Below are 56,072 nucleotides of genomic sequence, written 5' to 3'. Positions count from 1 at the left end.
TTGGGCGCAGGGTGTGGGCGATTTCCAGGGTTTGTTTGTCGATCAGGTGGATGGCATCGTTGTCCGGGCCGAAGAACACGTCGGTCCAGGCATAGCGCGAGTTGGCATGGCTGCGCAGGAAGAAGCCCGGCCCCAGGGTGGGGATCTGCTTGATGACTTTCCAAGTGTCGAAGTCAATCACCGAAATCAGCCCTTTGCTGATATTGGGCGTGGCGAACACCCAGTGCCCATCGCGCCTCCAATAAGTGCCCGAACCCAGGTGCGGCATCCCCGGCAATGCGATGTCCTTCACCACATGCCCGGTGTCGAGGTCGATGACTTGCCCGCCCTTGGCCTTGCGCGACGTGGCGAGCAGTTGCCGATAATCGGGCGAGAAGGAAAAATCATCCAGGTAATCCTCGGCCTCGATACGCCTCGGCACGAAGTCCGGGTTCGGCCCGGTGGACAGCTCCCAGACCTCCTTGACGTCTTTCAAGGCGACGATGAAGCTGTTGCGCGGCGGCGCGGTATACACCGCGCTGACTCGCGAGCCCTGGCCGTCCAGCCCCACTGTTGCAATAGTCTTGACCGGTGACAGGTCGCGGGCATCCAGCACCACCAGATTGCCGGGCAAGGTGTTGCCCACCAGCACCCAGCGCCCGTCCTTGCTCACCGCCAGGTTACGAGTATTGAGCCCGGCCCGGACTTCGGCGATCAGTTTGAGGTTGTGCAGGTCGTACAGGCTGATCCAGCCGTCCCGGGAGGCGAAATAGACGAAGCGTCCGTCCGGCGAAAACTTCGGCCCGCCATGCACGGCAAAATGCGAGGCGAAGCGCGCCAGGACTTCGAAACGATCGCCGTCGATGATGTCGACATGATGATCACCAGCCTCCACCACCACGAATAGGTTCAGCGGGTCGGCGCTGTGCTGAGGTGCAGTGGGCAAGCTCGCGACATTCGCCAGCAGGCGATGGCTATGGCGCGTGTCATCTTCGCTCCAAGTCGGTTCGACGGCGGGCGCGCGCTGGAGATAGTGAGTCAGGCCATCGATCTGCGCGCCGTCCAGCATTCCGCCGAACGAGGCCATCTGGCTGGCGGGACGGCCGTTTTCAATGACGCGGCGGATTTCATCGGGTTTGATCCGGCTCAAGCTTTGCGGCAACAGTGCAGGCCCGGCGCCGCCGATGCGATTGACGCCGTGGCATTGCTGGCAATGCTGCTGATAATTGCGCTCGGCCAACGCCAGGTCCGGCGGGTCCATGACCTCGCCATGAGCCGCGCCGACCATGAGTAGCGACGTGAACCACCAACCTCTCATGACGCCACCTTCGAGGCGTGGGTTGTCGGCTGTGGCAGCGGATGAATACGTGCCGGATGCTGTACTGGCTGATGGGCAAACAAACCGACCACCTTGCCGATCACCGTCAATGTCGGCAGGCCCTCGGCGCATCCCCGAGCCATCTCCGGCAGATGTGAAAGCGTGCCTCGCAGCACCTGCTGGTCGGGGCGCGTGCCGTTGCTGATCAACGCCGCAGGGGTATCGGCCGGCAGCCCGGCCTCGACCAACCGCTCGGCGATGAGGCCCAGGTTCGACAACCCCATGTAGAACACCAGCGTCTGGCTGTCGTCGGCCAGGCTTCGCCACGGCAGGTCCAACTCGCCTTCGCGCTGCAAGTGGCCGGTGATGAAACGACAGGAATTGACCAGGTCGCGATGGGTCAGCGGAATACCGGCGTAGGCACTGCACCCGGCCGCGGCGGTGATGCCAGGCACCACCTGGCAATCGATTCCCCGGAATAAAAGATATTCCAGCTCTTCGGCGCCCCGGCCAAAAATGAACGGGTCGCCGCCCTTGAGACGGACCACCCGTTGGCCCTGGTCCGCGAGGTCGGCCAATAGCTCGTTGATCTGCGCCTGCGGCAGGCTATGGCAACCGGCGGCTTTGCCGACGTAATGCCGGGCGCACGTCAGTGGGACCAGGCCCAGCAGTTGTTGGCTGATCAAGCGGTCGTAGACCACCGCGTCAGCCTGCATCAGCAGGCTCCAGGCACGTAGCGTCAGCAGGCCCGGATCGCCGGGGCCTGCGCCGACCAGGGCGACTTCACCCGGTCTGAACGGTGATTGCAGGGCAGCGGGCAAAGCGATGGAGGCAGGCATAGGGCTTCCTTGTTTCGTCATCAGATTCGCCGTCGGGTTATCGGGCTAATGGGTACAGCGCAACGTTGGGAATCGCCTGCAAGCCGATTTCGTCATCGCTCAGGTGACACCCCGGGTCCTGGCCCCACAAATCGCCATCGGCCCAGGCGCGGGTGCGGGTGTTGCCGTTGCAGATACTCAACCAACGGCACTGGCCGCAGCGTCCACCCACGGCGCGTGGATGTTCGCGCAGCTTCAAGAGAAGGGCGTCGGGGTGCTCCAGCCAGAGTGCCTTGAAGGGCGTTCGGCGCACGTTTCCCACCGAGTGCTGCCACCAGTACGTGTCGGGGTGGACCTCACCGGTATTGTCGATGTTGGCGATGCCGCTGCCCGAAGCGTTGCCGCCCCAGGCCCGTAGCATCTGCTCCAGTGCGGGGTATTGCTGAGGGAGGCGCCGGGATACCCACTGCAGCAACAGGATCGCGTCGGCATCGTTGTTGCCGCTGACGAAATCGCTGTCGCGCCCTTGCTCGACGTCCGCCCACGCGCGCTCGAAGATCAACGTCATCGCCTCGCGACTCATCTGCTGCTGGGCATCGAGCTTGCGACTGCGCCTGCCGCGACCGCTGTAGTTCAGATGCGACAGATAGAATTTCTGCACATCGTATTCATCCATCAGGTCCAGCAACCGAGGCAACTGGGGATGGTTCTGCTGAGTGAGGGTGGTACGCAGCCCGACCCGGATCCCTCGCTCGCGGCAGAGCCGGATGGCCGCCATGGAACGGGCGAAACTGCCCTTGAGCTGGCGGAATTGATCGTGAGTCGTTTCCAGGCCGTCGATACTGATGCCGACGTAGTCGAAATTCGCCGCCGTTATCTGCTCTATGTTCGAGGCGTCGATCAGCGTGCCGTTGGTGGACAGGGCAATAAAGAAACCTTTGGCGCGGGCATGGGCGTTGAGCTGGAACAGGTCTTCGCGCAGTAATGGTTCGCCGCCAGACAGGATCAACACACGTACCCCGGCGTCATGCAGGTCATCGATGACCTGGAGCGCTGCGGCGGTGTCCAGTTCATCGCGAAAAACACTGTCGGCCGACGTCGCGTAGCAGTGCTTGCAGGTCAGGTTGCAACGCCTGAGCAGGTTCCAGATCACCACCGGCGGGCGACTGCTGCCCGGCGGCGCGACGCGTGGGGCGGGGCATTGCCCGGCCAGTGCACGCAGGTAATGGCTGATCCTTAACATACAACGCTCCTTCGATCGATGTGCCGGTTCAGCGCGAGGGGGGCGACAGGCGCAGGCCGGTTTTTTTCAGGATGCGGCTGCTCACCAGCATGTCGTCGGCGGCGCAGGCCTCCCCCAGCAGGTAGCGCAAGTGATCGCGGTAACTGTCGATTTCCTCGCGGCTGCGGCCATGCACCATGGCGAACAGGTTGTAGCGCCAGCCGGGCCGGCGCGGTCGGCGGTAGCAATGACTGACGAAGGGCTGCGCGCCCAATAGCGCACCCAGGCGCGGCATGTCGGCGTCAGCCACGTCCCAGACCGTCATGCCGTTGTGGCGGTAGCCCAGGCGATAGTGATTGGGCACCGCGGCGATGCGGCGGATCGCCCCTTCGGCCTGCAGGCGCTTGAGCAGGTCTAGAGTGGACTCGACGCTCAGGCCCAATTGCTCGGCCAGCCAGGCCCAGGGATCTTCGAGCAGCGGCAGGCCGGCCTGGGTCAGTTCGACCAGGCGCAGGGCCAACGGCGTTTGCTCCAGGGGCAACGTTTCAGACCGGGAAATACAAACCGACATGGTAGGTCTCCTCCTTGGGCAGGTTCAGCGGCACCAGGCCGGTCAGGCGCTCGATGCGCAGCAGGGTCTCGGCAATCGCCTGTTCGCTGGGGCAAGCGAGTACGAACCACATGTTCCAGGCGTGCTCGCGGCGGTAGTTGTGGGCCACTTCGGGCATGTCGGCGAGCAGGTCGGCGATGGTGTCGAAACGCGGTTCCGGCACCGCCAGGGCGGCCAGGGTGAAAGCGCCGCCCAAACGCTCGATATCGAACATCGGGCCGAATCGGGTAAGGACGCCGTCGTTGAGCAATTCGTGCAGACGGTCGAGCAATTCAGCACTGCTGCTTTCCAGTTCGCCGGCCAAGTGTTCCCAGGGCTGGCGCACCAGCGGCAGGCCCAGTTGCAGGCGGTTGATCAGGCGCCGGTCGAGGTCATCCATCAATGGCGGCTCCGGCAGGTGCGGCGAAGCGTCCACCGCACTGCTTGAACAGATGGGTACTGAACAGCAACTGATGGGGCAGGTCGTCCAGCAGATGTTCCTGGAGCAGCGCTTGGACCTGGGCCTCGACACGGTCCCGCTGGCGCCCGTGGATCATGCAGAACAGGTTGTATTGCCACTGCGGCAGGCGCCGTGGTCGTTGATAACACAGGCTGATGCCAGGGGCTTGGCCCAGGCGTCGCCCGACTTCATCGACCAGGGCGTCCGGCACGTCCAGCACCAGCATGGCGTTGGCGGAAAACCCCAACGCCCGGTGGTTGACCACGAGGCCGACGCGGCGAAACAGACCCTGTTCGTTCCATTGGCGCATTTGCTCCAGCACCAGAGGCTCGCTGGCTTCGATCTGTTCGGCCAAGGCCTGGAACGGGCGCGGGGTCAGGGGCAAGCCGGCTTCCAGCAGGCGGCGCAGCGCCAGGGATTGAGACTCGGTCAGGGCGGTGTTCATGGGGTGGCCTCCAGGGCAAAGCCCAGGTCGATGCGGTAGGCGGTGAGCATGGGCAAATCCAGCGGCGTGAGGCCGGTGTCCTGCTCCAGTTCCTGGAGGATGCTGTCCAGGTGAGCACGGGTTGGGCCGGTCAGCACGAACCAGAGGTTGTAGCGATGTTCGCGTGCGTAGTTGTGATTGACTTCCGGGTACTGGTTGACGCGTTCCGCCACCTGTTGCAATCGCTCCTGCGGTACGGCGAAGGCGGCGAGGGTGCTTGCGCCGGCCCGGGTGTGTTCGAACACCGGGCCGACGCGCGACAAGGTGCCGGCCAGTTGCAGATGCTGGAGGCATTCCAGGACCTGCGCCTCGCTGCAACCCAGGGTCTGGGCCATGACCCGATAGGGCTCGGCGCACACCGGCATGCCATGCTGGAATCGATCGATCAGGCGACGGGCAAGCGGGCTTTGGGTCATGTCAGTAGCCCGCCTTGTGCGCACGGCTGCTGAAAAAAATCCCGCTGGGGCTCAGGGACGGTAACGCAGTGAGCCGTTCGAGCCGGTAGGGATCCCAGGCCTGCACCTCGCCGCCATCGCGTACGGACAACCACAATTGATCGCCGCGTGCGGTGAACTCCATGTGCAGCACGCCAACCCCTGGCCGCAGGTCGGCGACGATGGCGTGGGTCTGGGTGTCGATGACCTGCACGCGGTCGTTGTCGGGGTAGGCGAAGTTGACCCAGAGCTGGCGTCCATCCGGTCGCGCCGTGACAAAGACCGGCTGGCCGGCGACGGCGATGGCATCGACTTGCTGCCAGGTGGTGTCCATCACCAGCACTTGGTGATGGCCGACGGCGGGCACGAACGCTTGCTGATCAGCCATGGCCCAGCCTTCCAGATGCGGCATCTTGTACACCGGCAACCTGGCCTGGCCGCGTCCATAATGCCCCAGTACCCGTTTCACGCCGCGTTCCGGATGCCAGAGATCGAGCTGCGCCATGCCGTCTTCGCCAAACAGCCCGGCCATGTAATAGCGCCCGTCCGGGGTGATCAGCGCGTCATAGGGTTGTTGGCCGATGCCGGTGAAGCGTTCGATTTGCGGTACGACGCCGTTACTGAAGTCAGCCGTCCAGATTTCGCCGGTGTCGAACAGGCTGAACACGAAGCGCTGGCCCGGCGCGTCCACCAGTCCCACGACACGCGAGCGTTTACCCGCATCCGGCAGGGGCGTAGCGGGAATGTCAGCCACTTGTTCCAGAGTCCGGGCATCGAACACCTTGACGCCGCCGGGCTCGTAGTTGGAAACGGCGATCAGCTTGCCGTCCTGGCTGATCGCCCCGCCGATGCTGTTGCCGCCCTGGATGATGCGTCGGTCGATGCGGGCCGTCAGCAGATCGACTTTGCTCAAGCCACCATCGCGGCCGAATACGAAGGCGTAGCGTTGATCCCTGGAGAACACCACCGAGGCGTGGGACAAATCGCCCAGGCCCTCCACGCGGGCAAGTGTGGAGCGGGTGTCGCTTTCGATGATCTGCAGGCTGCCGGTGGCGCGTTCCACCACCACGCCCAAGTCGCCGGTGCCGCGCAGTGGTGCCTGCGTGCAAGCGACCAGCGACAGGGCGATGGCCAGAGAAGAAAGCAGGGAGCGAATCATGAGGCAGGTTTTCCTTGAAGGAGCCGGTCCACCAGCCAACGGATGTCGTCGGGGGGCAACAGCGCTGCCCAGCCGGGCATGGCACTGCCGGGGCGGCCCAGGGTGACGGTGGCGATGAGGCTGTCGCGGGATTTTCCCGCCAGGGCTTCGCGGGTCAGCGGCGGGCCGAGGCCTCCGGTCAGGTACAGGCCGTGGCAGGCACCGCAGTCCTGGTCCAGAAGATGTTGAAGCTGGGCCTGGCGCTGATGATCGGGAGTGGCCAGCGCGCAGGCGGGGATAAGCAGGAGGAGGGCAGTGATCGAGGTGGTGAAGCTGTGTCGTTCCATGACGTCCTCCTGAATGAAATTGCACCGCTTTCGTGGCGAGGGAGCTTGCTCCCGCTGGGGTGCGAAGCAACCCCAAAAGCTTGGGACCGCTACGCGATCCAGCGGGAGCAAGCTCCCTCGCCACGGGTCATGTGATTACTTGAGGGTCAAGACCCACGCAGCCAGGATCTTGGCTTCCTCTTCCGTCACCGGGTTGGCTGGCATCGGCATCGGCCCCCAGTTGCCTTGCGTGCCTTCCTTGATGTGTTTGGCCAGTACCGCCTCGGCCCCAGCGACGCCGGCGTTTTTCGCCGCGACCTCCTTGAGCGCCGGACCCACCACCTTGGTGTCGATGGAATGGCAGGCCGCGCAAGGTTTGCTCTTGAACAGCGTCGGGCCGTCCTGTGCCAACGCCGGCAGGCTGTAGGCGGCGGTCAAGGCCAGTGCGATCAGAATAGGCTTCATGGTTTTTCCTCTTATTGATGGGGCTCAATAAATGTCGTGTTGGGTGTTGTAGACGTTGAATTTTCCGGTCGGGGTGATCAGGCGCTTGTCCTTGATCACGTTCTTGACCTTGAGGGTCTTGTCGTCGATCACCACCAGCGCCGACTCGTCTTCCTGGCCACTCCAGACCGAGAACCAGACCTCATCGCCAGCCTTGTTGTATTCCGGTTGCACCACGCGCAATGCGCCTTTCTTGATGCCGGCGTACTCGGCAATCGGCAGCACGGTGTAGCCAGCGTCAAGCTTGTCGATGTTGAACACCGCCACCGATTGGCTGAGCTTGGCGTCGGGGCTGAGGGTGGTGTCGACATACAGGTGGCGCGATGCGGGGTGGGTCTTGATGAACAGCGAACCGCCGCCCTGGCCTTGGAGCGAAGCGACCTGTTTCCAGGCGTATTGCGGGTGCTTGACCGGGTCGGTGCCGATCAGCGAAACCCCGGCATCGCCCAAGTGGCTGGTGGCCCAGACCGGTCCATAGAGCGGGTGATTGAAGTTGGCGCCGCGCCCCGGATGCGGCGTCTTGCCGACGTCCACCAGGGCGGTGAGCTTGCGCTCCTTGGAGTCGATCACCGCGACCTTGTTGGAGTTGTTGGCGGCCGTCATGAAATAGCGATGGCTGCTGTCCCAACCGCCGTCATGCAGGAACGGCGCGGCATCGATGCTGGTGATGGTGAGGTTCTTGATGTCCTGGTAGTTGACCAGCATCACCTTGCCGGTTTCCTTGACGTTGACGATGAACTCGGGCCACTCGTGGGACGCGATGATAGCCGCGACGCGAGGCTCGGGATGGTATTGCTGGGTGTCGACGGTCATGCCCCGGGTCGAGACAATTTGCTTGGGCTCCAGGGTCTCGCCGTCCATGATCGTGAACTGCGGCGGCCAGTACGAACCGGCAATCGTGTACTTGTCTTCGTAGCCCTTGAACTTGGAGGTTTCCACCGAGCGAGCCTCGATGCCCACCTTGATTTCCGCGACCTTGGTCGGCTCCTTCGGCCACAGGTCGATCATGTCGATCTTGGCGTCCCGGCCGATCACCAGCAGGTAGCGCCCCGACGCCGAGATCCGCGAGATGTGCACCGCGTAACCGGTGTCGATCAGCTTGACGATTTTCTTGCTGTCGCCGTCGATCAAGGCAATCTTGCCGTCGTCGCGAAGGGTGACTGAAAACAGGTTTTGCAGATTGAGGTTGTTGAGCTGCCTGGTTGGCCGGTCCTCGGGTTTGATCAAGACTTTCCAGGTCTTGAGGGTTTCAGCCATGCCCCATTCCGGCGGCGTTGGCGGGGTGTGCTGGATGAACTTGGCCATGACCGTGATCTGGTCTTTGGTCAGGGCATTGGAGGTGCCCCAGTTCGGCATGCCGGCGGCCGAACCGTAAGTGATCAGCGCTTCCAGGTAGGGCTGGCCGCGCGCTTGGGTGATGTCGGGTGTCAGCGGCTTGCCGGTGGCGCCCTTGCGAAGCACGCCGTGGCAACCGGCGCAGCGCTGGAAGTAGATTTCCTTGGCCGAGTCGAAGTCGGCCTGGCTCAGGTCTGGCGCGCCTTCGGTCTTGACCACCCGGGGTGACTCCGGCGTGGTGGGTAAGTCGGCGAAGACGTAGGGAGCAACCAGCGCTGTACACAGCGCCGTCACCCTCAGGGCCCACGTTTTTTTGTGGCTGATCAGCATTCCATTTCTCCTCAGGCATGACCCGCGCTGCCCTGCAAATGTCGTCCGGCGCGCAGATTCTTGGTGCGCTGCAAGGCTATGCCGGGGGGATGGTTAACCGCTTGACGGCGATCAAGTTTGCCGGCCGCAAGCCTTGCCAGGTTGTCGCAGGGCCTCGTAGCGTGATGGGCAATCGAGTTGTCTGAGCAGGTCTTTCCATGAACGCTATCTCTACCGCCCCACGTCCGGACGAACCTTTCTATCAACCCCAGGACAACGAGCAGGCGATGTTCGAGCAGGCCTGGCATCACGGCATGCCAGTGCTGATCAAGGGGCCGACCGGTTGCGGCAAGACCCGTTTCGTCCAGTACATGGCCCATCGGCTGAAACTGCCGCTGTACACCGTGGCCTGCCACGACGACCTGAGCGCCGCCGACCTGGTGGGCCGTCACTTGATCGGCGCCCAGGGCACCTGGTGGCAGGACGGGCCCTTGACCCGGGCAGTGCGCGAGGGCGGCATTTGTTATCTGGATGAAGTGGTCGAGGCGCGTCAGGACACAGCGGTGGTGCTGCACCCACTGGCGGACGACCGTCGGCAGTTGTACCTGGAGCGCACCGGCGAGGTATTGCAGGCACCGCCGTCGTTTATGCTGGTGGTGTCGTATAACCCCGGCTACCAGAACCTGCTCAAAGGCATGAAACCCAGCACGCGGCAACGTTTCGTGGCGATGCGCTTTGGTTATCCGGCGATTGCCGATGAAGAGCGGATCGTCGCCCGCGAGGCTGGGGTCGATATGGCCCTGGCCGCCCAGGTGGTGCGACTGGGGCAAGCGCTGCGCCGGCTCGATCAGCATGACTTGGAAGAAGTCGCGTCCACCCGTTTGCTGATTTTCACCGCGCGCATGATCGGTGCCGGCATGGACCCGCGCCAAGCCTGCCTTGGGTGCCTGGCCGAACCCTTGAGCGACGACCCGCAGACCGTTGCCGCGTTGATGGATGTGGTCGATGTCCACTTCGGCTGAAACCGCTGGCGTGTCCCGGCGGTTGCCCGGGGATCTGGCGATGTGGTTTTTCATCCTCGCCGAGCTGTCGGTATTCGCCTTGCTGATCCTCGCGTTCACCGTTGCCCAGGTGTTACACCCGCAGATGTTCAGCGAAGGCCGGCAGTTGCTGGACCGGTCCACGGGCCTGGCGATGACCCTCAGCCTGCTGACCGCCGGCCTGTTCGCCGCACTGGCCCAAGAGCAAGTCAGGCAGGACCGGCCGCGTCGAGCCGCGCTGTTGTTGTGTGGGGCGTTGTTGCTTGCCTGCGGTTATGTGGCGATCAAGCTCACTGAGTATGCCCATCTGCTGGCGAACGGCCTGGGCATGGAGCACAACACCTTCTTCACCTTGTACTGGATTCTCACCGCGTTCCATTTCCTTCATGTGCTGCTGGGCATGGTGATCCTCGCGTGGCTGGCCGAAGGTTGCCGGCGTCGGCGCTATGGTACTCGGCAAAGCAGTGGCCTGGAGTCCGGCGTGCTGTATTGGCACATGGTGGATCTGGTGTGGGTGTTGCTGTTTCCGGTTGTCTACATTCTCGGTTGAGCGCAGGTGCACATGTCGGCTTCCCGTGTCTTGATCGCCTGTTGGATAACGCTTGCGGTGCTGAGCACTGGCACCGTTGCGCTGGGCCAGGTCGCCACCAGCGGGCTGGTGTCAATCGCCATCCTGGCGGTCGCGGTGGCCAAGGCCTGGCTGATCGCCGACGGCTTCATGGAACTGCGCCATGCGCCGCGGTTGTGGCGGCGGTTGGTGTTGAGTTGGGCGGTGGTGCTGGCGACGGTGATCGGGGTCGTCATTTTGTTCTCGATCTGATCATTCCCACGCTCTGCGTGGGAATGCATCCCGTGACGCTCTGCGTCACCTTCCTGAAGCGGAACGCGGAGCGTCCCTGGCGGCGTTCCCACGCAGGAGCGTGGGAACGATCGAGGCTCATCTGCCTGGAACAACCCACCAAAACCATCGGAGATTCTTGATCGCCATCAAGCGGTTTCCGACCCCTCAGTTCCTAGAATGGTCACGCCAAGCAATGAGGAAGTGACCATGTCAGATACCTTCACCAAAGGCATGGCCAGGAATATTTACTTCGGGGGAAGCATCTTCTTTTTCCTGATATTCCTGGCCCTGACCTACCACACGGAACAGACCTTTCCGGAGCGCAGCAACCAGGCGCAACTGACGGAATCGGTGATACGCGGCAAGGGCGTCTGGGAGCGCAACAACTGCATCGGCTGCCACACCTTGCTGGGCGAGGGCGCGTACTTTGCGCCGGAGCTGGGCAACGTGGTGAACCGGCGCGGGGGCGACGAAGCCTTCAAGCCGTTCCTGCAAGCCTGGATGAAAATGCAGCCGCTGAACGTTCCGGGCCGTCGGGCCATGCCGCAGTTCAACCTGAGCGAGCAGGAAGTCGACGACATCGCCGAGTTCCTCAAATGGAGCTCGAAAATCAACACCAATGGCTGGCCGCCAAACAAGGAGGGCTGAGAGATGAGCATGGCTAATCCGCATCTGAAATTCGCCTCGCAGGCCGTCGCCAAACCGTACTTCGTGTTTGCCCTGATGCTGTTCCTGGGGCAGGTGCTGTTCGGTTTGATCATGGGTTTGCAATACGTGGTCGGCGACTTCCTGTTCCCGCTGATCCCTTTCAACGTGGCCCGCATGGTCCACACCAACCTGCTGATCGTCTGGCTGCTGTTCGGCTTCATGGGCGCGGCGTATTACCTGATACCGGAGGAGGCCGACCGCGAACTGCACAGCCCGAAACTGGCGCTGGTGCTGTTCTGGGTGTTCGCCGCCGCAGGTGTGGCGACGATCCTGGGCTATCTCTCGGTGCCGTATGCGACGCTGGCGAAGTTCACCGGCAACGACTTGCTGCCAACCATGGGCCGTGAGTTCCTCGAGCAGCCGACCATCACCAAGATGGGCATCGTGGTGGTGTGCCTGGGATTCCTCTACAACATCGGCATGACGATGCTCAAGGGTCGCAAGACCACGGTGAGCATGGTGATGATGACCGGGCTGATCGGCCTGGCGGTGTTCTTCCTGTTCTCCTTCTATAACCCGGAAAACCTCGCGCGCGACAAGTTCTACTGGTGGTGGGTGGTGCATCTTTGGGTGGAAGGCGTCTGGGAACTGATCATGGGTTCGATGCTTGCCTTCGTCCTGATCAAGATCACCGGCGTGGACCGCGAAGTGGTGGAAAAATGGCTCTACGTGATCATTGCCATGGCGCTGATCACCGGCATCATCGGCACCGGTCACCACTTCTTCTGGATTGGCGCGCCCGAGGTCTGGCTATGGGTAGGTTCGATCTTCTCGGCGCTGGAACCGCTGCCGTTCCTGGCAATGGTTGTGTTCGCCTTCAGCATGGTGAAAAACCGCCGTCGCCAGCACCCGAACCGCGCCGCGACCTTGTGGGCCAAGGGCACCACGGTCACCGCGTTCTTCGGTGCGGGCGTCTGGGGATTCCTGCACACCCTGGCACCGGTCAACTACTACACCCACGGTTCGCAACTGACCGCAGCCCACGGACACCTGGCTTTCTACGGTGCCTACGCAATGATCGTCATGACCCTGATCAGCTACGCCATGCCACGCTTGCGCGGCTTGGGTGAAGCCGCGGACGAGCGCTCCCAGCGCCTGGAAATCTGGGGCTTCTGGCTGATGACCCTGTCCATGGTGATGATCACCTTGTTCCTCACCGCAGCCGGTGTTGTCCAGGTCTGGCTGCAGCGTTGGATGGAGGATGGCAGTGCCTTGCCGTTCATGGCGACGATGGATCACTTGAAGCCGCTGTTCTGGGCGCGACTGGTCAGTGGCGTCGGGTTCCTGGCCGGGCTGCTCTGCTACCTGTTCAGCTTCCGTCAACGTGGCCGCGCGGCCCTGCGTGCGCCGGCGGCGGTGGTGCCTTCGTAGGTCATCACAGTTGTTAATCCGGACCCATTTGTGGCGAGGGGATTTATCCCCGCTGGGCTGCGAAGCAGCCCCAAAATGTCTGCTACTGCGGTGTATCAGACAGGATGTAGGGGGCCGCTTCGCGCCCCAGCGGGGCGGTGCGACGTTTCGATAAATCCCCTCGCCACAATGGGTTCGGCTCAAGAGGAAATAACCATGGCATTCACCCTGGAGCTGGAAGAATGGGTCGGCAGTGTCTGGCACCGGTTCATCACGCGCCGGGCCAGTGCCGATTTTCCTGAGGCACGGGTCGAGTTGGTGTCCCGGCAACGCTCGCTGCAAGTGCTGTTTCGCGCCACTGGCGGTGCTCGTCACCAGGGCGTGGAAGCGGCCAGCGACCGCGAGCTGCTAGTGCGCCGCAACCTCTTGCAGCAGATCGCCGGCACCTGCAAACAAGTACCGCTGGCATGGTGCGACGGCGACAATCTGCGCTTGCCGGCGAGTCTGGCGGCGTTTCCCGATGTGGGGCTGAACGAGGAGCTGTATCGCTGGCTGGCGTTGCTGGCCGCGCAGTCGGGGCCGATGACCCATTGGGGCCGCGACAATCAGCGCTGGACCCTGGCGGTGTTGAAGCGCTACCCGGCGCTGCGCCCGCGCTACCGGCGACTGGTGGAAGCGCACCTGTCGCTGCGCCCCGATCCTGAATCGCTGGCTCCGGCCGAAGCCGCGCTGGAGCGAGCCTTGTGCCAGGCGCTGCGTGAGCCGGGCAGTGTCGAGCATTTCCCGCGCAGCGAACGGGCAGCCTGGCCGTTGCCGTTATGGCTGTATCCGCCCCGAAACCTGGCCCTTCCCCAGGCGGCGGACCTGGAGGAGTCGGAGCAATACCTGGCGACGCCGCCAGGTGAGCAAAAAGGTGGACGCAAGCGCGCCGAGCGCATCGATGACGTCAGCCGCGACGGTGGCCTGCTGATCGTGCGCCTGGAAAATCTGTTCAGTTGGACCGAGCACGTGGACCTGGATCGCTGGTCGGACGACAGCGAAGACCCGGACGCCGCCCGCGTCGCCGAAGACCTCGATCAGCTGACCCTTTCCCGGACCCGTTTGCGCAAGGGCGGCGGCCTGAAACTGCACCTGGACCTGCCGCCGGCCGATGTCGATGACCTGCCGCTGGGCGAGGGCATTCGCCTGCCGGAGTGGGACTATCGCCAACAACGCTTGCAAGCGGATTTCGTCAGCGTGCAGACCTATGTTCCCCGCGACTGCGAACCCCAGCCACTGCCGTTACGCCTGCGCGGACCGGCCCAGCGTTTGCGCCGCCAGTTCGAGCACCTGCGCAACGATCGCCAATGGCTGCGCCAGCAGACCCAAGGCTCGGAGCTGGACCTCCAAGCCTGGCTGGACTTCCACGTCGAGCGCCAACACGGGCAGTGCAGCGAACGCGGCCTGTTCCTGGACCAGCGTCAGACCCGCCGAGACTTGGCCTGCCTGCTGCTGGCCGACCTGTCGATGTCCACCGATGCCCACCTCAATGATGAGCACCGGGTCATCGATGTGATCCGAGACAGTCTGTTGCTGTTCGCTGAAACACTGTCTGTGCTGGGGGACGATTTCGCCTTGTACGGGTTTTCTTCCCTGCGCCGCCAGAACGTGCGGATGCACGAGCTCAAGGCATTCAACCAGCGCTACGACGACCAGACCCGCGGCCGGATCCAGGGCCTCAAGCCCGGTTACTACACGCGCATGGGCGCCGCGATCCGCCAAGCCACCCAACGTATGGCCGGGTGCAAGCGGCGGCGAAAACTGTTGCTGTTGATCAGTGACGGCAAACCCAATGACCTGGACCTCTACGAAGGCCGCTACGGCGTCGAGGACACCCGCCAGGCCGTGCTGGAAGCCCGGCGCCAAGGGCTGACACCGTTCTGCATTACCATCGACCGGGAAGCGGGGGACTACCTGCCGTACATGTTCGGCGCCAACGGCTACACCCTGATTCGCCAGCCCGAGCAACTGCCGCTGCGCTTGCCGCAGTTGTACCGACAGTTGACTCAGGATTGAGGAATCAGGCGATGCTGCGAGGCAACCAGAAGAACATGACGATGCAGAAGAGCGTCAGCCCGACGCAGAACCAGGTGAAACGCCGCAGCCGGCGTTCGCCGGCCATTGCGGCCTCGAACGGCAGGGGCATGCCGCATTGGCTGCACTCGCTTGCATCGACGGGGTTGGCATGTTGGCAATACAGGCAGCTCATTCGAACTGTTCCAGTCGCAGGCGATCGAGAATGGCGATCTGGCGACCGTCCTGGGTGATGATTTTCTCATCGATCAGGCGCCGGATGATCCGCGAGAAGGTTTCCGGCTGGATGGACAGGTGCCCGGCGATCAATTGCTTGGCCATCGGCAATTCGAACTGGCTGTCGACGGTTTGCAGGCGCACCAATTGCGTCAGCAGATAGCGCACCACCCGGTGGGTGGCGTTCTTCAGCGACAGGGTTTCAATCTCGTTGACCCGTTGATGCAGGCGAACGCATAGCTTGCCGAGTAGCGCGAAGGTCAGTCGGCTGTTGCTTTGCAACAGGCGCATGTATGTGGCGTTGGACAAGCGGTACAGCTGGGTCGGGCCGACGGCTTCGGCGGACGCGACGTAATTGGGCGTGTCCATCAGCATCATGGCTTCGGCGAAGGTCTGGCGCTCGCCAATCACCTCGAAGACTTTTTCCTGGCCGTCCGGGGTCAAGCGGTAGATTTTCACCGCGCCGGAAATCACGAAGTAAAACGCCTGGGCCGGCTCGCCCTGGCGAAACAGTGGGTCGCCCTTGTCGATACTCAACAGTTGGCTGTGGCTCATCAGCTCGTCAAGCTGCTCTTCGTTCAGCGGCTCGAACAGATGATGGCTGCGCAGAATCTGGTGATGGACACGGTGGAGCACCATGGCGTGAATCCTTGTTTTAACGAAGAAGTGAGCGGGATCAGACCAGGCTCAGGGACAAGCCGCTGGCAAGTGCCACGACGCAAGATAGCAGGACGAACCAGGTAAACGGCAACACGGCGGATTTCATGGGGACCCCGACAATTGAAGGTAATGCCGTGCCTGAGCAAGAGCCGGGCCAGGCCTGGGAGCTTTGATTTGTGGGGCGTTAAGACTGGAAGGGTAAAAATGACCCGAATGTTTTAGGGTAAAAACAACCACGAAAGGGTTATAAGCACCCTATTTGATCGTTCCCACGCTCCGCGTGGGGATGCAGCCAGGGACGCTCTGCGTCCATTCCGCAGCCGAACGCGGAGCGTCCGAAGCGGCATTCCCACGCAGAGCGTGGGAACGATCGGACCGCGTTATCGTTCATCGCGAGCAAGCTCTGCTCCCACAACGGCAAGCCCCTTGCAAGTGCCTGTTCGAGGTGAGCGTCGCTAACGAGCTGGCTTGATCTGAGACAAGGCCCGCTTGCGTCGATAGCCCATCATTGGAATCCTGATTTGTCGTACCTCGCAGAGGTCCAGCGGGGACAGAGGAGTTGTGTATGCAAGTGCTTGATCGTCGCAAGGCCATGGCCATCGCGCCGTTGTGGCGCCTGGCGTTTCGGCCGTTCTTTCTCGGCGGCTGCGTGCTCGCGTTGCTGGCGGTTCCCTTTTGGCTGGCGGCGTTCAGCGGACGGTTGGGCAATTGGCAACCGGCCGGCGGCTGGCTGGCCTGGCACCGTCATGAATTGTTGTTCGGTTTCGGCCTGGCGATCATCGCCGGATTCCTGCTGACGGCGGTGCAGACCTGGACGGGCAGCCCCGGGCTCAGCGGCAAGCGCTTGGCCGCATTGGCGTTGCTGTGGATGGGCGCGCGGCTGGCCTGGCTGACCGATGCGCCCTGGCCTTTGCTGATGGCGTTGGAAATGGGTTTTGCCTTGGCTGTGGCAGCACTGATGGGCCTGACGTTGTGGCGCGTGCGGCAGAAACGCAATTACCCGATCGTGCTGGTATTGCTGCTGTTGGCCGCCGCCGATGGCTTGTCGGTGTACGGCCTGGTACAACACGACGAAGGCCTGCAGCGTCAAAGCGTGCTCACCGGCCTGTGGCTGGTAGCGGCGATGATGGGGTTGATTGGCGGGCGGGTGATTCCGTTCTTTACCCAGCGTGGCCTCGGTCGGGTCGAAAGCGTGGCCCCTTGGCCGTGGCTCGACCGCCTGTTGCTGGCGGGTTCGGCGCTGGTGGCGTTGTTGTATGCCTTCGGTCCGGCATTGTCGGCCAGCGTCTGGGTCGGCCTGTTGTTCACCGCGTTGGCGGTGGGGCACGGGATTCGACTGGTGCGCTGGCATGATCGCGGGCTGTGGCGGGTGCCGCTGTTGTGGTCGTTGCACCTGGCCTACGCTTGGCTGGCCGTGGCGTGCCTGGGTATGGCGCTGTGGCACTTCGGCGCGCCGCTGAACCCGAGCCTGGCGGTGCATGCCTTGACCATCGGCGCCATGGCCGGGCTGATCCTGGCGATGATCGCCCGCGTCAGTCTCGGCCATACCGGGCGTCCACTCGAACCGCCGACGGGCATGACGCTGGCCTTCATCTTGTTGAACCTGGCGTGTTTCAGTCGAGTGCTACTGGTGTTGCTCTTGCCGATGCCCGCGCTTTGGCTGGCGGGCCTTTGCTGGTTATTGGCGTTTGGCCTGTACGCCTGGCGCTATGGCCCGATGTTGCTGCAGGCGCGGGTGGATGGGCATCCTGGATGAATCGGCCGCACGGAGATGATCGATAATGTACGGGGTTTTGCTGGTCGCGCATCTATTGGCGGCCATCGCCTTCATTGGCACGCTGTTCTTCGAGGTGATCATCTGGCAGGCCGCTCGCCGGCCGCTGGCGCAGGGCACCCGCGAGGCTGCCGACCAAGCGATCGCCAAGCGTTCACGGCACGTACTGCATGGCGTCGTGCTCGTGCTGTACAGCGCCGGCATCGGCCTGGCCTGGCACCATCGCGGCGCCTTGGCGCAGCCGCTGGACAGCAGTTTCGGCCTGCTACTGAGTTTCAAGATCCTGTTGGCCCTGAGCATCGTCGGGCATTACGTCTGGCTGGCCTATTGGCTCAAGCGCGGACGGTTGACGCCGAACCGGGCCTGTTGGCTGCGGCGTAGTATCCTCGGGCACATGCTACTGATCGTGGTGTTGGCGAAGGGGATGTTCTACTGGCAGTTTTGAACACCTGGTCTTGAACACCGCAACCGGTACGGCTGCGGAGTTTTCAATCAATGCACCGGCTTCATCGCATTGACAAACAGCACATTGTTTTCCAGATGAATATGCTGCATCAGGTCATCCCGCAGCTCCACCAGCCCGCGATACAGCGCGCGCCAGGTGTTGCAGGCGTCGGCCGGTGGGGTGATCTGGTCGGTGAGGGCGAGCATGGTTTCCAAGGCTTCACCGTGCTGGTCGTGTTCGTAGCGCAGCACCTGGATCGGCGCCGAGGCTCGCTCGCCCAGGCCCTGTTGCAACATCGGGAACAGCACTTGTTCTTCCTTGAGCATGTGGCCTTCAAGCTCCTGGTACAGGTCTGCCAAATGGTCGGCCAAACCGTTGGGGCAACTGGGCCGTGCGCCATGCACCCGCTCGACACGCCGGGCCAGGCGGATCAGTTCTGGCAGTTGTTCGCGGTGGCGGGCGTGGTAGCGTTCGAGGATGTGGGCGATCAACCGCGACTGAGGCTCGTTGCGCCAGTCGTGGCCCAGCTCGCCAGCCGCTTGCAGGGTGCGCAGGGCGTCGGCGATCAGCAGGGGGTTCAGACCTTTGCCCAGCGCGGCTTCGCGCAGGGTCTTTTGTCCGCCGCAACAGAAGTCGAGGTTGTAGTGATGAAAAGTCCGGGTAGCGCCCGGAATGTCGCAGGCCAGTTGGCCGAGGCTTTGTTCAAGCAGGTCGAGGCTCATCATGTTTCCTTGGGTTGAATCCCGGAAGGGACAGATGAACGGGCATTGCAGTCGCCGTGCCAGGGTTCAACTGCTTGAAAGTAAATAGATAAATTCATGACAAGGTGATTTTCACCTTGGCTGCGAGGGGTCAAACGAACCCTGGAGGGTCATCACTACCATGCTGCGTGAAAGCCTGGCCGCCGACCTGATTGTCGAGCTGCCCAATGCCGTGCGATTGCAGCGCCTGGTGCAGACCCTGCGCGAATATTTCAACAGTGGCGCCGTCGGTTTGCTGCGTCTGGACGACGACAGCCTCCGGCCCGTGGCGACCGTGGGCCTGGTGCACGAAGCGCTGGGCCGTCGGTTCGTGATCGCCCAGCATCCGCGTCTGGCGGCGATCATGGCATCGCGTGAGCCGACCTGGTTCGAACCCGACAGCCGCCTGCCGGACCCTTACGACGGCCTGCTCGATCACCACGTCGGCGAGCCGTTGCCGGTGCACGATTGCATGGGTGTGAGCCTCTATGTGGAAGGAAGCCTGTGGGGCGCGATCACCCTGGATGCATTGCACGCCGGCACCTTCGACAGCCGCGCCCGGGAGGAACTCAAGCGCTGTACCTTGCAGATCGAGGCGGCGGTGCGGGTCACCCGGCTGGAGCAGGAGAACCGCAGCCTGCGGGCGTCGCGCAGCGACCAGACGGACCTGCGCCTGCCGGCCGTGGAGGGCGAAATCCTCGGGCGCAGCGAGGGCTTGCAGCAGTTGCTCAACGAACTGGACGTCTTGGCTGATTCCGAACTGCCGGTGCTGTTGCTGGGCGAGACCGGCGTTGGCAAAGAGTTGTTTGCCCGACGCTTGCATCGTCTTTCCCGACGCGGGCACAAGCCTTTGGTGCAGGTCAATTGCGCGGCGTTACCCGAGTCCCTGGCCGAAAGTGAATTGTTCGGCCACGTCAAAGGCGCGTTTTCCGGAGCGACGACCGACCGCGCCGGGCGCTTCGACGCGGCCAACGGTGGCACGCTGTTTCTCGATGAAGTCGGCGAGTTGCCGTTGACCGTGCAAGCCAAGTTGCTCCGTACCTTGCAGAACGGAGAGATCCAGCGCCTGGGGGCGGACAAGCCGTTGCACGTTGACGTACGGATCATCGCCGCGACCAACCGGCACCTGCCCGACAGCATTCGCGACGGGCTGTTTCGGGCCGATCTGTACCACCGATTATCGGTCTATCCAGTGCCAATCCCGCCGCTGCGCGAGCGCGGCCACGATGTGTTGATATTGGCCGGTCACTTTCTCGAACTTAACCGCACGCGATTGGGCTTGCGCGGGCTACGCCTGTCGCCGGCCGCCGAGCAGGCGCTGCTGGCCTACACCTGGCCCGGTAACGTGCGGGAGCTGGAGCACGTGATCAGCCGAGCGGCGTTGAAACAACTGAGCCGTGGCGCCAGTCGCAGCCTGATCATGACCCTGGAGCCGCAAGTGCTCGACTTGGACGTCAATGCCAGCACGGCCACGGTCTGCGCGCCGCAGGAATCGCTTGAGGTCCCGTTGCGGCCCTTGAGTGCGACGGTCGACGACTGCCAGCGGCAAGCCATCTTCAAGGCCTTGGAGCGCTGCGGCCAGAACTGGGCGGGGGCCGCGCGGCTGTTGGAAATCGACCCAAGCAACCTGCATAAACTGGCGCGGCGGTTGGGGCTCAAGTAGCGCCAGCGAAACCGTGTTGCGGCCTCGATGCAACAACCGGCATTGACAACGATCAAGGCGAGCCAACGCTGTCGATACCACACTGGGGCCAAACCCACAGTGGAGACATCGGTCATGCCCCTTTCCCTGGCCAACATGCGCCGCCAGTACACCCGTGACGGGCTGGACGAAGCCCAGGCTCCGGAGAATCCGCTGACCCTGTTCAGTCTCTGGATGCAACAGGCCCGCGAGACCGAAAGCCCTCCGGTGGAAGCCAACAGCATGGCCCTGGCGACGGTGGACGAGCAGGGGCGACCGCATTGCCGGATCCTGTTGCTCAAGGGGTTTGGCGAAGAAGGCTTCTCGTTCTTCGGCAACTACGACAGCGGCAAGGGGCAGGATCTGGCGACCCATCCTTGGGCCGCCATGACGTTTTTCTGGCCGGGCCTTGAGCGACAGGTGCGCGTCGAAGGGCAGGTCCATAAGCTTGACCCGACGCTGTCGGACGCCTACTTCCATTCCCGCTCCGTCGCCAGTCGCCTGGGGGCCTGGGCTTCGCCGCAAAGCCGTGCGCTGGACAATCGCGCCGTGTTGGAGGTTTTGCTGGCGCAAGTCGGACAGCGTTTCGCCGGGCAACCGGTTCCGCGTCCCGAACATTGGGGCGGCTATTGCCTGCGGCCTGAGCGACTTGAATTCTGGCAGGGCCGCGCTGACCGCCTGCATGACCGTCTCGACTATCGGCTGCACGACGGCCTTTGGCAGCGCAGCCGCCTGGCGCCCTGAGCGCCGAGGGAGGTACCTCCATGGAGGAATAGGCCCGGCACCGATTGCGGTTCAGGCTGGGCCATCTTTTTTCTGACAGGACGGCTGATCATGGCCCATCTGACGCAACGCCTTTTCCAACCGCTGAACATTGCGGTGCTGACCATCAGCGATACTCGAACCTTCGACACCGACACCTCGGGCCAGACCCTGGCGGATCTGCTGCAAACCGCCGGGCATGTGCTGATCGACCGAGGGCTGGTGAAGGACGACATCTATCAGATCCGCGCGCGGGTTTCGCAGTGGATCGCCGACCCCAAGGTGCAGGTGGTGCTGATGACTGGCGGCACCGGCTTCACCCCGCGCGACAACACGCCACAAGCGGTGGCGCCATTGCTCGACAAGCATGTCGATGGCTTCGGCGAACTGTTCCGCCAGGTGTCGTTGGCCGAGATCGGCATGTCCACCCTGCAGTCCCGTGCCTTGGCGGGCGTGAGCAACGGTGTGCTGGTGTGTTGCCTGCCGGGCTCGCCGGGCGCGTGCCGGACCGGTTGGGAGCAGATCCTGGCCGGGCAATTGGACAGCCGCACCGGGCCGTGCAATTTCACCCCGCACCTCAAGCCGCAGGACGGTGTAGCTCCGACAGCCTGCGAGACACGCGCATGAGCGGCGGTGTGTGTGACAGCGGCGTGTTGACGCCGGTGGACGAAGCGATCCGGCATCTGCTTGACCAGGCGCCGCCGCCACCGCCGGTGCAACGGGTGCTTTTGGATCAGGCCTTGGCGCGGGTGCTAGCCAGCGATGTCTTGTGTCCCATGAACCTGCCGGCTTGGGACAACAGTGCGATGGACGGCTACGCCGTGCGGGCCGCTGACCTGCCTGCTGGCGGTGGATACCTGGCGTTGGCCGGAAGGATCGCCGCAGGCGATGGGCCGGGCGAGCCACTCCAGGCGGGGCAGGCCGTGCGTATCTTTACCGGTGCGCCGTTGCCGCCGGGCGCCGACACGGTCGTGCCGCAGGAAAGCTGCCGGGTCGATGACGGCCGTATCTGGCTGCCGGCGGCCAATCGCGGCGACCATGTTCGCGAGGAAGGCGAAGAGCTGCGCCGGGGCGATCGCCTGCTCGGCGCCGGCACTCGCTTGCGTGCCCAGGAGCTGGGGCTGTTGGCCGGCGCTGGCATCGCCCGGGTGGAAATTTTTCGTCCGTTGCAGGTGGGCTTGCTCAGCAGCGGTGACGAGTTGCGTGAACCGGGCGAGCCACTGGCGCCGGGGCAGATCTACAACAGCAACCGTCATAGCCTGGCGGCGTTGTTGCGCGGGTGGGGCTTTGAGGTTCACGACCTTGGTGTCATGCCTGACCAGCTGTTGGCCAGTCAACAAGCGTTGCGCCTGGCCGCAGCCGAATGCGACGTGCTGATCACCTCGGGCGGCGTATCGGTGGGCGAGGAAGACCATCTCAAGCGCGCCATCAAGGCCTTGGGCCGTATCGACCTCTGGCGCCTGGCAATCCAGCCGGGCAAACCCCTGGCGTTCGGTGACGTTGAAGGCAAGCCGTGGATCGGCCTGCCGGGCAACCCCTCGGCGGCGCTGATCACCGCGTTGATCGTCCTGCGCCCGTTCCTGTTCCGCGCCCAGGGCATGAGCGACGTGTTGCCCGTGCCGTTGCAGGTGCCCGCCGGGTTTGACTGGCACAAGCGCAACCGTCGTCGGCAGTACCTGCGGGCCAGGTTGGTCCCCGGTGCGCACGGACACCTGTGCGTCGAACTGCATCCCCAGCAAAGCTCGGCGATGCTGACGGCCGCGTGCTGGGCCGATGGGCTGGCGGTGGTGGAGCGCGAGGCGCAAGTGCACAAGCACGACCAGGTGATGTACTTGCCGTTCGCGAGCCTGATGCATTGACGGCAATTGACCGCCGTCAAGGTCACCGCCGCCGGGCTGGCTAGACTGGCGGCGCTTGCGTTTTCTGATGAGGATGCCCCATGCAACTGGTTTGCCCGGCAGGGAATCTGCCAGCCCTCAAAGCGGCGGTGCGCCAAGGCGCCGATGCCGTCTATGTCGGCTTTCGCGATGACACCAATGCCCGGCATTTCGCCGGGTTGAACATGGACGACAAACAGTTCGACGCGGCGGTCGCGCACATCCGCCAGCATCAACGCAAACTCTACGTGGCGGTCAATACATATCCGCAACCCAAGGGCTGGGAGCGCTGGCAGCGCGCGGTGGATCGCGCCGCCGATTTCGGCGTGGATGCGCTCATCGCCGCTGACCCCGGCGTGCTCGGCTACGCCAGCCAACGACACCCACGGCTGGCGCTGCACCTCTCGGTACAAGGCTCGGCGACCCACGCGGCGGCCCTGGCGTTTTACGCCCAGCGCTACGGCATCCGCCGCGCCGTGCTGCCGCGTGTGCTGTCCCTGGCCCAGGTGCGGCAAGTGGCGACGGGCAGTCCGGTGCCGATCGAAGTCTTCGGTTTTGGCAGCCTGTGCATCATGGCCGAAGGTCGCTGCCACTTGTCTTCCTACGTGACCGGCGAATCGCCGAACCTCTGTGGCGTCTGCTCGCCGGCCAAAGCGGTGCGCTGGAGCGAGGACGCCCAAGGGCTGAGCGCGCGCTTGAGCGAGGTGCTGATCGACCGCTACACCCCCGAAGAACCGGCCGGCTACCCGACCCTGTGCAAGGGTCGTTTCCTGGTGGGCGGCAAGCGCTTCCATGCGCTGGAAGAACCCACCAGCCTCGACACGCTGGACCTGCTGCCGGAACTGGCGGCCATCGGCGTCGAGGCGGTGAAAATCGAAGGTCGCCAGCGCAGCCCGGCCTACGTCGAGCAAGTGACCCGGGTCTGGCGCGCCGCGCTGGATGCGCACCAGGCCGCGCCCCAGCGGTTCCGGGTTCGCGAAGAATGGCGCCAGGTGTTGGCCGGTCTGTCCGAGGGCAGCCAGACCACATTGGGTGCCTACCACCGTTCATGGCAATGAGGGAGGCCAGATGAAACTCAGCCTGGGACCGGTCCTGTTCTATTGGGACAAAGCGCAACTGGGAAATTTCTACGCCGAGATGTCGGCCTTGCCGCTGGATGTGATTTACCTGGGGGAAACCGTCTGTTCGAAGCGTCGGGCATTCTCCCTGGACCAATGGCTGGGCTTGGGCCGTGAGCTGCAACAGTGCAGCCAGGCGCAGATTGTGTTGTCGAGTTTGACGCTGATCGAAGCGGCCTCGGAATTGTCCTCGCTGCGGCGCCTGTGTGACAACGGCGAGTTGCTGGTGGAAGCCAACGACATGGGCGCGGTGCAGTTCATGGCCGAGCGCAAGCTGCCCTTTGTCGGCGGGCCGGCGTTGAATCTGTACAACGGCCACGCCCTGGCGCAGTTGCTCGACTGCGGCATGATCCGCTGGGTGCCGCCGGTGGAATGTTCGGCGGCGCTGATCGGCGATGTGCTGGAACAGGTGCGTGAGATGGATCGGAATGTGCCCGAGGTGGAAATCTTCGCCTACGGCCATCTGCCCTTGGCCTATTCGGCGCGCTGCTTTACCGCCCGGGCCGAAAACCGGCCCAAGGACGACTGCCAGTTCTGTTGCATCAACTACCCCGACGGACTGGCGCTGAGCAGCCAGGAAGGACAATTGTTGTTCACCTTGAACGGCATTCAGACGATGTCCGGCGAGGTGACGAACCTGTTGGCCGATTACAACGCGCTGCTGGCAAGTGGCGCCGATGTGCTGCGCCTGAGTCCGAGGGCACAGGGCATGGACGAGGTGGTCAGAGCCTTCGACAAGGTCCGTCAGGGCGAAGCGCCACCGCTGTTCGTCGATGGTTGCAACGGATACTGGCACGGCCACGCTGGCATGATGAAAGTCGAGGAGGCGGGCCTGTGTTGAGTCCGAAAAAATGGCTGCTCAAGGGCGCCGACCGCTTGTTGCCGCTGGCGGGCAAGGTGCCGTTCCTGGTCCAACGCCTGGCCTTGCAGCAGGCGCTCAACCGTTGCTTGGCCGAACCGCTGCGCGATGGCGGTTTCGACGTGCTGCACGGGCGCTGGCTGTGCCTGCGGGTATCGGACCTGAAGTTGTGCTGGTACCTGACACTGGCCCACGATGGGCTGCGCATCGCCGAGCGGGCCGACGCCCAGGTCAGCATCAGCGGCAATTGGCGCGAATTCCTGCTATTGGCCAGCCGTCAGGAAGATCCCGACACCTTGTTCTTCCGCAGGCGACTGGTCATCGAAGGCGACACCGAACTGGGCCTGGCGCTGAAGAACCTGATCGACAGCCTCGACCCGGACGTCTTGCCTCCGTGGCTCTGGCGCAATCTGGAGCGGGCCGGAAAGGGGCTGGCGACGGCCTGATGACCGCCGTGAGCGTCTACAACAGCAACCCAACCTGCGTGCGCTTGGGCAACTTGCTGACCACCAGTTGATGAGAGCGTTGCAACAAATCACGCAACTCGTCGGCCCCCAGCGGGTAGGGGACCTGCATGATGACCCATTGCGCACGCGCCAGATAAGGCGCCGGGTGAATGCCCGGGCGGTCGCAATGACCGAGGAACAGGTCCTTGTCGACCTTGAACGCCAATGAGTCGCCCCGCAGGTTTTGCAGGGCGAACATTTTGTTTTCGGCCACGGAGAACACTCGCACGCCGCCCCATTTGTAATCTTCCCTGGCGCCTGGCAAGCCCAGGCAAAATCGTGCGACGTCCTCTTCGCTCAAACTCATATCGTTTTGTCCCCGCATTGTTCAAAAGCCGCCACCAGATGATCGATCCAGGCGCGCACCGCCGGCAGCATACCGCGCCGGTGAGGATAGACTGCCAGGAGCCAGCCATCGGGCGATGACCATCCAGGCAGCAACTCCACTAACCTGCCGTCAAGCAACTCCTGCTCGCAATACATGCTCGGCAGCAAAGTAATGCCCAGGCCGGCGAGGGCGCAGGCGCGGCGCACGATGAAATCATCGATGCCCAGGCGGGCTTCCAGGGCCAGTTCGGTACTTTGCCCACTGCGGTCGAGCAGGCGCAGATGAACCAGTCGATCGGCGTCCAGTGCCCCCAGCACCGGCAGTTGCTTGAGGTCGTCCGGGGTTTCGATTCGCCGTCCTTCGACGAATGCCGGGCTGGCGACCAGCGTCAGTCGGGCCTGGCGCAGGCGGCGGGTCATCAGCAGCGGGTCTTCGTCGCCCACGTCGCGCACGCGCAACGCCACGTCGATGCCTTCGCCGATCAGGTCCACGCGCCGATTGAGCAGGGTCATTTCCAGCTGGACCAAGGGAAATTTCGCCAGGAAGGTTTCGATGATCACGGGCAGGAATTGATGAGCCAGCCCCACCGGGCTCGACACTCGCAATCGCCCACGGGGTTCGCTGGACATGCTCGCCACCGCCTCGTCGGCCATCTCGGCTTCGAGCAACATGGCCTGGCAATGGCTCAGGTAGCGTTCGCCCACTGCCGTCAGCTTCAACTGGCGAGTGGTGCGTTGCAGCAGGCGGGCGCCGAGGCGCTCTTCCAACTCGGCGATACGCCGTGACAAGCGCGACTTGGGGATGCCCAGCAAGCGTCCGGCGGCCGCGAAGCCACCGGCTTCGACCACCTTGGCGAAGTAGTACAGATCATTGAGGTCTTGCATATTGACTTCGATTGTCCTGTGTGTGGGACGAACTATCGCATTCTTGCGGTCTTATCGGCTATTGGTTTCACCGATAGGATTGTTCGCACTTGATCGCCTGGTTGCGATCCTCACTCAGGAGAGCATTCACATGAAACTGTTGCATATCGATTCGAGCATCCTTGGCGACAACTCGGCTTCGCGCCAATTGAGCCGTGAACTGGTGCAGGCCTGGAAAGCCGCCGAGCCGGACATGACGGTCAGCTACCGTGACCTCGCCACCGATGCCATCAGCCACTTCTCCGCGCAAACCCTGGTCGCCGCCGGCACCAGCGCCGAACTGCGCGATGCCGCGCTCAAGTACGAGGCTGAGCTCAGCGCAGAAACGATGGCCGAGTTCCAGGCAGCAGACGCGCTGGTCATCGCCGCACCCATGTACAACTTCACCATCCCGACCCAGCTTAAGGCGTGGATCGACCGTATCGCAGTGGCTGGCCAAACGTTCCGCTACGGCGATGCAGGCTTTGAAGGTCTATGCGGCGGCAAGAAACTGGTGATCGTTTCCACCGCCGGCGGCCTGCATGCCGGACAGCCGAGTGGCGTGGGCCACGAAGACTATCTCAAGCACATGTTCGGCTTTCTTGGCATTACCGACATTGAATTCGTCCGTGCTGAAGGCCTGGCCAAAGGCGACGACATGCGCGCCAAGGGCATGAGCCAAGCCAAGCTGCAGATCAGCCAGCAATTCGCCGCCGCGTAAGGCTTGCGTAAAGCCACCAAGCTCTGCGGGCAACCTTCGCAAAACCCTGTATTCTCGTCGTCAATGGATGGCTGGGATGCGGGGTTTTTCCTGCATTCGGCGCCGGGATTCATGGCGCAGATCATGCACGACCGGAACCGTGAGCCAATGGGCTCCCGATCGGTGGGTGAAGGTGGAAAATTCGATGACACGTCTTGGTGCAGCGCTGTTGCTTTGTGGGTTGAGCGGGTTCGGTTCGGTGCAGGCCGCGCCGGCGCCACATCCGCATTGGAGCGCCGGTTTTCACGAGCTGAGTTTTCTCGATCCGCTGGATCACCAGCCGATGCATGCCATCGCGTTCTATCCGTCGATTGCCGGGGAACAATCCAGCGCGCTGGGCGGCTACCAGATCGACGCCGCGCCCAACGCGCAGATCGCCATCGGCCGTTTCCCGCTGCTGATGCTGTCCCACGGCAATACCGGCACGCCGCTGGCACTGCATGACCTGGCCACGTCGCTGGCGCGCAAGGGGTTTGTCGTGGTGGCGGTGATTCATCCCGGCGACAACGCCCAGGACCACAGTCGGCTCGGCACCTTGAGCAATCTGTATGGGCGGCCGATCCAGATCTCCGAAGCGATCACCGCGACATTGAACGATCCGATGCTCTCGCCTTACGTCAACGCGGGGCAGGTGGGTGTCATCGGTTATTCCGCCGGCGGCGAAACCGCCTTGATCCTTTCCGGCGCCACCCCGGATCTCAATCGCTTGCGCCGCTACTGCCAGGAACGCCCGGATGACCGTGACGCCTGCAACACCCAGGGCGAATTGATTGCCGACCGCGACGACTTGTCGCCGGTGGCCGACCCGAGGGTCCGTGCGTTATTGCTGATGGCGCCGTTGAGTTTGAAGTTCGGTCGGCACACGCTGGCCGACGTCCATGTGCCGGTGCTGCTATATAGCGGTGACGGCGACAAGCTGGTGGCCTTCGACAAGAATGCCGCGGCGCTGGCTCGCAAGCTGCCCACCGCGCCGGATTTCAAGACGTTGGCCGGGGCAGGGCACTTTGTCTTCATGGCGCCTTGCACGGACGAGCAGATCGCGGCGATGCCGGCGCTGTGCACCGATGCCGATGGCGTCGACCGCAAGGACATCCACCGCACGATGATCTCCGAGGCCAGCCGCTTTTTCAGCCAGGCACTGGGCAAGCCGACCCGGGCCGGCCTGAGGACCGCCGATCAGTGATCGACTCTTTCCGCTCGCCGTCGCAGCAGCAACGCCAGCCCCAGCCCGATGATTGACAGCAAGGCTGCAAAGAAGAAGATCGACGAGTAGCCCAGGTTCAACGCCACCGCGCCCATCAACGGCCCGGCGATCGCTAGCGCCAAGTCAAAGAACACCGCGTAGGCGCTCAGTCCGGCGCCCCGGCTGCTGTTGGGCACCTGCTTGATCGCCTCCACGCCCAGCGCCGGGTACACCAGCGACAGTCCGAAGCCGGCGAGTCCCGCGCCGACCAAGGCAAACGCGGTCGACGGCGCCAGCCAAAGCAACACCAGCCCCAGGGTTTCGATGCTCATGCAGACAATGGCCGAACTGAAGCCACCGAAGCGGGCGATGCTGGAAATGAACAACAACCGGGCCAGGATGAAGCACACGCCAAACACCGTCAGGCACCACGCCGCGCCGGTCCAGCCGCGGCTGAGATAGAAGAGGGTGATGAAGGTGGTGAGTGTGCCGTAGCCGATCGAAGCCAGGCACAGGCTGGCGCCAAACGGTGAAATGCGCCCGAACACCGCCCAGAAGGGCAGGCGCTCGCCACGAACGACCGGTACCGAGGGCTTGTTGCGAATCAGCAACAATGCCATGCCAGCGAGCAGTGACAAGGCGATGCCCAGGCTGGCGAAACCCAACCCATCGACCATCACCACCCCCAGCGGGGCGCCGATAGCGATTGCGCCGTAGGAAGCGATGCCGTTCCAGGAAATCGAACGGGCCGTGTGTTCCACACCGACTTGGCCCATGCACCAACTGATCGTACCGACGCCGATCAGCCCTTGGGCGACACCTAGCAATAACCGGCCGGCAATCAGGATCAACAGGCTTGGCAGAGGAAAGTCCTGCAGCACCGTTGAGATTAGCGTCAGCACGCCGCTGAGCAAAATTCCCAGCAAACCGTAGACGATTGCCCGCTTCGTGCCAATGCTGTCCGACAGCCGTCCAGCCATGGGGCGACTGAGCAGCGTCGCCAGGTATTGGGAACCGATGGTCAGCCCGGCCACCACCGCGCTGAAGCCCAGTTGGTCATGGACATAGCCAGGCAACACGGCAATCGGCAGGCCGATGCAGAGAAAGGCAATGAATGTATAGAAAACGATGGAGACGATCTGCAGGGTGATCGACAGGGAACTGGGAGCTGATGGGGGCGTGGGCATGGGCTCGTTCGCGGGCAGCGGCAGGAGAGCTTCATCATGGCGCGAGGAGGGGAGAAAAGAAAGCAGGCTAACTAATAGCCTCGCGAAAGCAATGGAGCGCACAAAAGTTTCTTACCCTTGCCATACAAAAAGCCCTGTCACATGGACAGGGCCTTTCACTTGCCGCTTGAAGCTTACAGCTCGAAGCTGCCCTTAGAACAGCACACCCTGGCTGCGCAGGTAATCGTCATAGGTGCCGCTGAAGTCGACCACGCCGTCGGCGCTCAGCTCGATGATCCGCGTGGCCAGGGACGAGACGAACTCTCGGTCGTGGCTGACGAAGATCAGCGTACCCGGATAGTTCTCCAGCGCCAGGTTCAGCGCTTCGATGGATTCCATGTCCAAGTGGTTGGTCGGTTCGTCCATGATGAGCACGTTCGGCTTCTGCAGGATCAGCTTGCCAAACAGCATGCGGCCCTGTTCACCACCGGAGATGACCTTGACCGACTTGAGGATCTCGTCGTTGGAAAACAGCATCCGGCCGAGGGTGCCGCGAACCAGTTGTTCGCCACCCTGAGTCCACTGGCCCATCCAGTCGAACAGATTGACGTCATCTTCGAAGTCGTGGGCATGGTCCTGGGCGTAGTAGCCCAGTTCGGCGGCGTCGGTCCACTTCACGGTACCGGCATCGGGTTTCAGTTCATTGACCAGGGTGCGCAGCAACGTGGTCTTGCCGATACCGTTCGGGCCGATGATCGCCACGCGCTCGCCGGCTTCGACGGTGAAGCTGAAGTCCTTGAACAGCGGCTTGCCGTCAAAGCCCTTGGCCATGCGCTCGACGATGACCGCCTGGCGGTGCAATTTCTTGGTCTGCTCGAAGCGAATGAACGGGCTGACACGGCTCGAAGGCTTGACCTCGGCCAGTTGGATCTTGTCGATCTGCTTGGCGCGGGAGGTGGCCTGCTTGGCTTTCGAGGCGTTGGCCGAGAAGCGGCTGACGAACGACTGGAGTTCGGAAATCTGCGCTTTCTTCTTGGCGTTGTCCGACAGCAATTGCTCGCGGGACTGGGTCGCCACGGTCATGTACTCGTCGTAGTTGCCCGGGAACAGGCGCAGCTCGCCGTAATCCAGGTCCGCCATGTGGGTGCAGACGCTGTTCAGGAAGTGACGGTCGTGGGAGATGATGATCATCAGGCTCGAACGCTGGGTCAGCACGTTTTCCAGCCAGCGGATGGTGTTGATATCCAGGTGGTTGGTCGGTTCGTCCAGCAACAGCACTTCCGGATCGGAGAACAGCGCCTGGGCCAGCAGCACGCGCAGCTTCCAGCCCGGCGAGACTTCGCTCATCGGGCCGAAATGCTGTTCGATGCCGATACCCAGGCCCAGCAGCAATTCGCCAGCACGGGATTCGGCGGTGTAGCCGTCCATTTCGGCGAACTCGGTTTCCAGCTCGGCCACGGCCATGCCGTCTTCTTCGGTCATTTCCGGCAGCGAGTAGATGCGGTCGCGCTCGGCCTTGACCTTCCACAGTTCCTCGTGGCCCATGATCACGGTATCGATCACGGTGAATTCTTCGTAGGCGAACTGATCCTGGCGAAGTTTACCCAGGCGCACGTTCGGCTCGAGCATGACCTGGCCGCCGGACGGCTCGAGGTCGCCGCCGAGGATTTTCATGAAGGTCGACTTGCCGCAACCGTTGGCGCCGATCAGGCCGTAGCGGTTGCCCGCGCCGAATTTGACAGAGACGTTTTCGAACAGCGGCTTGGCGCCGAACTGCATCGTGATGTTAGCTGTAGAGATCAAAGGTTTATCCTGCGGAACATTCAGAGTAGCTAAGGGTGCGGCAGTACCTGTTCAGTACCTGTTTGCGCCGATCCGCACCGCGCTAGAGGCTTCGCGGTCGCAAGCGCAAGGGTCCATCCGGCATAAGAGGACAGCTGCATACGGAGCGCCTGGACCGAGTGGAGTTGCGCCGAAGCCGGGTTTTCCGGTATCGGCCAAGGGGGCGCGTGATATTTGGCGGCGATTGTACTGATCTGGCCGCATTAACGATAGGGTGTTACCCAGGCAAGACAGTTTTTCACAACTGAGGGATAACCTTCAGTTACAAATTGTGGCTAAATCGCCATCACACTCGACGCTCTCCATTGCCGCTTGGCTGGCCAGGAGCAGCAGCCTGTTCACTCCTGGACCAGACCGATCCCGTGAAGCTCATCATTGTCGCGATCTACCTCCTTTCCATTGGCTATGTGCACCTGCGTGGGCGCGTACGGCACAAGCTCGGGCGCCAGTTGAGCGATCACTCGTCCTTTCTCGCGCCGATCAATTGCCTGCTGTACCTGTGCTCGAAGCTGCCCAACAAGCCATTCCTGAGCCCGGAGCAGTTCCCCGACTTGAGTCCATTGCAAGCCCATTGGGAAGAAATCCGCGCCGAAGGCAAGAACCTGCTGCGGGCTGGGGAGATCAAGCGTTCCAATCAGTATGACGATGTGGGCTTCAACTCTTTCTTCAAGACCGGCTGGAAGCGCTTCTACCTGAAATGGTACGGCGACAGCCATCCCTCGGCGATGAAGCTTTGCCCACGCACCACTGAACTGGTGCAGAGCATCGGCTCGATCAAGGCGGCGATGTTCGCCGAACTTCCGCCAGGCTCGAAGCTGGTGCGTCATCGCGATCCGTATGCCGGGTCCTATCGTTATCACCTGGGCCTGGAAACGCCCAACGAGGCCGGCTGCTACATCAACGTTGACGGCGAGCATTACCATTGGCGCGACGGCGAGGCGGTGATGTTCGACGAAACGTTCATTCATTACGCCGAGAACACTACGCCACACAATCGCATCATCTTGTTCTGCGACGTGGAGCGGCCGATGAAATTTCGTTGGGCCACTGCCTTCAACCGCTGGTTCAGCCGTACCGTGATGGCGGCTGCCGGCGCGCCCAACGATGCGGCCAGCGACAAGACCGGTGCGCTGAATCGAGCGTTTTCCAGGCTCTACAAGATTCGCCTGCAAGGCAAAGCCCTGAAGAAGCGCAACCGCACGCTCTATTACCTGCAGAAATGGGCGTTCTTCGGTGGTTTGCTGGCGCTGTTCATCTGGATCTGATGGTTCAGTCCCCGGGTTTCTGCGCGTCCAGCTGTTCCCACATCCTCGCCGTGATTCGTTGGCGATGGCTGTAGCCTTCCCACGGATCGGCGCCCAAGCCCTTGGCCCGCTCCAGGGCGGTGTAGATGTCCCATTGCTGGGCGTTACGCAAGCCGTCCAGCTCCGCCCGCGCTATGGGCACCGACACCGGCAGCCCTGGCCGCGCGCGCACTGAGTAAGCGACCACCGTACTGGCGCCGCGCGAGTTGCGCAGGTAGTCGAGGAAGATCTTGCCGACCCTGTTCTTTGGTCCCATGGTTGCGGTGATCTGCTTCGGCATCTGCCGGGTCATGAATTGCGAGATGGCCTTGGCGAACGCCTTGGTCACGTCCCAGCCTTCGTTGCGCGCCAACGGCACGACGATGTGCATGCCCTTGCCGCCGCTGGTCTTGAGGAACGCCTGCAAACCCAGCTCGTCGAGCAATGACAGGGTCATGCGGGTGGCTTCGATCATGGCGCTCCAGGGCAGCGACGGGTCGGGGTCAAGGTCGAGGACGAACAGGTCCGGCGACTCGATCCGGTCATGGGTCGCGGTCCAGGTGTGCAATTCCACCGTACCCATCTGCGCCGCGCTGACCAGGGATGGGACGTCGTCGATTTCCATCAGCGCGGCATGGCCAGGATCCAGCGCTGGGTCGAGCTGTTTGATGTGGGGAATCTCCAGGCGATCGGCGTGTTTCTGGAAGAACTGCTCTTCGCCAATCCCGTCCGGCGCGCGCAGCAGGGCCACTGGCCGCTGCTTGAGGTGCGGCAGGATCCACGGAGCGATGTCCGCGTAATATCGGGCCAGCTCGTCTTTGTGCACACCGCTGACGCTGTCGATGACGCGTTCGGGATGGGTGATCTTTACCCCGGCGACTTCCACGGTGCGGGTTTTACCGCGGTACTTGGGTTTCGTCGGCTCGGCTTTTATCGGCATCGGTTGCTCGCGGATGATCGTGCCCGAGGGCCTGTCGTGGGGCAATCCAAGGAAGACCGCCTGGTTGACCAAGCCGTCCCGAGTCCATTCGGTGAACTCGACGTCACAGACCTGGGTCGGCTCGACCCATTTCACGCTGCGGCTACGCGTGCCGTTGAGCGGTTCCGCCAGCGGCGAAGCGTCACGCTCCAACGTGCACAGTTGCTCATGCAACTGCTTGATGTGCGATTGGCTGAACCCGCTGCTGACTCGACCGGCGTAAACCAAACCCGATGGCCCATTGACCGCCAGCAACAGCGCGCCAAAGCCGTGACGCTTGCCTTGGGGGCGGGTGAACCCGACGATGACGAAGGCCTGGCGCAATCGGCACTTGAGTTTCACCCAGTCGGGGCTGCGTCGCGATTCATACGGGCTGCCCAGGCGCTTGCCGACCACGCCGTCGAGCGCGAGCGCGTTGGCACTTTCAAATATATCGCCCTGGCTGGCGGAGAACGCCTCGGAGAAGCGCACGCGCTTGTTCCCATTATTGCTGAGGGCTTTTTTCAAGGCGGCGCGGCGTTCTTCGACAGGCGCCTGGCGCAGGTCCGCGCCGTTGAGAAAAGGCGCGTCGAAGAGGAAATAGACCATGTCTACCGTGCGGCCGATTTCGAAGGCTTGACGCAGCGCCGCGAAATCGGAGTGACCGGTGTCATCGAGCAGCACCAGCTCGCCGTCGAGCCAGCTGTTATCCAGATTTAATTCGGCCAGCGCATCGGCATGCAGTTTCAGCCGGTCGGTCCAGTCCAGCTGATTACGGTTGAACAAACGAACTTCGCCACCTTCGATGCGGGCCAGCAGCCGATAACCGTCGAACTTGACTTCGTAGCGCCATTCGCCGGCCGGCGGTTGCTCGACCGGTGTCGCCAGCTGCGGCAACAGTCGATCGGGCAGCGCGGTTTTCCCGGGGGGCTGGGGAGCTGATGCTGGGTCCAGCGCGGCATCGGACAGACGGGCATATTCACTCTCGGCCTTGGCCATGACAGATTCCCTTGTGTTGCTGGCGCCTCGGGGTTAGCCCCGGGAGGCCTTGGTGGCTTTTTTAGCGGGAGCGGGCTTGCGGGTCTTGGTGGATTTTGCCGCGGGCTTCTCGGCGGGTTTGTCCGGCGCCTTGCCCTTGCCGCCCAGGCTGCGCTTGAGCAGTTCGGTAAGGTCGATGACATCGGCGGTCTTGCGCTGTTCTTCGCCAGGGTCGGTTTCCACCGCTTCGAGCCGGCCCTCGTTGGCCTTCTTCTCCACCAGCTCCATGATCTTGTCCTCGAAACTGTCGCGGTACTCCTGGGGTTCCCAGTCGCCACTCATGTCTTCCACGAGGCGCTTGGCCATCTCCAGCTCGCCCTTGGCCAGCGTCGGGCTCGTCACTTCGTCGCCCAGCTCCAGCACGTCGAGCTCGCGCACCTCGGCGGGCCAGCGCAGCATCACCAGCACCAGGGCCGACTCCAAAGGCATGAGGGCCGCCAAGTGCTGGCGGGTATGCAACACCACATGGGCCAGCGCCACTTTGTTGGTCTTGATCAGGGTTTCGCGCAACAAGGCATAGACCTTGCCGCCGCGTTTGTCGGGCGCCAGGAAATAGGGCTTGTCGATGTTCTGCAGGGGGATTTTTTCGCTGTCGACGAAGGAAAAGATGTCGATGGTCTGGGTGGATTTTGGGTGGGCGGCGCGGATTTCATCTTCGCTGATCAGCACGTATTGGCCTTTCTGGTATTGCACACCTTTGACGATGTCGTCCTTGGTCACTTCCTTGCCGGTGACCTTATTGACGCGCTTGTAGCCCACCGGGTCCATGCTGCGCTTGTCCAGCCAGTCGAAATCCACGCCTTGGGACGCGGTGGCCGATACCAGCGCCACGGGAATGTGGACCAGCCCGAAACTGATTGCGCCTTTCCAGATTGCCCGTGCCATGGTGGATTTTCCTTGCCGGTAAATGAGTCTCTCTGGTGACCTCCGGGTGTCGGCAAAAGTTTCCCCCGCGCGCCGGCTGGCTGCGGCCATCGCGCCAGCGGAACGGGCGTTCCAGAGATGCCTGGTTACATCTTCGCGCGGACATTTCGCTTAACAACCGCGAACCTGCGGCGTAGCGTGTTTTCGATATGCCTGAATCCAAGAGGTATTCCAATGAACAGGCTGATGATTGCCACCATTGCGCTATTGCTGACGGCTACTGCCCAGGCCGCATCCTTCGACCAGGGTTCGGTGATCGTGGCGCAGAATCCGCCGGGCAATAACAATCCCTATAACAGCCCGATACGCCGGGCCAATCCCAACAGCATGCAGGGCACCCAGCCCAACGTGCCGGGCATTGGCAACAACCCGACCGTGCCCGTTCCCCGGCCACCGACCCTGGAAAACGGCGGCATCGGTAACGGCTACCCGCGCTCCGGGCAGCCATCGGGTTCTGCGCGGCCGACGATCGAGGCGCCCACGCCGCCCAGAAACAGCAATAACGGGAATCGCTAGATCGGTCTTTTTTCATACCACAGAAGGAAGTGTGCATGATCCGTAAAACACTCCTGGCGGCCTTTTGCGCCAGCGCTGTTCTAACCCTTGCCACGCCGGTCTCTGCCGCGCAGCCCCAGCAAATGAAAAGCGAGGAGGGCACGGTCGAAGTGACAACGGTGACCCGCGGACTCGAGCACCCCTGGTCCGTGGCGTTCCTGCCGGATCAGCAGGGAATGCTGGTGACGGAGCGATCGGGCAACCTGCGGCGGGTCAGCCCGGACGGCAAGCTTTCAGCACCGCTGAGCGGCGTGCCGGATGTTTGGGCTCGGAGCCAGGGCGGCTTGCTGGACGTTGTGCTGTCGCCGGACTTCAAGCGGGACCGCACGGTTTACCTTTCCTATGCCGAGGCGGGTAAGGACGGCAAGGCCGGCACCGCCGTCGGGCGCGGGCAATTGTCCGAAGACTTCAAGAGTCTGGAAGACTTCAATGTGATCTTCCGCCAGCAACCCAAGCTTTCCACGGGCAACCATTTCGGCTCGCGCCTGGTGTTCGACCGGGACGGCTACCTGTTCATTACCCTGGGGGAAAACAACGACCGCCCGACCGCCCAGGACCTGGACAAGCTGCAAGGCAAGATCGTGCGTATCTACCCCGACGGCAAGGTGCCGGACGACAATCCTTTCGTTGGCCAGAAAAACGTCCGGCCCGAAATCTGGTCCTACGGCATTCGCAATCCCCAGGGCGCGGCGTTGAACCCTTGGAACGGCACGCTGTGGGAGAACGAGCACGGACCCAAGGGCGGCGATGAGTTGAATATCATCGAACGTGGCAAGAACTATGGCTGGCCCCTGGCGACCCATGGCGACAATTACTCCGGCGCGCCAATTCCCGAAGCCCAGGGCAAGACTGCCGAAGGCACCGAGGGCCCGCACCATGTCTGGCAGGTATCGCCGGGCCTGAGCGGGATGGCGTTCTACGACAGCGACCGATTCAAGGCGTGGCAGCGTAACGTCTTCATCGGAGCGCTGGTTTCCAAGGATTTGATCCGACTGGAGTTCGAAGGCGACAAGGTCGTCCATGAGGAACGCTTGCTGGGTGATCTTAGCGAACGAATCCGTGACGTTCGCCAGGGCCCGGATGGCTTCCTGTATGTGCTGACGGATGAGGGCGACGGTGCGTTGTACAAGGTCGGGCTTAAATGACGGTGAATCCAATGAGGTTCGGGTAGCCGCGCCGGGATTTCCATTGACTTGCCCTGCGCGCGCGGCTAACGTCCAGCCATGAATTCCACCGTACTGCGCAGCCAGCCAAGCATTATTACCGCCATTCCTTATTTGGCGGGCTAGCTGACGGCTGCACCCAACCCGCCCTAGAGGCGGGTTTTTTCTTTCTGTCTCCAGGGCTTCATTCGAACCAGGAGACCGCCATGACCCCGACCCGCGCCGAGCAAGCCCTGCTGGAGCACTACGTCAAGAAGATTCTGGCCGCGCCGGTGTATGAACTGGCGGTGGCCACGCCGTTGCAAGCGGCCCCAGCGCTGTCGCAGGCCCTGGGAAACCGGATCCTGCTCAAGCGCGAGGACTTGCAGCCGACCTTTTCCTTCAAGATTCGCGGCGCCTACAACAAATTGGCACAACTGACCCCGGCGCAACGCAGCCGTGGCGTGATCACGGCTTCGGCAGGTAATCATGCCCAAGGCGTAGCGCTGGCTGCTCGGGAGCTGGGAATTTCCGCTTGCATTGTCATGCCCAGCACCACGCCGCAGCTCAAGGTACTGGGCGTACGCAGCCGGGGTGCCGAGGCGTTGTTGCACGGTGAGAGTTTTCCGTTCGCTCTGGAATTCGCCTTGAAGCTGGCCCAGGAGACCGGACGAGAGTTCGTCTCGCCGTTTGACGACCCGCAAGTCATCGCTGGGCAGGGGACGGTCGCGATGGAGATCCTGCGCGAGCATCCAGGTCCGCTGGACGCCATTTTCGTTCCGGTCGGCGGCGGCGGGCTGATCGCCGGAATCGCGGCGTACGTCAAATACCTGCGCCCGGAAATACGCATCATCGGCGTCGAGTCCGAACACTCCGCCTGCCTTAAAGCGGCGTTGGCTGCTGGTGAACGCGTGACGCTGCCCAGCGTGGGCACCTTTGCCGATGGCGTGGCCGTGGCACAGATCGGTGCCCATGGCTTCGATATCTGCCGATTCTGTGTCGATGAAGTGATAACCGTCACCAACGACCAGCTCTGCGCGGCGATCCGGGACATCTACGACGACACGCGCTCGATCACCGAGCCATCGGGCGCCTTGGCGGTGGCGGGTATCAAGCAGTACGTGGCCGACACCGGCGCGCAAGGCCAGACGCTGGTGGCCATCGACTCGGGCGCCAATATCAACTTCGACAGCTTGCGCCACGTCGCTGAACGCGCGGCCGTGGCCGTCTAATAGAGATTGCCCGGCGCGTCCCAGTTTTTTTGAGCAACCGACGGATGCCCGCCCATGAAGTCGAAATAGTGGCTACTCTGAGCTTGGCAAGCCGAACGGGTAATTGCAGTTTGCATGAGAGAAACACCGCTTCCTTGCATTCTGCATGACCGTTTCGCTTGATTTTCTCGCTAAGTGATTGATTTGTAACAGGCTGGATGTACCCAGGTACAGGCATGTTTTTTGCGGGTTGATACCCGAGTCCGATTGAATGGGCTCCAACACCAGAAAACGCCAAAATGAACGAACGGTAAGGCATTTGAAGTCCAGTCCGAAGGGAACAATCGGACGAAAATACCGCCGTCGTGAACATAAGTTGGCTGCCTCAACAGGAGAGAGTTGCCATGTTTTTATCTGCCCTCGAAATGCGAAACATCATTGAAAGCAGCCTGCTGCCGAAACGCTCGCAATGCACCTTGTCACAGGATTTGTCGATGACGGTGAAGATTTACGACGACCATGAAACCGATCGTGTAGCACTGGTCAAGACCGACATCGATGCCACCAAGCTCACCGGCTGCCGCGCCATCAATGATCTGATCGCCGAACTGCGCACCGAGCTAGACCACGGGCGCGCTTCTGCAAATCACGCGTCAGGTAACTATTTCCATCAGCAACATCGGATGAGCGGCCGCTAATCACTCCTCGTCCTACCAGCCTGACGACCGGGTCCGACATCGTTCGAACCCGGCGTGCAGCTTTTGCTGGTTGCTAGTCCAGTTGCCGCCGGTAAGGCAGGTCGGGGCCGGTTTTGCCGCAGGTCAGCGCAGCGGCGCGCATGGCGAAATCGAGCATCTGGCTGATCTGTTTCGCGGTCAGCGAATTCAAGCCCTCCACACAATCCAACTGCTGCTCAGTCAGCCAGGCGATCAGTGCCGCCTGGAATGTATCGCCCGCGCCTACGGTATCGGCGATCTTGACCGGACAGGCAGCAAGCGACCAGATGCCATGATGACGGCTGAACACCGTCGCGCCGTCACCGCCACGGGTCAGAAATGCCAGTTGGCAACGATGTTCCAGCCAACCGCTGATCACTTCATGCGGGTCTCGGTCGGGGTAGAGCAGGCCAAGGTCTTCATCACTGACTTTGATCAGGTCGGCATACTGCACCAACGTGGCGATTCGCGAACGCCACAACTCGATGTCCGGTTGCGGATTGAGCCGTACATTCGGGTCCAGGCTGATCAGGCGCTTGCCGCTTTCGCGTTGCACCAGCGCCAGCAGCGTGTCGGCGACTGGCTGCACCACCAGGGAAAATGAGCCGACATGCAAGCCACGCACCTGCGGGCTCAGCGTCGGCAGATGCGCCATGCTCAACTGCCGATCCGCGCAACCCTCACCGCGAAAGCTGTAGTGCGGCGAGCCGTTGGCCCCTACGGCGACCATCGCCAGGGTAGTGGGGGCGTCGAAGTCATGGGTGAATTGCGTGCTGACGCCTTCGTCGGTCAATACCTGTCGCAAGCGTTGGCCGAGGTAGTCCGTGGACAGCCCGGCAAACAACGCCGATTCAACACCCAGGCGGCGTAATCCTACCGCCACGTTGAACGGCGAGCCGCCGGCAATTGCCTTGAAATTCACTTGGGACGCCGGAGCTCCCGCTTCGTTTGCGCTGAACAGATCAAACAGCGCTTCACCACACACCAGATACATAGTTGCCTGCTCTCAAAGGGTTGCGACGTGTTGCCGATAAAGTTCATAAGCTTGTTGGGATGCCGCGACCTGTTCGGCGACGGGCCGGGTTTCGCTGGCCGGGTCGAGCTTGACGCAACGCTGGCACAGTTCAGCCAACTGTTCTTGCGCGCCGCCATGACACCAGGCCGCCTGGATCGCCCCGCCCAGGGCAGCCGCTTCGCTCTGTTCGGTGCAGATGACCGTGGTGTCCATGATGTCGGCGACGATCTGCCGCCAGACCGGGCTCTTCGAACCGCCGCCGATCAGGCGAATGCTCTGCGCCTCGAGTCCATTGGCCCTGAGTAGGTCAAGGCCGTACCGCAGGCCGAAGGTCGTGCCTTCGACCACGGCGCGGCACAGATTGGCCCGGGTCAGGTTGGTGGTTGTCAGGCCCAGCAGACTGCCGGTGGCGTTCGGCAGGGCGGGGACTCGTTCGCCGTTGAGGAACGGCAGCATGCAGACGCCTTCGGCACCGATTGGCGCTTGGGTGACCAAGGTATTGAACGTGTCGATGTCCAAGTCCAGCAGCTCACGCAGCGCCCCGGTGGCGTTGGTCAGGTTCATGGTGCAGATCAGCGGTAGCCAGCCGCCGCTGGAAGAACAGAAAGTTGCCACCGACGCCTGCGGGCTGACCACGGGCTCCGCCGCATAGGCATACACCGTGCCGGAGGAGCCGAGGCTCATGGTGATCACGCCGGGCTGGATATTGCCCGTGCCGATCGCGCCCATCATATTGTCTCCGCCACCGCTGGCCACCACGGCCTCGGGGTTCAAGCCAAGGTGTGCGGCAATCTGCGGCAGGATCCTGCCGACCGGCTGATGGGCCTCGATCAATTTCGGCAAGGCCGACTGCAGGCGTCCGCTGGGGTCGATATGTCGCAGCAGCTCCGTGTCCCATTGGCGGCTGCGCACGTTGAAATAGCCGGTGCCCGAGGCATCGCCATATTCGCTGCAATGGCGGCCGGTCAGCCAGTAATTGAGAAAGTCGTGGGGCAGCAGGACGCTGGCGATCCGCTCGAAAACTTGCGGGTGCTGTTCTTGGGTCCAAAGCAATTTGGAAACCGTATATCCCGGGGCGATCACCACGCCGAGACGCTCCAGGGAGCCACTTTCACCGCCGAGGTGCGCCAGGAGTCGATCGTTTTCCGCGGTCGTCTCGGTGTCGCACCACAGCTTGGCCGGGCGCAGGACCTGGCCCTGGTCGTCAAGTAGGACCAAGCCGTGTTGCTGGCCGGATACGCCGATGCCGAGGATCGCCTGGCCATCCACGCCGGCGGCCGACAATGCCTGCCGAGTGGCCTGGGTGAACGCGTCGAGCCATTGCTGGGTGTCTTGTTCGCGACGGCCGTTGGCGCCGCTGATCATGCTGTGGGCTGCGGCGCCCTGGCCGAGTACCTGGCCGCTGATCGCATCGAGGATCAGCGCCTTGGTGCCTTGGGTGCCGCAATCGATGCCCAGGAACAGTTGTTGGTTTGCCATGGAAATCCTCGGATCAAAGAACAAAACACAAAACCTGCGTGGCGAGGGAATTACCTGTGGCGAGGGGATTTATCCCCGCTGGGCTGCGACGCGGCCCCAGGTGCATCTGCTACTGCGGTGTATCAGACAGTACGTTGGGGGCCGCTTCGCGCCCCTGCGGGGATAAATCCCCTCGCCACAAAAGGCGGACTGCGTCGAGTCAGTCCGCGTCAGCGAGGATTCGCTCCAGCGTTCGCGTCACCCCATGCTCGCGCAAGCTGTTGCAGCACCATTCGAAGGCTGCCACGAATTCAGGCGAACGGGGAATCGCCGTGCCAAAAATTTCTTCAACTTGCAGCACCCGCTGGGTCACCAGCACGTCGTCGGCGACCAGCGCCTGGCAGAACGCCGCTCGTGGGTCGGGAATCGAATAGCTCACGCCGTTCTCGTCCACGCCCTTCAGATACACCGCCCAGGCCGCCACCACCAGCGCGGCGCGGCGGGTTTCGGCGCCGTCGGCGATCAGGCGGTTGATGGTCGGCACGGTGAATTTCGGAAACTTCGAGGAGCCGTCCGAACAGACCCGCTCCAACTGGTCGGCGATGGCTTGGTTGGAGAAGCGCTCCACCAGGGTATTCTTGTATTCGTCCAGGTCGATGCCCGGTACCGGCGCCAGTTGCGGTGTCACATCCAGGTCCATGTAGGCGCGCATGTAGCGCACGAACAGCGGGTCGTTCATGGTTTCATGGACGAAGCGATAGCCCTTGAGAAATCCCAGGTAGGTCAAGGCGAGGTGGCTACCGTTGAGCAGCTTGATCTTCATCTCTTCATAGGGCGAAACGTCATCGGTGAACTGCACCCCGACCTTCTCCCAGGCCGGGCGACCGCTGACGAATTTGTCTTCCAGCACCCACTGCACAAAGGGTTCGCAGACCACCGGCCAGGCGTCATCGATGCCATGTTCGTCATGCAGCTGCAAACGATGGGCGCTGCTGGTCATCGGCGTGATCCGATCAACCATGGCGTTGGGGAAGCTTACGTTCTGGTCGATCCACCGTCCCAGCTCAGGGTCACGCAGGGCGGCGAAGGCCAGCAGCGCCTTGCGGGTAACCGCGCCGTTGTGGGGCAGGTTGTCGCAGGACATCAGCGTGAACGCCGGCGTCCCCAAGGCGCGGCGCTTGGCCAGGGCCGCGCAGAGGAAGCCGAACACCGTGGTCGGCTGGTCCGGATGGGCCAGGTCGTGCTGGATCTGCGGCAGGTGGGCCATGAACTCGCCGTTGCTGTCGTCGATGCAGTAACCGCCCTCGGTGATGGTCAACGAGACAATGCGGATCTGCGGGTCGGCCAGTTTGTCGATCAGCGCACGGGCACCGTCTTCGGCCAGCAGCATGTCGGCGATGGCGCCGATCACGCGCACTTCGGTGTCATCGGTGTCGCCCAGTTCGTAGAGGGTGAACAGGTAATCCTGGCCGGCCAGGTCGTCCCGGGCGCGGCGGTCTTCGGCCCGCAGGCCCACGCCACAAATAGCCCAGTCCAGGCCTTCGCTGGTGTTCATCAGCGCATCGGTGTAATAGGCCTGGTGCGCACGGTGGAAACCGCCGACGCCGATGTGGGCGATGCCCTGGCGACGGTCGCTCAGGTTATAGGCGGGCAGGGCGACCTCGGGCTTGAGGTTGTGCAGGTTCTGTCGGTTGAGTTTCATCACAAAATCTCGGCAATCAGGCGGCAGCGCGCAGCGCGCGGGTGACCGCTACGCCTTCGGCATCGAATAAATGGCAGTGTTCGGCGTCCAGGTGCAGATCCAGTTGCTCGCCAAAGCGGCTCGCCAGGTCGCCGCGCACTCGCATTGTCAAGGCTTCGCCGGACGCGGTGACGACGTGGCAGAAGGTGTCGCTGCCCAGCCGCTCGCTGACATCGGCGGTGACTCGCAGCGTGCAATCGCCCGGTTGCGCCAGGTTCAGGTGTTCCGGGCGAATGCCCAAAGTTACTGCGCCGCCAACGCTCAGGTTGGCACCACTCAACGGCAGGCTGATCCGCGTCCCGGCGTCCAGCAGGACTTCGCAACCCCGGCCGTCCAGTGCGGTGACCTTGCCCTTGAGGAAACCCATTTTTGGCGTGCCGAGGAACCCGGCCACGAAGAGGTTGGCTGGCTGGTGATACAGGTCCAGCGGCGAGCCGACCTGCTCGATGCGTCCACCGTTGAGTACCACCACTTTGTCGGCCAGGGTCATGGCTTCAACCTGGTCGTGGGTCACGTAGATCATCGTCGCCTGCAGCTCTTTGTGCAGGCGGGCCAGTTCCAGGCGCATTTGCACGCGCAGGGCGGCGTCGAGGTTGGACAGCGGTTCGTCGAACAGAAAAATTTTCGGGTTACGCACGATGGCTCGGCCAATCGCCACGCGTTGGCGCTGGCCGCCGGACAATTGTTTGGGCTTGCGCTCCAGCATCGGCCCCAGTTCGAGGATGCGCGCCGCTTCGTTGACCTTCTTCTCGACCTCGGCCTTGGGCACGCCGGCCAGGTCCAGCGCGAAGGACATGTTCTTGCGCACGCTCATGTGCGGGTACAGGGCATAGGTCTGGAACACCATCGCCAGGTCGCGCTTGGCCGGGCTGACTTCGGTGATGTCCCGGCCGTCCAGTTCGATGGTGCCGTCGCTGACTTCTTCGAGGCCGGCAATCAGGCGCAGCAAGGTGGATTTGCCACAGCCGGACGGGCCGACAAAGACCACGAACTCGCGGTCGTTCACTTCAAGGTCGATGCCCTTGATGATGGAGAAGCCTTCGAAGCCTTTTTGCAGATTCTTGATTTTCAGGTTGGCCATGATGATGGGCCTCCGCTTCTGATGACTGTGTAGGGCGCGTTACTTCACCGCGCCGAAGGACAAACCGCGCACCAGCTGTTTCTGGCTGATCCAGCCGAAGATCAGGATCGGCGCGCAGGCCAGGGTCGAGACGGCCGACAATTTGGCCCAGAACAAACCTTCCGGACTGGAGTAAGAGGCAATCAGCGCTGTCAGTGGCGCGGCTTTGGATGAGGTGAGGTTCAGTGACCAGAACGCCTCGTTCCAGCACAGAATCAGCGACAACAGCACGGTGGACGCCAGGCCGCCCTTGGCGATCGGCAGCAGCACGCGGACCATCTCCTGCCAGAGCGTGGCGCCATCCAGGCGCGCGGCTTCGAGGATGTCGCGGGGAATGTCCTTGAAGTAGGTGTAAATCATCCAGACCACGATCGGCAGGTTGATCAGCGTGTAGATGATGATCAGCGCAATGCGCGTGTCCAACAGGCCAAAGCTCTTGGCCAGCAAATAGATCGGCATCAGCACGCCCACCGGTGGCAGCATTTTGGTGGAGAGCATCCACAGCAGCGTGCCCTTGGTGCGCTGGGTTTCGTAGAACGCCATGGAGTAAGCCGCCGGCACCGCGATCAACAGGCAAAGGGCAGTGGCGCTGAAGGAAATCACCACCGAGTTCCAGGCGAAGCTGAAGTAGTTGCTGCGCTCGTTGATGTGCAGGTAGTTCTCCAGCGTCGGCATGAAGATGAACTGCGGCGGCGTGGCGAACGCATCGATTTCGGTCTTGAAGCTGGTCAGCACCATCCAGAAGATCGGAAAGAAGATCAGGATCGCGATGGCCCAGGCCAGCGTGCCCAGCAGCAGGCTTTGCAGGCGACGGGATTGTTGAAGAGTCATGGCGACGGCCTCAGTTTTTGTCGGTGAGGTTTTTGCCGATCATCCGCACGAGGATGATGGCGGCGATGTTGGCGATCACCACGGCGATCAAACCACCGGCCGACGCCATGCCGACGTCGAACTGCACCAGCGCCTGGTTGTAGATCAGGTAGGCGAGGTTGGTCGATGCGTAGCCGGGACCACCGTTGGTGGTGGTGAAGATCTCGGCGAACACCGACAGCAGGAAAATCGTCTCGATCATCAGCACCACGGCGATAGGACGCGCCAGGTGCGGCAGGGTCAGGTGCCAGAAGATCGCGATCGGGCCGGCACCGTCCAGGCGGGCGGCTTCCTTCTGTTCCTGGTCGAGGGACTGCATGGCGGTCATCAGGATCAGGATCGCGAAGGGCAGCCATTGCCACGACACGATGATGATGATCGACAGCAGCGGGTAATGCGCCAGCCAGTCCACCGGCTGCGCGCCGAACAGTTTCCAGACCGAGGCGAGGATTCCGGAGACCGGGTGGAAAATCAGGTTCTTCCAGATCAACGCGCCCACGGTCGGCATGATAAAGAACGGCGAGATCAGCAATACCCGCACGATCCCACGGCCGAAAAACTCGCTGGCTTCCAGCAGCGCGCTGATCAACACACCCAGCACGATACTGATCAACAACACGCTGCCCACCAGCAGCAGGGTGTTGGTGGCGCCGGGCATGAAGCCCGAGTCGGTCAGGAAGTAAGTGAAGTTCTCCAGCCCGACGAATTGGTTTTCGCCGGGGTAGAGCAGGTTGTAGCGGATCATCGAGAAGTAGACGGTCATGCCCAGCGGCACGATCATCCACAGCAGCAACAAGGCGACCGAAGGGCTGACCAGGAACCAGCCGGGGTTTGCCACACGGGCCTTGCGTGCCGGCGGGGCTATTTCGAGGGGGGCTTTGACTGTCGTTGTCGAGGTATTCATGTCGATCACTCGTTATGCACGCATTCCCTGTGGCGAGGGAGCAAGCTCTCTCGCCACAAATGGATGTCTACAAGCTTTTTATTTGGGATACCCGGCGCGCTTCATTTCCCGCTCGGTGGTGGACTGAGCTGCGGTCAACGCCTGGTCCACGGTCTGCTGCCCGGTCAGTGCGCCCGAGAAAAACTTGCCTACCTGGGTGCCGATGGCCTGGAATTCGGGAATGGTCACCAACTGAATGCCGATGTAGGGCACGGGCTTGAGCGTTGGTGCCTTCGGATCGGCGACCTTCAACGACTCCAGCGTCACCTTGGCAAACGGCGCGGCCTTCATGTACTCGTCGCTGTAGGTCGAGGCGCGGGTTCCTGGCGGTACGTTGGCGATGCCGTCGGTCTTGGCGACCAATTGGCCGTACTCCTTGGACGTCGCCCAAGTGGTAAAGACCTTGGCCGCTTCCTTGGCTTTGGAGCTGGTCGGGATGGCCAGCGACCAGGAGTACATCCACGAGCTGCCCTTGTCGGTTTTTTCGTGGGGGGCGAAGGTGAATCCAACGTTGTCGGCAACCTTGCTCTGGGTCTTGTCGGTGACGAACGAACCGGCGACGCTGGCATCGACCCAGATCGCGCATTTGCCGCTGTTGAACAGCGCCAGGTTTTCATTGAAACCGTTGCTGGAAGCGCCCGGCGGGCCGGATTTCTTCATGTTGTCAACGTAGAAGTTCAGCGCGTCTTTCCACTCGGGGCCATTGAATTCGGGCTGCCACTTCTCATCGAACCAGCGCGCGCCATAACCGTTGGCCAGGGTGGTAATGAGCGCCATGTTCTCGCCCCAACCGGCTTTGCCCCGCAGGCAAAGGCCATATTGTTCCTTGGATTTGTCGGTGAGCTTTCCTGCGAACTCACCGATCTGGGTCCAGGTTGGGTGTTCGGGCATGGTCAGCCCGGCGTTCTTGAACAGGTCGGTGCGGTAATAGGTGATCGAGCTTTCAGCGTAGAACGGCAGGGCGTACAGCGAACCCTTGACCGACAATCCATCGCGCACCGAAGGGAAAACGTCTTCCAGGTCGTAGGAGGCCGGCAAATCCTTCATCGGTTCCAGCCAGCCCTTGGCGCCCCAGAGTGCAGCTTCGTACATGCCGATGGTCAGCACGTCGAACTGCCCGCCTTGGGTGGCGATGTCGGTGGTCAGGCGTTGCCGCAGTACGTTTTCTTCAAGCACCACCCAGTTCAGCGTGATGTCCGGGTGCTCGGCCTCGAAGGTTTTCGAGAGCTTTTGCATGCGGATCATGTCGCTGTTGTTGACGGTGGCAATGGTGAGGGTTTGCGCGCCGAAACTGACGCTGCTGAGGGTCATGCAAGTGGAGACAAGCAGAGCTTTTACCGAAGGTTTCATCGCGCACTCCTTTTCCGCGCCCACGGGCTGCAGAAGGACAGTTATTGTTTTTGTGTCTTCCGGATGAGGGGAAGAATGTGCGCTGATTACAGCCCTCTATGGACGGCGTGACAAATCATCCGTCGCACTTTTACTGATACTTTTTTGCACTGAAGAAAATTTCTGGCGGGGAATTCATTTGTGGCGAGGGGATTTATCCCCGCTGGGGCGCGAAGCGGCCCCCGAGTCCTGTCTGATACAAACCAGTAGCAGACATATATGGGGCTGCTGCGCAGCCCAGCGGGGATAAATCCCCTCGCCACAGGTCAACCCTGGTTCTGCTCGGTCAGCCGCTGCACCGCCAGCCGCCGGTAGTGTGAGGGGGTCATGCCCTTGAGTTGCTGGAAGCGTCGGTTGAAGTTGGAAATATTGTTGAAGCCCGACTCGAAACACACATCGGTCACCGGTTTGTCGCCGTCGGCCAACAGTTCGCAGGATTTGCTGATGCGCAGTCGATTGACGAATTCGATGAAGCAACGGCCGGTGGCTTGCTTGAAGACGCGGCTGAAATAGGTGGGTTTCATGCCCAGGTGCTCGGCGACTTCTTCCAGGGGCAATTCCCGGGCGTAGTGGGCGAAGATGTAATCCACCGCGCGGTTGGTGCGGTCGATGCTGTGTTCGTCCGCCGCTTGTGGAGTGGTGGCGCCGGACAGCAATTGGTAATCATCGCAGGCCGCCAGCAACTCCATCAGGATGAAAAAATAGCCCAGTCGGCTCATGCCATGGGCGTCGGCGATGCGTTGCATCAAGGTCATGGCCTGGCGGATGGTGCGCTTGCAACGAAACTCGATGCCGTGTTGGGCGCGTTCGAGCAGCGGGGCGAGGGTCTTCAGCTCGGCAAACACCTGATTGCCGCTTTCGAACAGCTCATCGGTGAAGTTCACCAGCATGTCGCGCTTGGGCACCACTTCGTCCTCGGCCACCTGGCTGATCCAGTTATGGGGCAGATTGGGGCCGGTGAGGAACAGGGACTGCGGGGAAAAATTGCCGATGTAGTCGCCGATGAAGACCTTGCCCGAACTGGCGACGATCAGGTGCAGCTCGTATTCCTTGTGGAAATGCCAGCGCACCAGCGGGCAGGGGAAACCGTGCTGGCGATAGATGATGGACAGCCCGTTGTGGTCGTCCATCAACTCGTAGGAGGGATCGGTGACTCTCGCTGTTCGGGTCATGTGCCTGGCGCTTTTGTTGTTATCGCCGCTGATAATGCCCCCTAAGCCCGGCAGGTTCCAGCCCCGTCGCCGGTTGCTTGAAGCCGCCGGCCATCAACTGCTGCGATTTTTTTCCTCGATCCACTGGGCCATGTACTGGGTGCTCTTGTGTTGATGATGACGGAGCATGCTGCCGGTGAAGTTGTCCCGGCGTCGCCGCGCAAGATCGGCGCGGCAGGCCTTGATGCTGTCAATCAACGCCGGGCCGTGGACCTTTCTGCGAAAACGCTCCGCGAGCAAAGCCAGCCCCGCATCCTGGGCAGCGGCCCAACGCGTCGAGTCGCTGTACAACTGCACCGCGGCATCGGCGATGTCTTCGGCACTCTGCGCAATTGCCCCGGGCCAAGGCATGCCGCCGTGCATGGCCTCGGCGCCAATGGGGGTGGTGACGCTGGGCGTTCCGCACAGCATGGCTTCGATCAGTTTGCCCTTGATGCCTGCGCCGAAACGCAATGGCGCCAGGCAGATGCGTGCCGCCGACATGACCTGCAAGGCATCTTCCGCCCAGTTCATGATGTGGAATCCCTGCGCCGGATTATGCAGCGCCGCCGCCTTGGGCGGGGTGTAGGCGCCATAGAGATGCAGTTGCGCGCCGGGCATTCGCTGGCGAATCAGCGGCCAGACGGCATTCTTCATCCAGAGCACGGCGTCCCAGTTCGGTGCATGACGGAAGTTGCCAATGCTGAGAAAATGCGCCCGGTCTTCGAAGGGCGCGCCGGGTTTGTCGGGCAGATCTAGCATCAATGGGCACCAGAGCAACAATTCGCGAGGCACCTTGAAGTGTTCCACCAGCAGTTCGATCTCGACCTCAGACACCATCAGGTTCAGGTCGCAACGGTACAGGGCGGCGATTTCCCGCTTGGCCAGGTCGGTGTCGGCCATCAGCTCGAATTCCTCGCGCAGCGCCGGAGCGAAAAGGTCGCTGAAATCCTGGGACGACTCGTCGGCCTTCAAGCGATCCTTCAAGCGTTGATGCCGGGCGTGACGCAGGCTTTGCAGGTCGGACGTTTCCAAGACCCGCAGGGCGTCGGGGCAGTGTTTTTCGACCCTCCAGCCGAACTGTTCTTCCATCATGAACTGGTCGAACAGGACGATGTCCGGCGCACACTCGGTTATGAAAGTATCAAAGCTGCTGTTGTTGAGCTCGATCGGTACTTCACGTATGCCCAAGGCGAGCAGGTCGGCGCGGTTTTCGCCGGGCTTGGCCGGGCTGCTGAAGGTAATCTCCCAGCCTTCGCCGAGAAACGCTTCCAGTAGCTGCATGACATGCCCGCCGGCCGCCGATGAGCGTGGCTCGGGCCAGACATAGCCGATAACCAGGACCTTGGTGGCGATGGGGTGAGACATGACGGGCATTCCTTGGTGCGATCAGGCGCAGTCGGCGCGCGGGGCGCCGATAGTGACCAAGAACGGGCCCAGGCTCAAGAAAGAATGCTTTTGACCTTGTCGCGCAACTGGTCAATGGAGAAGGGCTTGCCGATCACCGACATGCCTTCAGGCACATCGATGCTTTCGGCGTAACCGCTGGCGAACAGGATCGGTAGCTCGGGGCGTAGGATGCGGGCCTGTTTCGCCAATTCACGACCGTCCATGACCGGCAGGCCGACGTCCGTCATCATCAGGGCGATGGGCTGTGTGTCGTTGCGCAGAAAAGCCAATGCCTGTTCGCAGCCATCCGCCTCCAGCACCTTGTACTCCAGCTCTTCCAGTACATCGACAATCAACATGCGCACGATGTCGTCGTCTTCGACTACCAGGATGGTGGAGGGGGTGTCAGGAGCGGGGACGGACATAATAGACTTCTCGAAAGATGGAATCGGTAGGGCCGCGGCAAAAGTAGCCGTATGCATGAGTAAGTTTCGAGACGCCACAAGTTCCCGAACCTGTACAAGAAAGGATCTATAGTACAAGAGCTGACAAGGATAGTCGCATCCTTACAACCCTGGTCTGTCGCCATGGGATTTGCGTCCTTGAATTGTCAGAAATGTGGATCCAGCCCAGGTTTTTGGGCACACTCCATGACTTTCAACTGTCCACCAAGGCCTTTTTCCATGACTCCTTCGTCTTCGGTTGACGAGCAAAGTTTTCGCAAGCTCCTGGCCCGCAACATCAGTCTACCTTTAGGCATGGGCGCCCTCAGCGCGGTGTTTTTCATAGTGCTGATCACTTACCTGCTGTCGGTGATCCAGTGGGTCGGCCACACCGACCGGGTGATCAATAACGCCAATGAAGCGCTCAAACTGAGTGTCGACCTGGAAACCGGCATGCGCGGCTATCTGTTGAGCGGCGACGAGCATTTTCTCGACCCTTATGAAGTTGCCAAGCCCAGGATCGCCGTGGCGCTGGACACATTGTTGGAACTGACAGCTGACAACCCGGTGCAGACCGATCGTTTGCACAGGATCCAAGCGCTGCAAGTGGAGTGGGCCAATTACGCCCAGAGCATGATCGACCTGCAGCGCAGCAGTGGCGATTACCGGGGCGCGCTCAAGGCCGGGCGTGGCAAGCGGCTGACGGATGAGATACGCAAGACGTTCGAGGACGTCGTCGAAACCGAGCAGCAATTGCGCGCCGAGCGCAACGACCAGGTGCGCACCACCACGATCTGGAGCATTGCCCTTTATTTGTTGCTCGTCGCCGCGATAAGTGGATTGCTGGCCTATGTCGGTCGCCGCGACCTGCTGACCTTGTCCGGGAATTACAGCGCCAGCCTGAAAGTGCAGCAGCAAAGTGCCTTGCGCCTGGAGAAACAGGCCTGGTTGCGCAATGGCCAGACGCAGTTGGCCGAACAGGTCCTTGGCCAGCTGAGCCTGAATCTGTTGGGGCGCAACATCCTGCAGTTCTGCGCCCAATACATGGGCACGGTGGTTGCCGTGCTTTATGCCCGGGAAGAAAACGCCACTCTCAGGCGCATTGCCACCTACGGCATGTCCCGGGAGGACGACGAACAGGAGCAAGTGATCATCGACGGCGAAGGCATCGTTGGACAGGCCGTGCGGCAAGGCCGTCTGATCCGCCTGGATGATGTGCCGAACGACTATCTCAAGGTCAGCTCCGGGCTCGGCCAAGGTCTGCCCAACAGCGTGTTGGTGGTGCCCACCCGTGACGACGATCGGATCAATGGGGTCATTGAGCTGGGTTTCCTGCGGCCACTGACCGAGCGCGATCTTGAACTGCTGGAACTGATTGCCGGCAACATCGGCACGTCCATCGAAGCGGCCCGTTATCGCCAGCGCCTACAGGAAGTGCTGGCCGAGACACAGCAGTTGAACGAAGAGTTGCAAGTGCAGCAAGAAGAGCTCAAGACCGCCAACGAGGAGCTCGAGGAACAGTCACGTATCCTCAAGGAATCCCAGGCTCACCTGGAAGCCCAGCAACAGGAGCTGGAGCAGACCAACGAGCAATTGGCCGAGCAGCGCGACGCCATGGACCAGAAAAACAGCGAGCTGAACCTGGCGCAGATCCAGTTGCAGGAGCGCGCCGAAGAGCTGCAGCGTTCAAGCAAGTACAAATCCGAATTTCTGGCCAACATGTCCCATGAGCTGCGCACGCCGCTCAACAGTTCGCTGATCCTCTCCAAACTGCTGGCGGAGAACCCGCACAACAACCTCAGTGAGGAACAGGTCAAGTTCGCCGAATCGATTTATTCCGCTGGCAATGACCTGCTGAACCTGATCAACGACATCCTCGACATTTCCAAGGTAGAGGCCGGGAAACTCGAAGTGCGCCCGGAAAACACCAGTGTGCCGCGCCTGGTGGAAGGGCTCCAGGATATGTTCAAGCCGCTGACGGCTGAAAAGGGCCTGGCGTTTGACGTGCAGATAATGCCGGACGCGCCGCCGATGCTGTACACCGATCGCCAGCGTCTTGAACAAGTGCTCAAGAACTTGCTGTCCAACGCGGTGAAGTTCACCGAGCAGGGTTCTGTCATGCTTTCGGTGACCGGCCAGCCGGGTTCGGGTATCGCGTTCATGGTGCGTGATTCGGGAATTGGCATTGCGGCCGACCAGCAGCAGAGTATTTTCGAGGCGTTCCGCCAGGCTGATGGCACCACCAATCGCCGCTATGGCGGCACCGGGTTGGGCCTGTCGATTTCCCGGGACCTGGCAGCCTTGCTTGGTGGTTCGATCTCGGTTGTCAGCGAGCCGGGGCAGGGCAGCGTATTCACTCTGGTATTGCCCGGGCGTTATATCGAGCCCGGCGAGAACCCCGTTGAGCCAAGGATGTTCGCCCCAGCGACGACCGCGCCAGCGCCAGCCCATGTGCCGAAACCGGTATCCTTGGTCGCTGAGGTGGACCCGCCAGTCCCGCAATTCGCGGACGACCGCGACAAGGCGCCTTTCGAGACCCGCTGCATCCTGGTCATTGAAGACGAACCCAAGTTCGCCCGGATCCTGTTCGACCTCGCCCACGAACTCGGTTACCAATGCCTGGTGGCCCATGGCGCCGACGAGGGCTTTGACCTGGCCCTGCAACTGAGTCCCGACGCGATCCTGTTGGACATGCGCCTGCCGGATCACTCCGGGTTGACCGTGTTGCAGCGCCTCAAGGAACAAGCCCAGACCCGGCACATTCCGGTGCACATCATCTCCGTCGAAGACCGCGTCGAAGCGGCCATGCACATGGGGGCCATCGGTTATGCCGTCAAGCCGACGACCCGGGAAGAGCTCAAGGATGTCTTCGCCCGCCTGGAAGCCAAGCTGACCCAGAAGGTCAAGCGGGTGCTGCTGGTGGAAGACGATGACCTGCAGCGCGACAGCATTACCCGCCTGATCGGCGACGATGACATCGAAATCACCGCCGTCGGCCTGGCGCAGCAAGCCCTGGAACTGCTGCGCACCAACGTCTACGACTGCATGATCATCGACCTCAAGTTGCCGGACATGCTCGGCAACGACCTGCTCAAGCGCATGTCCAGCGAGGAGATCTGTTCGTTCCCGCCAGTGATTGTCTACACCGGGCGCAACTTGACCCGCGATGAAGAAGCCGAGCTGCGCAAATATTCGCGCTCGATCATCATCAAGGGCGCTCGCTCGCCGGAGCGCCTGCTGGACGAGGTGACACTCTTTCTGCACAAAGTCGAATCCCGGTTGTCTCATGAAAGACAGCGCATGCTCCAGACAGCCCGCAGCCGGGACAAGGTGTTCGAAGGCCGCAAAGTGCTGCTGGTGGACGACGACGTGCGCAACATTTTTGCCCTGACCAGCGCCCTCGAGGCAAAAGGAGCGGTCGTGGTCATTGGCCGTAACGGATACGAGGCGATCGAGCGCCTGAACGAGGTAGAAGACATCGATTTGGTACTGATGGATGTGATGATGCCCGAGATGGATGGCTTTGAAGCTACCGCGCTGATCCGCAAGGATCCACGCTGGCGCAAACTGCCGATCATCGCCGTGACGGCCAAGGCCATGAAGGATGACCAGGAACGCTGCCTGGCGGCGGGCTCCAACGACTACCTGGCCAAGCCGATCGACCTGGATCGCCTGTTTTCACTGATTCGCGTGTGGTTACCCAATATGGAAAGAATTTAGTGGAACGTAACACCGACATTGAACTTCGTTTATTGATCGAAGCGATCTACCTGAAGTACAGCTATGATTTTCGCGATTACTCTGGCGCTTCGATCAAGCGCCGGGTCTTGCATGCGTTGAGCCAGTTCGATTGCAAGACCATCTCTGCCTTGCAAGAGCGGGTGCTGCACGATCCGGGCGCGTTCATGCAGTTGCTGCAACTGCTGACGATTCCCGTCAGCGAGATGTTTCGCGATCCCGGACATTTCCTGGCGATACGCGAAGAAGTCGTGCCGTTGCTCAAGACCTACCCGTCGATCAAGATCTGGATCGCCGGTTGCAGCACCGGCGAAGAGGTCTATTCCATGGCGATCCTGCTGCGCGAAGAGGGCCTGCTGGACCGCACGCTCATTTACGCCACGGACATCAATCCGCGCTCTTTGGAAAAAGCCAAGCAGGGCATTTTTTCCCTGGAAAACGTCAGGGCCTACACCCAGAATTACCAGCTTGCCGGGGGGCGACGTTCGTTTGCCGATTACTACACCGCCGCCTACGATTACGCCATGTTCGATAAAACCCTGTGCCAGAACGTGACCTTCGCCGATCACAGCCTTGCGACCGACAGTGTTTTTTCCGAAACGCAGTTGATTTCATGTCGTAACGTATTGATTTATTTCAATAAGAAGTTGCAAGATCGCGCCTTTGGCCTTTTTCACGAGTCCCTCTGCCATCGTGGCTTCCTGGTACTGGGGAGCAAGGAAACACTCGACTTTTCGGCATTTGGCAAGCAGTTCGAACCGTTGGTCAAACAGGAACGGATCTATCGCAAGCTATGAATCCAGTGACGGACAGATCCAGGCCCCTGATCGAGGCCATCGTCGTCGGCGCATCCGCCGGGGGCGTCGAAGCGCTGCTTAAAATTTTCAGCCCGCTGCGCAGGGGCTTTCGCGTGCCCATCCTGGTGGTGTTGCATTTGCCCGACGAGCGCAATAGCCAGCTGGCCCAGGTATTCCGTCATCGCCTAGCGGTACCGGTGGAGGAAGCCCAGGACAAGCAGGACATCAGCCCGGGAACCTTGTATGTCGCGACGCCTGGTTATCACTTGTCGGTCGAAGCTGACCGCAGCCTGTCATTGAGCCTGGAGGACCCGGTGCACCATTCGCGACCGTCAATCGATGTGTTGTTCGAGTCGGCGGCCGATGTCTACGGCCCCGACCTGCTGGCGGTGGTGCTGACCGGCG

At 62.0% G+C, this 56,072-nt stretch carries 55 protein-coding genes (2 of these 55 only partly in view); 25 read left to right on the top strand and 30 right to left on the bottom strand.

Going from position 1 to position 56,072, the window contains the following annotated elements:
- From HU762_RS03235 to nirS, 11 genes are all read right to left on the bottom strand, one after another.
- Positions 1-1,240 carry the 5' portion of a nitrite reductase gene (locus HU762_RS03235; protein ID WP_225923627.1) on the bottom strand. It extends 200 nt beyond the left edge of the window, so 1,240 of the gene's 1,440 nt are visible here — the first part of the coding sequence; the start codon lies at positions 1,238-1,240; its stop codon lies off the left edge, out of view.
- Between the two features lie 53 nt (positions 1,241-1,293).
- Positions 1,294-2,136, bottom strand: a complete 843-nt coding sequence (cobA, locus tag HU762_RS03230) for a uroporphyrinogen-III C-methyltransferase (protein ID WP_186632815.1) — start codon at positions 2,134-2,136, stop codon at positions 1,294-1,296.
- 37 nt (positions 2,137-2,173) lie between these two features.
- Positions 2,174-3,358 carry a heme d1 biosynthesis radical SAM protein NirJ gene (gene nirJ, locus HU762_RS03225; protein ID WP_186632812.1) on the bottom strand — a complete coding sequence of 395 codons (1,185 nt, stop codon included), beginning with the start codon at positions 3,356-3,358 and terminating at the stop codon, positions 2,174-2,176.
- Positions 3,359-3,386: 28 nt separating this feature from the next.
- Positions 3,387-3,908, bottom strand: coding sequence for an Lrp/AsnC family transcriptional regulator (locus tag HU762_RS03220; RefSeq protein ID WP_186632809.1), 522 nt, complete (start codon positions 3,906-3,908; stop codon positions 3,387-3,389).
- A complete protein-coding gene (locus HU762_RS03215) occupies positions 3,883-4,326 on the bottom strand; it encodes an Lrp/AsnC family transcriptional regulator (RefSeq protein ID WP_186632806.1) in 444 nt (147 codons plus the stop codon). Before HU762_RS03215 ends, HU762_RS03220 begins: the two co-directional genes overlap by 26 nt.
- Complete coding sequence (locus HU762_RS03210) at positions 4,319-4,831, bottom strand: AsnC family protein (protein WP_186632804.1); 513 nt, start codon at positions 4,829-4,831, stop codon at positions 4,319-4,321. Before HU762_RS03210 ends, HU762_RS03215 begins: the two co-directional genes overlap by 8 nt.
- Positions 4,828-5,286 (bottom strand): Lrp/AsnC family transcriptional regulator, encoded by a 459-nt coding sequence (locus tag HU762_RS03205; protein WP_186632801.1) that lies wholly within the window; start codon positions 5,284-5,286, stop codon positions 4,828-4,830. The genes HU762_RS03210 and HU762_RS03205 overlap by 4 nt, the downstream gene beginning before the upstream one ends.
- 1 nt (position 5,287) lies before the next feature.
- Positions 5,288-6,463 carry a cytochrome D1 domain-containing protein gene (locus HU762_RS03200; protein WP_186632798.1) on the bottom strand — a complete coding sequence of 392 codons (1,176 nt, stop codon included), beginning with the start codon at positions 6,461-6,463 and terminating at the stop codon, positions 5,288-5,290.
- Positions 6,460-6,789: a cytochrome c gene (locus HU762_RS03195; protein WP_186632795.1), complete on the bottom strand. Its 330-nt coding sequence runs from the start codon at positions 6,787-6,789 to the stop codon at positions 6,460-6,462. Before HU762_RS03195 ends, HU762_RS03200 begins: the two co-directional genes overlap by 4 nt.
- 135 nt (positions 6,790-6,924) lie before the next feature.
- Positions 6,925-7,233 (bottom strand): c-type cytochrome, encoded by a 309-nt coding sequence (locus HU762_RS03190; protein WP_186632792.1) that lies wholly within the window; start codon positions 7,231-7,233, stop codon positions 6,925-6,927.
- A gap of 24 nt (positions 7,234-7,257) precedes the next feature.
- On the bottom strand, positions 7,258-8,937 hold the full coding sequence (nirS, locus tag HU762_RS03185) for a nitrite reductase (RefSeq protein ID WP_186632789.1): 1,680 nt from the start codon (positions 8,935-8,937) through the stop codon (positions 7,258-7,260).
- A 197-nt stretch (positions 8,938-9,134) separates the two neighbouring features.
- Here nirS and HU762_RS03180 point away from each other — a divergent pair, with 197 nt between their 5' ends.
- From HU762_RS03180 to HU762_RS03155, 6 genes are all read left to right on the top strand, one after another.
- Entirely contained in the window at positions 9,135-9,938 is an 804-nt protein-coding gene (locus HU762_RS03180; RefSeq protein WP_186632786.1) for a CbbQ/NirQ/NorQ/GpvN family protein, read from the top strand.
- Positions 9,922-10,506: a cytochrome c oxidase subunit 3 family protein gene (locus tag HU762_RS03175; protein ID WP_186632783.1), complete on the top strand. Its 585-nt coding sequence runs from the start codon at positions 9,922-9,924 to the stop codon at positions 10,504-10,506. Before HU762_RS03180 ends, HU762_RS03175 begins: the two co-directional genes overlap by 17 nt.
- 12 nt (positions 10,507-10,518) lie before the next feature.
- Positions 10,519-10,776: a cytochrome C oxidase subunit IV family protein gene (locus HU762_RS03170; RefSeq protein ID WP_186632780.1), complete on the top strand. Its 258-nt coding sequence runs from the start codon at positions 10,519-10,521 to the stop codon at positions 10,774-10,776.
- Between the two features lie 228 nt (positions 10,777-11,004).
- Positions 11,005-11,445 carry a cytochrome c gene (locus HU762_RS03165; RefSeq protein WP_003202495.1) on the top strand — a complete coding sequence of 147 codons (441 nt, stop codon included), beginning with the start codon at positions 11,005-11,007 and terminating at the stop codon, positions 11,443-11,445.
- 3 nt (positions 11,446-11,448) lie between these two features.
- A complete protein-coding gene (locus HU762_RS03160; RefSeq protein WP_186632777.1) occupies positions 11,449-12,876 on the top strand; it encodes a cbb3-type cytochrome c oxidase subunit I in 1,428 nt (475 codons plus the stop codon).
- A 195-nt stretch (positions 12,877-13,071) separates the two neighbouring features.
- Positions 13,072-14,910 carry a VWA domain-containing protein gene (locus tag HU762_RS03155; RefSeq protein ID WP_186632774.1) on the top strand — a complete coding sequence of 613 codons (1,839 nt, stop codon included), beginning with the start codon at positions 13,072-13,074 and terminating at the stop codon, positions 14,908-14,910.
- Between the two features lie 4 nt (positions 14,911-14,914).
- On the opposite strand, the gene HU762_RS03150 is transcribed toward HU762_RS03155, so the two are convergent.
- Positions 14,915-15,103: a protein DnrP gene (locus tag HU762_RS03150; protein WP_186632771.1), complete on the bottom strand. Its 189-nt coding sequence runs from the start codon at positions 15,101-15,103 to the stop codon at positions 14,915-14,917.
- Positions 15,100-15,783: a Crp/Fnr family transcriptional regulator gene (locus HU762_RS03145; RefSeq protein ID WP_186632768.1), complete on the bottom strand. Its 684-nt coding sequence runs from the start codon at positions 15,781-15,783 to the stop codon at positions 15,100-15,102. The genes HU762_RS03150 and HU762_RS03145 overlap by 4 nt, the downstream gene beginning before the upstream one ends.
- Positions 15,784-16,369: 586 nt before the next feature.
- Between HU762_RS03145 and HU762_RS03140 the strand changes: the two genes are divergently transcribed.
- A complete protein-coding gene (locus HU762_RS03140; RefSeq protein WP_186632765.1) occupies positions 16,370-17,560 on the top strand; it encodes an NnrS family protein in 1,191 nt (396 codons plus the stop codon).
- Positions 17,561-17,585: 25 nt separating this feature from the next.
- Positions 17,586-18,023, top strand: coding sequence for a hypothetical protein (locus HU762_RS03135; RefSeq protein WP_186632762.1), 438 nt, complete (start codon positions 17,586-17,588; stop codon positions 18,021-18,023).
- Positions 18,024-18,070: 47 nt separating this feature from the next.
- Here the strand turns inward: HU762_RS03135 and ytfE are convergent, their stop codons facing one another.
- Positions 18,071-18,745, bottom strand: a complete 675-nt coding sequence (gene ytfE / locus HU762_RS03130) for an iron-sulfur cluster repair protein YtfE (RefSeq protein WP_186610178.1) — start codon at positions 18,743-18,745, stop codon at positions 18,071-18,073.
- A 160-nt stretch (positions 18,746-18,905) separates the two neighbouring features.
- Here ytfE and norR point away from each other — a divergent pair, with 160 nt between their 5' ends.
- From norR to HU762_RS03095, 7 genes are all read left to right on the top strand, one after another.
- Positions 18,906-20,426, top strand: a complete 1,521-nt coding sequence (norR, locus tag HU762_RS03125; protein WP_186632759.1) for a nitric oxide reductase transcriptional regulator NorR — start codon at positions 18,906-18,908, stop codon at positions 20,424-20,426.
- 114 nt (positions 20,427-20,540) lie between these two features.
- Positions 20,541-21,188, top strand: coding sequence for a pyridoxamine 5'-phosphate oxidase (pdxH, locus tag HU762_RS03120; protein ID WP_186632756.1), 648 nt, complete (start codon positions 20,541-20,543; stop codon positions 21,186-21,188).
- Between the two features lie 90 nt (positions 21,189-21,278).
- Entirely contained in the window at positions 21,279-21,833 is a 555-nt protein-coding gene (gene moaB, locus HU762_RS03115) for a molybdenum cofactor biosynthesis protein B (RefSeq protein ID WP_186632753.1), read from the top strand.
- Positions 21,830-23,065 (top strand): gephyrin-like molybdotransferase Glp, encoded by a 1,236-nt coding sequence (glp, locus tag HU762_RS03110; protein WP_186632750.1) that lies wholly within the window; start codon positions 21,830-21,832, stop codon positions 23,063-23,065. Before moaB ends, glp begins: the two co-directional genes overlap by 4 nt.
- A gap of 80 nt (positions 23,066-23,145) precedes the next feature.
- Entirely contained in the window at positions 23,146-24,141 is a 996-nt protein-coding gene (locus HU762_RS03105) for a peptidase U32 family protein (protein WP_186632747.1), read from the top strand.
- 10 nt (positions 24,142-24,151) lie between these two features.
- Positions 24,152-25,042, top strand: coding sequence for a U32 family peptidase (locus tag HU762_RS03100; protein ID WP_186632744.1), 891 nt, complete (start codon positions 24,152-24,154; stop codon positions 25,040-25,042).
- The gene (locus tag HU762_RS03095; RefSeq protein WP_186632741.1) at positions 25,036-25,506 is read left to right on the top strand and encodes an SCP2 sterol-binding domain-containing protein; all 471 of its coding nucleotides are present in this window, start codon (positions 25,036-25,038) and stop codon (positions 25,504-25,506) included. Before HU762_RS03100 ends, HU762_RS03095 begins: the two co-directional genes overlap by 7 nt.
- A 16-nt stretch (positions 25,507-25,522) precedes the next feature.
- On the opposite strand, the gene HU762_RS03090 is transcribed toward HU762_RS03095, so the two are convergent.
- Together HU762_RS03090 and HU762_RS03085 are read right to left on the bottom strand one after the other, a co-directional pair.
- Positions 25,523-25,873, bottom strand: a complete 351-nt coding sequence (locus HU762_RS03090; RefSeq protein WP_186632739.1) for an MmcQ/YjbR family DNA-binding protein — start codon at positions 25,871-25,873, stop codon at positions 25,523-25,525.
- Positions 25,870-26,778 carry a LysR substrate-binding domain-containing protein gene (locus tag HU762_RS03085; protein ID WP_186632736.1) on the bottom strand — a complete coding sequence of 303 codons (909 nt, stop codon included), beginning with the start codon at positions 26,776-26,778 and terminating at the stop codon, positions 25,870-25,872. The genes HU762_RS03090 and HU762_RS03085 overlap by 4 nt, the downstream gene beginning before the upstream one ends.
- Positions 26,779-26,908: 130 nt before the next feature.
- Between HU762_RS03085 and HU762_RS03080 the strand changes: the two genes are divergently transcribed.
- On the top strand, positions 26,909-27,517 hold the full coding sequence (locus HU762_RS03080; protein WP_186632733.1) for an FMN-dependent NADH-azoreductase: 609 nt from the start codon (positions 26,909-26,911) through the stop codon (positions 27,515-27,517).
- A 184-nt stretch (positions 27,518-27,701) separates the two neighbouring features.
- Complete coding sequence (locus tag HU762_RS03075; protein WP_186632731.1) at positions 27,702-28,739, top strand: dienelactone hydrolase; 1,038 nt, start codon at positions 27,702-27,704, stop codon at positions 28,737-28,739.
- Here the strand turns inward: HU762_RS03075 and HU762_RS03070 are convergent.
- Entirely contained in the window at positions 28,733-29,926 is a 1,194-nt protein-coding gene (locus tag HU762_RS03070) for an MFS transporter (RefSeq protein WP_186632728.1), read from the bottom strand. The genes HU762_RS03075 and HU762_RS03070 overlap by 7 nt on opposite strands.
- Before the next feature lie 192 nt (positions 29,927-30,118).
- The gene (locus HU762_RS03065) at positions 30,119-31,708 is read right to left on the bottom strand and encodes an ABC-F family ATPase (RefSeq protein ID WP_186610222.1); all 1,590 of its coding nucleotides are present in this window, start codon (positions 31,706-31,708) and stop codon (positions 30,119-30,121) included.
- Between the two features lie 401 nt (positions 31,709-32,109).
- Between HU762_RS03065 and lpxO the strand changes: the two genes are divergently transcribed.
- A complete protein-coding gene (lpxO, locus tag HU762_RS03060) occupies positions 32,110-33,012 on the top strand; it encodes a lipid A hydroxylase LpxO (RefSeq protein ID WP_186632725.1) in 903 nt (300 codons plus the stop codon).
- Positions 33,013-33,016: 4 nt separating this feature from the next.
- Here lpxO and ligD read toward each other — a convergent pair whose 3' ends face one another.
- Complete coding sequence (gene ligD, locus HU762_RS03055; RefSeq protein WP_186632722.1) at positions 33,017-34,987, bottom strand: DNA ligase D; 1,971 nt, start codon at positions 34,985-34,987, stop codon at positions 33,017-33,019.
- 33 nt (positions 34,988-35,020) lie between these two features.
- A complete protein-coding gene (locus HU762_RS03050; protein ID WP_186632719.1) occupies positions 35,021-35,911 on the bottom strand; it encodes a Ku protein in 891 nt (296 codons plus the stop codon).
- Positions 35,912-36,124: 213 nt separating this feature from the next.
- Here HU762_RS03050 and HU762_RS03045 point away from each other — a divergent pair, with 213 nt between their 5' ends.
- From HU762_RS03045 to HU762_RS03030, 4 genes are all read left to right on the top strand, one after another.
- Positions 36,125-36,466, top strand: coding sequence for a hypothetical protein (locus HU762_RS03045; protein ID WP_186632716.1), 342 nt, complete (start codon positions 36,125-36,127; stop codon positions 36,464-36,466).
- A gap of 35 nt (positions 36,467-36,501) precedes the next feature.
- Complete coding sequence (locus HU762_RS03040) at positions 36,502-37,650, top strand: PQQ-dependent sugar dehydrogenase (protein ID WP_186632713.1); 1,149 nt, start codon at positions 36,502-36,504, stop codon at positions 37,648-37,650.
- Positions 37,651-37,874: 224 nt separating this feature from the next.
- Complete coding sequence (gene ilvA, locus HU762_RS03035) at positions 37,875-38,879, top strand: threonine ammonia-lyase, biosynthetic (protein ID WP_186632710.1); 1,005 nt, start codon at positions 37,875-37,877, stop codon at positions 38,877-38,879.
- Between the two features lie 383 nt (positions 38,880-39,262).
- Positions 39,263-39,556: a DUF1652 domain-containing protein gene (locus tag HU762_RS03030; RefSeq protein WP_186632707.1), complete on the top strand. Its 294-nt coding sequence runs from the start codon at positions 39,263-39,265 to the stop codon at positions 39,554-39,556.
- Between the two features lie 73 nt (positions 39,557-39,629).
- Here HU762_RS03030 and HU762_RS03025 read toward each other — a convergent pair whose 3' ends face one another.
- From HU762_RS03025 to HU762_RS02980, 10 genes are all read right to left on the bottom strand, one after another.
- Positions 39,630-40,568, bottom strand: coding sequence for a carbohydrate kinase (locus HU762_RS03025; RefSeq protein ID WP_186632704.1), 939 nt, complete (start codon positions 40,566-40,568; stop codon positions 39,630-39,632).
- A gap of 12 nt (positions 40,569-40,580) precedes the next feature.
- The gene (xylB, locus tag HU762_RS03020; RefSeq protein WP_186632701.1) at positions 40,581-42,068 is read right to left on the bottom strand and encodes a xylulokinase; all 1,488 of its coding nucleotides are present in this window, start codon (positions 42,066-42,068) and stop codon (positions 40,581-40,583) included.
- 199 nt (positions 42,069-42,267) lie between these two features.
- Entirely contained in the window at positions 42,268-43,749 is a 1,482-nt protein-coding gene (locus HU762_RS03015) for a mannitol dehydrogenase family protein (RefSeq protein WP_186632698.1), read from the bottom strand.
- A 16-nt stretch (positions 43,750-43,765) separates the two neighbouring features.
- A complete protein-coding gene (gene ugpC / locus HU762_RS03010; protein WP_186632695.1) occupies positions 43,766-44,869 on the bottom strand; it encodes a sn-glycerol-3-phosphate ABC transporter ATP-binding protein UgpC in 1,104 nt (367 codons plus the stop codon).
- A 39-nt stretch (positions 44,870-44,908) separates the two neighbouring features.
- Entirely contained in the window at positions 44,909-45,739 is an 831-nt protein-coding gene (locus HU762_RS03005) for a carbohydrate ABC transporter permease (protein WP_186610240.1), read from the bottom strand.
- A 10-nt stretch (positions 45,740-45,749) separates the two neighbouring features.
- Positions 45,750-46,682, bottom strand: coding sequence for a sugar ABC transporter permease (locus HU762_RS03000; protein WP_186632692.1), 933 nt, complete (start codon positions 46,680-46,682; stop codon positions 45,750-45,752).
- Positions 46,683-46,760: 78 nt separating this feature from the next.
- Positions 46,761-48,071, bottom strand: a complete 1,311-nt coding sequence (locus HU762_RS02995; RefSeq protein ID WP_186632688.1) for a sugar ABC transporter substrate-binding protein — start codon at positions 48,069-48,071, stop codon at positions 46,761-46,763.
- Between the two features lie 305 nt (positions 48,072-48,376).
- Positions 48,377-49,282, bottom strand: a complete 906-nt coding sequence (locus HU762_RS02990; RefSeq protein WP_186610243.1) for an AraC family transcriptional regulator — start codon at positions 49,280-49,282, stop codon at positions 48,377-48,379.
- Between the two features lie 93 nt (positions 49,283-49,375).
- On the bottom strand, positions 49,376-50,668 hold the full coding sequence (locus tag HU762_RS02985) for a glycosyltransferase (protein ID WP_186632685.1): 1,293 nt from the start codon (positions 50,666-50,668) through the stop codon (positions 49,376-49,378).
- A gap of 74 nt (positions 50,669-50,742) precedes the next feature.
- Complete coding sequence (locus tag HU762_RS02980) at positions 50,743-51,114, bottom strand: response regulator (protein WP_186632683.1); 372 nt, start codon at positions 51,112-51,114, stop codon at positions 50,743-50,745.
- A gap of 258 nt (positions 51,115-51,372) precedes the next feature.
- Between HU762_RS02980 and HU762_RS02975 the strand changes: the two genes are divergently transcribed.
- The 3 genes in view from HU762_RS02975 to HU762_RS02965 are tightly spaced (each overlapping or abutting the next) and all read left to right on the top strand, a layout consistent with a single transcriptional unit that may run on beyond the window.
- Entirely contained in the window at positions 51,373-54,852 is a 3,480-nt protein-coding gene (locus tag HU762_RS02975) for a response regulator (protein WP_186632680.1), read from the top strand.
- Entirely contained in the window at positions 54,852-55,667 is an 816-nt protein-coding gene (locus HU762_RS02970; protein ID WP_186632677.1) for a protein-glutamate O-methyltransferase CheR, read from the top strand. The genes HU762_RS02975 and HU762_RS02970 overlap by 1 nt, the downstream gene beginning before the upstream one ends.
- On the top strand, positions 55,664-56,072 hold the 5' portion of the coding sequence (locus tag HU762_RS02965) for a chemotaxis protein CheB (RefSeq protein WP_186632674.1). Its footprint extends 179 nt past the window's final position; 409 of the gene's 588 nt are visible here — the first part of the coding sequence; its start codon is at positions 55,664-55,666; the stop codon falls past the right edge of the window. Before HU762_RS02970 ends, HU762_RS02965 begins: the two co-directional genes overlap by 4 nt.

This window comes from Pseudomonas sp. SWRI92 (genome assembly GCF_014268685.1).
GTDB classification, from domain to species: Bacteria; Pseudomonadota; Gammaproteobacteria; order Pseudomonadales; family Pseudomonadaceae; genus Aquipseudomonas; species Aquipseudomonas marvdashtae.
Note: the sequence above shows the minus strand (reverse complement) of the source record. Positions and strands in the feature narration are given on the sequence as shown.

Coding starts and splice junctions, on each gene's coding strand:
- cobA (WP_186632815.1), bottom strand. CDS start 2,136: ATGCCTGCCTCCATCGCTTTGCCCGCTGCCCTGCAATCACCGTTCAGA.
- nirJ (WP_186632812.1), bottom strand. CDS start 3,358: ATGTTAAGGATCAGCCATTACCTGCGTGCACTGGCCGGGCAATGCCCC.
- HU762_RS03220 (WP_186632809.1), bottom strand. CDS start 3,908: ATGTCGGTTTGTATTTCCCGGTCTGAAACGTTGCCCCTGGAGCAAACG.
- HU762_RS03215 (WP_186632806.1), bottom strand. CDS start 4,326: ATGGATGACCTCGACCGGCGCCTGATCAACCGCCTGCAACTGGGCCTG.
- HU762_RS03210 (WP_186632804.1), bottom strand. CDS start 4,831: ATGAACACCGCCCTGACCGAGTCTCAATCCCTGGCGCTGCGCCGCCTG.
- HU762_RS03205 (WP_186632801.1), bottom strand. CDS start 5,286: ATGACCCAAAGCCCGCTTGCCCGTCGCCTGATCGATCGATTCCAGCAT.
- HU762_RS03200 (WP_186632798.1), bottom strand. CDS start 6,463: ATGATTCGCTCCCTGCTTTCTTCTCTGGCCATCGCCCTGTCGCTGGTC.
- HU762_RS03195 (WP_186632795.1), bottom strand. CDS start 6,789: ATGGAACGACACAGCTTCACCACCTCGATCACTGCCCTCCTCCTGCTT.
- HU762_RS03190 (WP_186632792.1), bottom strand. CDS start 7,233: ATGAAGCCTATTCTGATCGCACTGGCCTTGACCGCCGCCTACAGCCTG.
- nirS (WP_186632789.1), bottom strand. CDS start 8,937: ATGCTGATCAGCCACAAAAAAACGTGGGCCCTGAGGGTGACGGCGCTG.
- HU762_RS03180 (WP_186632786.1), top strand. CDS start 9,135: ATGAACGCTATCTCTACCGCCCCACGTCCGGACGAACCTTTCTATCAA.
- HU762_RS03175 (WP_186632783.1), top strand. CDS start 9,922: ATGTCCACTTCGGCTGAAACCGCTGGCGTGTCCCGGCGGTTGCCCGGG.
- HU762_RS03170 (WP_186632780.1), top strand. CDS start 10,519: ATGTCGGCTTCCCGTGTCTTGATCGCCTGTTGGATAACGCTTGCGGTG.
- HU762_RS03165 (WP_003202495.1), top strand. CDS start 11,005: ATGTCAGATACCTTCACCAAAGGCATGGCCAGGAATATTTACTTCGGG.
- HU762_RS03160 (WP_186632777.1), top strand. CDS start 11,449: ATGAGCATGGCTAATCCGCATCTGAAATTCGCCTCGCAGGCCGTCGCC.
- HU762_RS03155 (WP_186632774.1), top strand. CDS start 13,072: ATGGCATTCACCCTGGAGCTGGAAGAATGGGTCGGCAGTGTCTGGCAC.
- HU762_RS03150 (WP_186632771.1), bottom strand. CDS start 15,103: ATGAGCTGCCTGTATTGCCAACATGCCAACCCCGTCGATGCAAGCGAG.
- HU762_RS03145 (WP_186632768.1), bottom strand. CDS start 15,783: ATGGTGCTCCACCGTGTCCATCACCAGATTCTGCGCAGCCATCATCTG.
- HU762_RS03140 (WP_186632765.1), top strand. CDS start 16,370: ATGCAAGTGCTTGATCGTCGCAAGGCCATGGCCATCGCGCCGTTGTGG.
- HU762_RS03135 (WP_186632762.1), top strand. CDS start 17,586: ATGTACGGGGTTTTGCTGGTCGCGCATCTATTGGCGGCCATCGCCTTC.
- ytfE (WP_186610178.1), bottom strand. CDS start 18,745: ATGAGCCTCGACCTGCTTGAACAAAGCCTCGGCCAACTGGCCTGCGAC.
- norR (WP_186632759.1), top strand. CDS start 18,906: ATGCTGCGTGAAAGCCTGGCCGCCGACCTGATTGTCGAGCTGCCCAAT.
- pdxH (WP_186632756.1), top strand. CDS start 20,541: ATGCCCCTTTCCCTGGCCAACATGCGCCGCCAGTACACCCGTGACGGG.
- moaB (WP_186632753.1), top strand. CDS start 21,279: ATGGCCCATCTGACGCAACGCCTTTTCCAACCGCTGAACATTGCGGTG.
- glp (WP_186632750.1), top strand. CDS start 21,830: ATGAGCGGCGGTGTGTGTGACAGCGGCGTGTTGACGCCGGTGGACGAA.
- HU762_RS03105 (WP_186632747.1), top strand. CDS start 23,146: ATGCAACTGGTTTGCCCGGCAGGGAATCTGCCAGCCCTCAAAGCGGCG.
- HU762_RS03100 (WP_186632744.1), top strand. CDS start 24,152: ATGAAACTCAGCCTGGGACCGGTCCTGTTCTATTGGGACAAAGCGCAA.
- HU762_RS03090 (WP_186632739.1), bottom strand. CDS start 25,873: ATGAGTTTGAGCGAAGAGGACGTCGCACGATTTTGCCTGGGCTTGCCA.
- HU762_RS03085 (WP_186632736.1), bottom strand. CDS start 26,778: ATGCAAGACCTCAATGATCTGTACTACTTCGCCAAGGTGGTCGAAGCC.
- HU762_RS03080 (WP_186632733.1), top strand. CDS start 26,909: ATGAAACTGTTGCATATCGATTCGAGCATCCTTGGCGACAACTCGGCT.
- HU762_RS03075 (WP_186632731.1), top strand. CDS start 27,702: ATGACACGTCTTGGTGCAGCGCTGTTGCTTTGTGGGTTGAGCGGGTTC.
- HU762_RS03070 (WP_186632728.1), bottom strand. CDS start 29,926: ATGCCCACGCCCCCATCAGCTCCCAGTTCCCTGTCGATCACCCTGCAG.
- ligD (WP_186632722.1), bottom strand. CDS start 34,987: ATGGCCAAGGCCGAGAGTGAATATGCCCGTCTGTCCGATGCCGCGCTG.
- HU762_RS03050 (WP_186632719.1), bottom strand. CDS start 35,911: ATGGCACGGGCAATCTGGAAAGGCGCAATCAGTTTCGGGCTGGTCCAC.
- HU762_RS03045 (WP_186632716.1), top strand. CDS start 36,125: ATGAACAGGCTGATGATTGCCACCATTGCGCTATTGCTGACGGCTACT.
- HU762_RS03040 (WP_186632713.1), top strand. CDS start 36,502: ATGATCCGTAAAACACTCCTGGCGGCCTTTTGCGCCAGCGCTGTTCTA.
- ilvA (WP_186632710.1), top strand. CDS start 37,875: ATGACCCCGACCCGCGCCGAGCAAGCCCTGCTGGAGCACTACGTCAAG.
- HU762_RS03030 (WP_186632707.1), top strand. CDS start 39,263: ATGTTTTTATCTGCCCTCGAAATGCGAAACATCATTGAAAGCAGCCTG.
- HU762_RS03025 (WP_186632704.1), bottom strand. CDS start 40,568: ATGTATCTGGTGTGTGGTGAAGCGCTGTTTGATCTGTTCAGCGCAAAC.
- xylB (WP_186632701.1), bottom strand. CDS start 42,068: ATGGCAAACCAACAACTGTTCCTGGGCATCGATTGCGGCACCCAAGGC.
- HU762_RS03015 (WP_186632698.1), bottom strand. CDS start 43,749: ATGAAACTCAACCGACAGAACCTGCACAACCTCAAGCCCGAGGTCGCC.
- ugpC (WP_186632695.1), bottom strand. CDS start 44,869: ATGGCCAACCTGAAAATCAAGAATCTGCAAAAAGGCTTCGAAGGCTTC.
- HU762_RS03005 (WP_186610240.1), bottom strand. CDS start 45,739: ATGACTCTTCAACAATCCCGTCGCCTGCAAAGCCTGCTGCTGGGCACG.
- HU762_RS03000 (WP_186632692.1), bottom strand. CDS start 46,682: ATGAATACCTCGACAACGACAGTCAAAGCCCCCCTCGAAATAGCCCCG.
- HU762_RS02995 (WP_186632688.1), bottom strand. CDS start 48,071: ATGAAACCTTCGGTAAAAGCTCTGCTTGTCTCCACTTGCATGACCCTC.
- HU762_RS02990 (WP_186610243.1), bottom strand. CDS start 49,282: ATGACCCGAACAGCGAGAGTCACCGATCCCTCCTACGAGTTGATGGAC.
- HU762_RS02985 (WP_186632685.1), bottom strand. CDS start 50,668: ATGTCTCACCCCATCGCCACCAAGGTCCTGGTTATCGGCTATGTCTGG.
- HU762_RS02980 (WP_186632683.1), bottom strand. CDS start 51,114: ATGTCCGTCCCCGCTCCTGACACCCCCTCCACCATCCTGGTAGTCGAA.
- HU762_RS02975 (WP_186632680.1), top strand. CDS start 51,373: ATGACTCCTTCGTCTTCGGTTGACGAGCAAAGTTTTCGCAAGCTCCTG.